Genomic DNA, 56,608 nt, shown 5'->3' with positions numbered 1-56,608 from the left:
CCCAAGCACCTGCGCCGCATGCCCGGCCGGCTGCGGATCCGGTTCGCGTTCGCCCTCTCCTACTATCCGCTGCTCGCGCTGACCACCACCGCCGGCCTGCTGCTGCCACCGATCGCCGCGGTCACCGGCCACCCGTGGATCAACGTCAACTACGCGGCCTTCCTGCTGCACTTCTGGGCCATGTCGTTCTTCCTGGTCCTGCTCACCCTGCTGCTGCGCCGACGCGGCCTGCTACGGCCCGTGGACGCCCCGCTGCTGAGCTGGGAGGGCTGGCTGTTCGGACTGACCCGCTGGCCGTACGTGGCCTGGGGAGCCGCCGCCGCGCTGATGCAGCGGGTGCGACCCAAGAAGGTCGTCTTCAAGGTGACGCCCAAGGTCCGCGACGGCATGGAGCCCCTGCCACTGCGCCTGATGCTTCCCTACCTCCTGATCACCGTCGTGCTGTCCGGCGCGGCCGTGGTCGGCGAGCTCACCGGCCCCGCGGTCGGCTATGTCTTCCTGTGCCTGCTCGGCTCCCTCTCCTACGCGCTGGTGCTCTTCTCCGTCAGCGTCCTGCACATCCGGGAGACCGCGAGGTCGGCGGGCGTCGGAGTGCACCGGGCCCTGCGGACCGCCGCCCTGCCGCTCACCGCGGGCCTCCTCGCCCTCGTACCACTGGCCTGGGCGCTACTGCTGTTCCCCACCTACCTGCGCGGGTTCCTCGTGGGCTGAGGCCACGTGCCCGCCGCGGACCCCCGCTCCAACTCCGACCAAGACGAGGTACCGATGCCCGAAACGGTCCTGGTGACCGGTGGCGCCGGCTTCATCGGCAGCCACACCTGCGTCGAACTGCTCACCCACGGCTACGAAGTCGTCGTCGTCGACAACCACGTCAACAGCTCTCCCCACGCCCTGGACCGCATCACCAAAACCGCGGGACGCCCCCTCACCGCCGCCTACGAGGTCGACGTACGCGACCGGCAGGCCCTCGCCGAGGTGTTCGCCGCCCACCAGGTCGACTCGGTCATCCACTTCGCGGCCCACAAGGCGGTCGGAGAGTCGGTGGCACTGCCCATCGAGTACTACGACACCAACGTCGGCGGAACCTGCGCCCTGCTGTCCGTCATGCGCGAACACGGCGTGAACCGGCTGGTCTTCTCCTCGTCCTGCTCCGTCTACGGCAACGCGCGGACCGTGCCGCTGACCGAGCAGAGCCCGGTCGCGCCCACCAACCCCTACGCGCACACCAAGCTGACGTGCGAGCGGATCCTGCAGGACGTCTGCGCCCACCTGACGGACATGAAGGTCCTCGCCCTGCGCTACTTCAACCCCGTCGGAGCCCACCCCGACGGCCTGCTCGGCGAGGACCCGCAGGGCGTACCCAACAACGTCATGCCGTACGTCGCCCAGGTCGCCCTCGGCCGACGCGAGCAGCTCAGCGTCTTCGGCGACGACTACCCCACGCCCGACGGCACCGGAGTCCGTGACTACATCCACGTCATGGACGTCGCCGAAGGACACCGGGTGGCCGTCGAGCATCTGGACGACCGCACCGGCATGCGGGTGTTCAACCTCGGCACGGGTACCGGCACCTCGGTGCTCGAACTGATCGCCGCCTTCCGTGAGGCGAGCGGCCGGGACATCCCCTACCAGGTGGTGGACCGCAGATCCGGCGACGTCGCCGAGCTCGTCGCCGACACCAGCTCGGTGGCCGAGGCCTGGCACTGGACCACCACACGCGACCTCGCCGCCATGTGCCGAGACGCCTGGCGGTTCCAGGAACTCAACCCCCACGGCTACGCCCGCTGATCCCGTCGACGTCGGCGGCCCCAAGGCAGGAGAACTTTCATGCGGTTGACCGTCATCGGTACGGGCTACCTCGGAGCCGTGCACGCCGCGTGCATGGCGGACATCGGACATGACGTCCTCGGTGTCGACACCGACACCCGGAAGATCGAGGCTCTCGCGGCGGGCCGGGCACCCTTCTTCGAACCCGGACTGCCGGAGATCCTCACCAGGAACACCGAGAACGGGCGGCTGCGTTTCACCACCTCCCTCCAGGAGGCGGCCCACTTCGCCGACCTGCACTTCGTGTGCGTCGGCACTCCGCAGCGCCCCGACTCCCTCGCCGCCGACCTGCGCCACGTCGAGGCGGTCGTCGACGGACTGGCACCGATGCTGACCCGCGACAGCCTCATCGTCGGCAAGTCGACCGTTCCGGTGGGCACCACCCGCACGCTGAGCCGCAGGGTCGCGGCGCAGCTGCGCCCCGGCGTCGACGCCGAGGTCGCCTGGAACCCGGAGTTCCTGCGCGAGGGCTACGCCGTCCAGGACACCCTGCGCCCCGACCGGCTCGTCGTGGGCGTCACCTCGCCCCACGCCGACCAGCTCCTGCGCACCGTCTACGCCCCGATGCTGCGCGCCGGTGTCGCCTATGTCAGCACTGATCCCGCCACCGCGGAACTGGTGAAGGTCGCCGCCAACTCCTTCCTGGCGACGAAGATCTCCTTCATCAACGCCATGGCGGAGGTCTGCGACGCCTCCGGCGCCGACGTGGTCACCCTCGCCGACGCCCTCGGCCACGACGTGCGCATCGGGCGCCGGTTCCTCTCCGCCGGCCTGGGGTTCGGCGGCGGCTGCCTCCCCAAGGACATCCGCGCTTTCCTCGCCCGGGCCGAGGAACTCCAGGTGGGGGAGGCGGTGTCCTTCCTGCGCCAGGTCGACCAGATCAACCACCGCCAGCGCCGGCGGACCGTCGACCTCGTCCGCCACCTCCTCGGCGGCACGCTCGCCGGACGGCGGGTCGCGGTGCTGGGCGCCACCTTCAAGCCGGACAGTGACGACGTGCGCGACTCACCCGCCCTCGCCGTCACCGCGGAGATCTTCGCCGAGGGCGCCGACATCCTCGTCCACGACCCGCAGGGCCTCGACAACGCGCGGGCCGCGCTGCCCGGGCCGGTGTACTGCACGGATGTCATGGAGGCGTGCCGGGACGCGGACGTGGTGCTGCACCTCACCGAGTGGCGCCAGTACCGCGAACTCGATCCGGTGAAGCTGTCGAAGGTGGTCCGGGCGCCGCGCCTGCTCGACGCGCGCAACGCCCTGGACCCGGCGGCCTGGCGGGCGGCCGGGTGGCACGTCCGCGCCCTGGGGCGGCCCGTGCACGTGCCGCAGCCCGGCCCGGGCGACCACCTGCGGCTGACGAGCCCTCAGGCAGTCGGACCGAGCTGCACGGCCCCCACGCCGGGGGAACCGCTCAGCGGCGCCCCGAAGTAGTCCACCGGACCCGGGTCCACGCCCAGGGCCCGCAGGTTCACGGCGGCACCGGTCAGCGCGCGGGCGCACCGGGAGGCCAGTGCGCCGCGCGTCGGACCGGTGCCGTAGAGGTTCGGACCCGCCGCGGGCAGCGGGACCTGGGCGAGGCAGGGGTCGACGTCGGCGCCGGTGGCTCGCGCGCCCAGCGTTTCCTGACCCGTCGCCTGGCGCCAGGCGGCCAGATCGGTGAACGAGCGATCCCCCCACTGCAGGCTCCAGCCCTGCGAACTGTGGTAGTCGTTGCCCTGCAACAGCACGTCCGACGGGACGAAAGCGCCCTGGGACGCCACGACCGGAGGGCCGTCCGTCACGAACACGTTGTTGCGCACGGTGACGGAGCCCAGGCTCGGCTGGAGCCGCAGCGCGGGGGCGCGGACGTCACCATTGGCCGTGGTCAGCACCGTGTTGTGATAGATCGCGAGGTTCGTCACCCGCGCCCCGAACGCGACGATGCCGCCGTAGTCCTGAAGCTTGCGGCTGTCGTTGTGGCTGATGTTGTACCGGATCGTGTTGCCGGTGTGGGCCGCGTTGGCGACGGCCGAGTAGGCCAGAAAACCCGCCCCGTCGTTGCCGTAGGCCAGGTTGTACTGCATCACCGAGTGGGACACGTTGTTGTCCAGACCGAACCCGCCGCCGTCCACCTGGGAGCCGGTGTGGTTGCCGTAGGAGACGTTCTTCTGGAACGTCATCCGTGTCGAGTCGTATGTCCAGATGCCCTCGGGGCCCTCCAACGCGCCCCGCGAGGAGAGCTCCCCGTTGTCGTGGGCGACGGACCGCTCCACCACACCACGCCGGACGCTGCCCAGGACGACGCCGCTGCCGGTGTTGCTGTGGGACGCCTGGGGGTCGCCGACGTTCTTGTACGCCGTCACCTTCGACACGGTCACGTCCTCGTGCGCGTAGGCGGGCGCGTCCGCGTCGAAGGCGGGACCGTCGGCCACGAGCCCGGCGTCCTGGTTGGTGTGCAGCGTGCTGTCGCTGATCACCACGTCCCGGAAGCCGGACGCCTGGGGACCGCCGTGCAGCCGGATGCCGTTGCGGAAACCCTTCACCTCCACACCCGAGACCCGCACGTACGGCAGCTTCCGGTTGCCGGGCAGATCACTGATGAAGGCGATGCCCTCCCGCGACCGGTAGGCCGCCGCGTCGCCCACGACGACCAGGTCTCGCAGGGCGATGCCGCTCGTGTTGTGCACCTCGATCGCGCGCGTCCCGCTTGCCAGGATCGTCGCGCGTCCCTTGCCGTAGGACTCGATCACCACGGGCTTGCGGGGGTCGCCGGCGTCTCCCTGGCCGATGCTCAGCGTTCCCTTGAACTGGGCGCCGCCCTTGAGCAGCAGTCGGTCGCCCGGCTCGAACCGCAGGGCGTCGGCGTGGCGGAGGGTGCGCCAGGCGGACTGCGCAGTCCGGCCGTCGTCGCTGTCGTCACCCTGTGGACTGAGGTAGAAGTCCCGTCCGCCCTGTGCGTTCTCCCGCAGGGGGACGTGCGGGGCGGGCATGCTGCATCCGGCAAGCAGCACCGCCGTGGCGCACAGGCCCACCGCGGCGGTCCGCCGCGGCAGACCGGCGACCGCTGCGGCCCTGCTCCTGTCGTCTCGCCGCACCGAGTGGGTGGCTGCGGTGCGTTCGTTCCGCTGACGCAACATCGCTCCTGTCTTCTCGATGGCTGAACGGACCCCCATGCACGGGACCGCGGACCTTCACCCTGACGTGCGGTTCCGAGATCGACGGGCCAGCACGCGGAGGTCGGCGCAAGACATGCCTGATTGGACGGCACGACGGGTGCGGAGCACCCAGCCCCCGGGGGCCGGCCGGAGGCAGGCGTGCGGCATGATGCCGATCATGTCCTCGCAGTTCCAGCCGGTCCTCGACCGCATCGTCTCGGAGATCGAAGGCACCCCGGGACGCGGCCGGCCCGCCGACTACATCCCGGCGCTCGCCTCCCGCGACCCCCGCAGCTTCGGCATGGCCGTCGCCGAGCCGGACGGCACGGTGTACGGCGTGGGGGACTGGCGGGAGCCGTTCTCCACACAGTCGATCACCAAGGTCTTCACCCTCGCCCTGGACCTGGCCCGCGAGGGCGCCGAACTCTGGGAACACGTGGGCCGCGAGCCCTCCGGCAACCCCTTCAACTCCCTGGTCCAGCTGGAGTACGAGAACGGCATCCCGCGCAACCCCTTCATCAACGCGGGCGCGCTGGTCGTCACCGACCGACTCCACAGCCGTACCGGCGACGCGGCCGGCGAACTGCTGCGGTTCCTGCGAGCCGAGAGCGGAAACCCGGGACTGTCCTTCGACGAGGAAGTCGCCGCCTCCGAGGCCGGGCACGGCGACCGCAACGCGGCGCTGGCGCACTTCATGGCGTCCTACGGGAACATCGGCAACCCGGTGCCCGAACTGCTCGACCAGTACTTCCGCCAGTGCTCGATCACCGCCTCCTGCGCCGACCTCGCGCTGGCCACCAGCTTCCTGGCCCGGCACGGCCTGCGCGCCGACGGCACCCGGCTGCTCAGCCGCAGCCAGGCCAAGCAGGTCAACGCGGTCATGCTGACGTGCGGGACGTACGACGCGGCGGGCGAGTTCGCCTACCGGGTCGGGCTGCCGGGCAAGAGCGGCGTCGGCGGCGGCATCATCGCCGTCGTACCCGGCCGGTGCACGCTGTGCGTGTGGAGCCCCGGACTGGACGAGCGGGGCAACTCGGTGACCGGGGTGGCGGCGCTGGACCGCTTCACGACACTGACCGGACTGTCGGTGTTCTGAGCACCCCGGTCATCCCGCGTACTGCTCACGAGCCGTGGCACTCGCTGTTGTCGCCGCCGGACAGGCACTGCGTCTGCGGTCCGCTGTAGCCGGGCCGCGGCGCGGGCGGACGGTCCGTGTCGTGCTGTTCGGCCACACCGGCCGCGGCGACCAGGAGCAGCACGCAGGCGGCGAGGCCCTGAAGGGCCGCGGTGATGTACGCGCGCCCCTTCCAGGTCAGCAGCGCCGTCCCGAGTACGAGGACACCCGCCACCCCGACGAACAGGGCCGGCTTGGTCATGCTGACGTCGGAGTTGTCGGCGCCGTTGTCGAAGAAGGAGTAACCGGCCGCGTCCATGCCGGCGAGGTAGGCCCAAAGGCCCACCCCGGCGTCGACAGCGAGCAGTACGAGGGCGAGAGCCACGTCCGCCACGGGGTGCAGGTGATCACGTCGCCGGGCGGGAAGTGCGGGCGGTGCCGTCGTCATGGGGCCAGGGTTTCCCGGACGGAGGGCGGTGTCCTGAGTACGGATACTCAAGCTGGGATCACTCGCCGGTTACACAGGCGCCGCCGTCCCGAGGGGGGAGCGTCGCTTTCCGGCCATCCCGCGTTGACACGCTGACGGAGTGTTGGCCATGGCTTTTCCCGTCGATCTCCGCCGCTGCCAGGTGCTGGGCCTGGCCGGTACCGCCTTCCTCGCGCTGGGCGGTGAGACGGCCGGTGCCCTGCCGGCCCGGGAACTGCTGGCCCCGTCCTCGCCCCATGCCGCGCTCGGCCTGGTCGGTGTGTACTTCGGCGTCGTCCTGCTCATAGCGGCCTGGCTGCTGCTGGGCCGCCTGGTGCGCAGCGCCGACCCGCCGACCCCGCGCGCGCTGCTGCTGGTCCTCGCCGTCTGGGCGGCCCCGCTGCTGATCGCGCCGCCCCTGTTCAGCAGGGACGTCTACAGCTACCTCGCCCAGGGCGCCATGGTGGACGGGCACATCGACGTCTACACGCACGGACCCGCCATGCTCGGCGGCCCCCTCGCCGAGGAGGTCGCCCCGCTGTGGCAGCACACCGCCGCCCCCTACGGCCCGGTGTTCCTCGCCCTCGCCTCCGCGCTGACCGGTCTCACCCACGGCGAACTCCCCGCCGGACTCCTCGGCATGCGCCTGGTGGCCCTGCTCGGCGTGGCCCTGATGGCCGCCGCCCTTCCCCGCCTCGCCCGGCACAGCGGCGCCGACCCGGCCGCCGCGCTGTGGCTGGGCGCACTCAACCCGCTGGTGCTGCTGCACCTGGTGGCGGGCGCCCACAACGACGCCATCATGCTCGGCCTGCTGGGCACGGGGCTCGTCGCCGCGCTCGGTCGGTGGCCCCTCCTGGCAGCCGTCCTCGTCACGCTCGCCGCGCTGGTCAAGGCGCCCGCCGCACTCGGCCTCGTCGCCGTCGTGATGCTGCGGATGCACGCCGGTCACCGTCCCGCGCGGGCCGTCCTGTCGACGGCGGCCGCGTCCGCCGCGACCACGGTGGCCGCCACGGCGCTCGCGGGCACGGGGTACGGCTGGATAGGCGCTCTGGACACCCCGGTCTCCCCGCACAACTGGGCGCTCACCAGCCTCCTGGGCCGGGCCACCGGCGCGCTTCTGGAGCGGCTCGGCAGCGACCTGGCACCGCTCGCCGTCCCGGCCTGGCACGTCCTCGGGCTCGCGGTCACCGCGGTCCTCCTCCTCGCCATATGGTGGCGCGGCCGCGGGCGCCCCGTGTACGCGCTGGGCCTGAGTCTGGCCGCGGTGGCCGCCTTCGGACCGGCGATCCGCCCCTGGTACGCGCTGTGGGGCCTGTTCCTCATCGCCGCCGCTGCCCCGAACACCTCGACACGGCACCGCACGGCCGCCCTGACCGGAGTGCTGGCCCTCGCGGTCCTGCCGAGCGGCGGCCCGGCGGACACCGGCCAACTGGTCCTGGCCGTCTCCGGCGGAGTGCTCGCCGTGGTCGTCCTGTGGCAGGCCCACCAGGCGGCACACGCCCCGGTCCTGGAAGGACGTACGGCATGACGAGGACGTACGGCGTGACAGGGCCTCGTACCGACCGCGGCCGGCTCCTTCTCGTGCTGGCCCTCGCCACGGCGGTCACCGTCTTCACCGCGACCGTGCCGCTGCTGCGTGACTGGTTCGACCTGCGCGTCTACTACGGCACGGTCGACAGCTGGATCCACCACGGCGGCCGGATCTACGACTACCAGGTGCCCGGCACGACGTACGGCTTCACCTACCCCCCGTTCGCGGCTGTCGCGATGCTGCCGATGGCGCTGGTCGGGCTGAACACGGCGATCGCCGTCGCCCTGCTGCTCAACCTGGCCGCGCTGGCCCTGGTAGTGCGACTGCTGACCGGGCGGGCGTGGCGACGGCACGGCTGGTACGGCTGCGCACTGGCCCTGTGCGCCCTCGCCCTGTTCGAACCGCTCCGCGACACCTTCAGCTTCGGCCAGGTCAACGTCCTGCTGCTGGCCCTGGTCCTCGTCGACGGGTGGCTGCTGGCTGCCGGGCGGGGCCGCTGGGCGGGCGTCGGCATCGGTCTGGCGGCCGCGATCAAGCTGACGCCCGCGCTGTTCATCGGCCTGCTGCTGGTGGCACGCAGATGGCGCGCCGCGGGCGTCGCGACGGCCGTCGCCGCCGCGGCGACGGCGCTCGCGGCCTGGGTGGCCCCGGACGCGTCCCGTCACTACTGGACAGAGGCGCTGTGGGACACGAACCGGGTGGGTCGCCTCGACTACGTCTCGAACCAGTCGTTGCAGGGCGTCCTGGCCCGCCTCGGTGAGGCGAGCCGTGAAGTCTGGGCGGCGACGGTGCTGTTGGTGCTCGGCGTGTGGGTGTGGCGGGCGCGCCGGGCGGTGGTGGCGGGGGACTGGTGGGCCGCCTTCGCCCTCACCGGGCTGACGGCCTGTCTGGTCAGTCCCATCACCTGGGTGCACCACCTCGTGTGGCTGCTGCCGAGCTTCGCCGTACTCCTGCGCGCCGGACACCCGCGTGTCACGGGCGCGCTGTACGCGGTGATGTGCAGCAGCGTGGTGTGGCTGTGGTTCGACGACGCGTCCGGCGTCGACGGCTTCCTCGGCGGCAGCGCCTACACCTGGATCACCCTCGGTCTGCTCCTGGGACTGCCGATCGGTCAGCTGTCCTCCGTGCGCACCCCCAAGAGCCGCAGTGCCACCGCCACGGCGGCCGCGCCCAGAGCGGCGGCACCCGCGATCGCCGCCGCCTCCGACCAGCCGGGCCCGCCGTCCGGAGTGACCGCCGCCGCTACGGGCAGCGTGACGGGACCCTGTCGCGGCTTGACCCGCAGCGCGTCCAACGACCCCACCGGCTCGACCCGCCCCCCGGCCGCGAACCCCCAGTCGAGCAGCTTGCGCGCCTCCTCGTACACGGCGAACCCGCCCCCTGCCTGAGGGTTCATCACCGTCACTACGAGAGTGCGCCCGCCCCGCTGCGCCGCGGCGACGAGCGTGTTGCCCGCGTGACTGGTGTAGCCGTTCTTGATCCCGATCAGCCCCGGATACCGCTCGACTCCGTCGGCGCCGGTCAGCAGCCGGTTGGTGTTCAGGATCGGGTACGTCCCGCCGCGCCGGCCCGGGAAGCCGGCCTGGACCGTGCCGCAGTACCGGGCGAAGTCGGGGTTGCGCAGGCCCGCCCGTCCGAACACCGCGAGGTCGTACGCCGACGACACCTGGCCCGGGGTGTCGTAGCCGTCGGGGGAGAGGACATGGGTGTCGCGGGCCCCCAGGGAGCGGGCCTTGGACTGCATCCTGGCGGCCGTCGCACGCCAGCCCCCGTTGAGCGCGGCCAGGACGTGCACGGCGTCGTTGCCGGAATTCAGGAACACCCCGTGCCACAGGTCGTCGACCCGGTAGGCGCGCCCCTCGGCGACACCGACGAGGCTGCTGCCCGGCCCGACGTCCGCCAACTCCTCCTGGCTGACCAGATGCCGGACGCCCCCGGGGAGGACCGGCAGCACGGTGAGGGCGAACAGCGTCTTCAGCGTGCTGGCGGGCGGCAGCCTGCGGTGCGCGTCGTGCGCGGCAAGCACGGCGCCGCTGTGGGCGTCGGCCACGAGCCAGGACAACGCCGAGATTTCCGGGACCCGGGGTGCCCCCGCGTGCGGGCGGACCTGTGTGCCGTGGCGCTGAAGCAGGGAGGGGCGCGGGACCGCTGTCCTCGGCCGGTCCGGCGCACCGGGGTCGGCTCCGCTCGGTGCGGCCGCCGCGACGGGGGTGAGGGCCAGGACACCCGCCGTGCAGACCGCGCAGGTCGACGCAGCCACCCGGGATGAGAATCCGATAGTCATATGATCAACGTAGAAACTGACCTCCCCGGCACCGCGCCGACCGCGCCGAACGCCGCACGCGAGCACCCGGATGCCGCACTACGGAGTGCGTGCGCGCGGCCAGGTCATGTGGCGTCTTCGCGCGACCGGGCCCCCGCCGCGAGCAGCAGCGCCGCCGTCTCGGGGTACGACCCCTTCTCCGCCCAGTCCAGCGGGGCCAGACCGGTGCCGTGGTCCTCTCGGAGATTCGGGTCGGCGCCGTGCTCGAGGAGCGCGCGGACCGCCTCGGTGTGACCCCAGCAGGCCGCCGCGCACAGCGCAGTGCCTTCCGAGCCGTGTCCGCTCTCGGCGTCCGGCGGGGCCCCGGCCGCCAGCAGATGGCGGACGATGTCGGCGGCACCGTGCACGGAGGCCGCGTAGAGGGGGGTGGTGCCCTCGATGTCGGGCAGCCGCGGATCGGCTCCGGCCCGCAGCAGCACGCGGACCTCCGCGCTCCTGCCGAGACTCGCGGCGAGGACGAGACGCTTCGTGGCTTTCTTCTGTCGTCGTCGGTTCACGATCAACGAGACTAACGGCACCGTACTAGGCCCCCGGCAGGGTGGGCTGGATCCGGCGCAGGAATGTCGCGTTGTCAGGGGTCTGCCGCATCCGTTCCAGGAGGGTCTCCATGTTGGCGTGTCCGTCGCGGGGCTGCAGGGCCCGGCGCAGTCCGCGTACGGCGGTCAACTCGGCCGGGAGCAGGAGGAGTTCCTCGCGGCGTGTGCCGGAGGGGTTGATGTCGACGGCCGGGAACACACGGCGCGAGGCGAGTTCGCGGTCCAGGCGGAGCTCCATGTTGCCGGTGCTCTTGAGCTCCTCGAAGTAGAAGTCGTCGGCGCGGGAGCCGGTCTCGACGAGGGCCGTGGCCAGGATGGTGAGGGAACCGCCCTCCTCGGCGAGGCGGGCGGCGCCGAAGAACCGCTTGGGGCCGTGCAGCGCGGCCGCGTCGACACCGCCGCTGAGGGTGCGACCGCTGGAGGCGGCCGCGTTGTTGTGGGCCCGGCACAGCCGGGTGAGCGAGTCGAGGAGGATGACGACGTCCTCGCCGGCCTCGACGAGCCGCTTGGCCCGCTCGATGACGAGTTCGGCGAGTGCGATGTGCTCCTTGGGCGCCCGGTCGAAGGTCGAGGCGTAGACCTCGCCGCGCACGGAGCGCCGCATGTCGGTGACCTCCTCGGGGCGTTCGTCGAGCAGCACCACCATCAGCCGGCACTCGGGGTGGTTGCCGGCGATCGCCGCCGCGAGCTGCTGGAGCAGCACGGTCTTGCCGGTCTTGGGGGGCGCCACGATGAGCCCGCGCTGGCCCTTGCCGACCGGTGCGATCAGGTCGGCGACGCGTCCGGTCAGCCCGGACGCGGGGTGTTCGAGGCGGATCCGCTCGCGGGGGTGCAGCGGTGTGAGGTCGCGGAAGTCACGGCGGCCGCGCAGCTCTTCGGGCGCGCGGCCGTTGACGAGCTCGACCTCGGTCACGGAGTTCCGACCGCCGCGTACGCCGTCGACCAGGTCGCCCTTGCGGAGGCCGTGTCGGCGGATCAGCGCGGGGGAGACCTGCGGGTCGGCGGGCGTGGGCAGGCAGTGGGTGGCGCGCAGGTGCCCCTTCCCGTTGCCGTCGATGTCGAGGAAACCGGTCACCGGCTGGGTCTGGGACTGGGGCTGCTGCTGTACGGGAGGGTGTTCGAGTGTGGTGGTCATGAAGGGTGGTCCTTTCCAGGACGGGTGGCATGAGACATACGAGGGAAGGGGAGAGGAGCCGCGAGGGGGAAGCCGTGTCGTACAGGCCTCCGGGCGGCGGAGAACATCACCTCGGGTACGGCGGAAACGCACTGCTCACGAGGTGTGTGGAGAGCTGATCGCACAGATCGGAATCGGTGTGCGAGTCAGCGGACTGAGAGAAGATCGGCACCGGCGCCCACGACGGGGCGTGCACGAGTGCTGACAGCAGCGTAACACTTGCCGCTGTTCTACGACACGCTGTTCTATGACACGGGCCGTTCTGATGCGGTCAACATGGCCCGGGTCTCTCGTATTCCCGGCGCCCGACGACGCTCCTGGACGATCTCGCCCGGGCCGGGCAGGCGGGCGACGGTGTCGCCCATCCGCGCCGGCACTTCGCGCTGTACGGCTGCGGCCCTGAGCCGCACACCGGCGGTCACGAACCCGCGCTCACGAGTTCACGGCGGACCGCGCCTCCGCGTCCTTCGCGATCTGCTCGAACCGGGCTCCCATGGCCGCCGCCAGGGCCTGCGCACCCGACAACGGGCGGACCATCACCGTGAGTTCGTCGATCAGGCCGTTCTCGTCGACGTGGATGAAGTCGCAGCCGCTCAGCTCGCGGTCGCCGACCCGTGCGGTGAACACCAGCGCGTGGTCGCGGCCGTCGGCGCCGGTGAGCTCCCGGTCGTACCGGAAGTCCTCGAAGACCTCCGAGACCGCGCGCAGGATCGCCGTGGTGATCGCCTTGCCCGGGTACGGCTTGAAGACGACGGGGCTGGTGAAGACGACGTCCTCCGCCAGCAGAGCCTCCACGGCGTCGAGATCGCCCGCCTCGACCGCCTCACGGAACGCGCGCATCGGATCACCTCGTAGACAATTAATTGAGTAGTTGCAGAAGAGAATAGTCACCTGCTGTTACCGTGTCCACATGTCCCTCAAGTACGCCGTCCTCGCCGCCCTGCTGGAGGGTGAGGCCTCGGGATACGAGCTCTCGAAGCTCTTCGATGTGTCCCTGGCCAACTTCTGGCCCGCGACGCCCCAGCAGCTCTACCGCGAACTGGAGCGCCTCGCGCAGGACGGGCTGATCGAGGCCCGGGTCGTGCAGCAGGAACGCCGGCCCAACAAGCGGATGTTCACGCTCACCGAGGCCGGCCGGGAGGACCTGCGGGGCTTCGCCGAGCGGCCGCCGCGCCGGCCCACCGCCATCCGCGACGAACTCATGATCAAGGTCCAGGCGATGGACGGCGGGGACCCGCGCACGACCCACGCACTCATCGAGGAACGCATGACCTGGGCCCGCGGCAAGCTCGACCGCTACCGCCGGGTGCGCGAACGTCTCCTCGACGGTCGCACCGAGGAGGAGTACCTGAGCGAGGCCGACCGCGTCGGTCCGTACCTGACGCTCATGGCCGGCATCTCCTTCGAGGAGGAGAACCTCCGCTGGTGCGAGCGCGTACTCACGGTCCTCAAGCAGCGCGTGGCCCTGGGGTGACACGGATGTTCAGCCCCGAAGGCCCGACCCTGCGCGAACTCGCCGTCCAGGCGCTGTCGTCCGTGCAGCACGGCTACGACCTGCTCGCCCCCAAGTTCGATCACACGCCCTTCCGCACGCCCGACGCGGTGCTCACCGCCGTCGCCTCGGCGCTGGAGCGGACGGGACCGTACGCCGACGGACTCGACCTGTGCTGCGGCACCGGCGCCGGGACGGACGTGCTGGCGAGGCTGTGCCGACGCAGTGTGACCGGGGTCGACTTCAGCGCCGGGATGCTCGACGTCGCGAGGCGGCACGCCGAGGCGGCGGGCACGCGCGTGGCGTGGGTGCGCGCGGACGTCCGTGCCCTGCCGTTCAGGCCCGCCTTCGACCTCGTTGTGAGCTTCGGGGCGTTCGGGCACTTCCTCCCGCGCGAACTCCCCGGCCTCTTCGACCAGGTCCACTCCGTGCTGCGCCCCGGCGGCACCTTCGCCTTCCCGGTCCTTGCCCCACCCCGCCCCTCGTCCCCGGCGTTCTGGATGCTGCTCGGCTTCGACGCGGTGATGCGGGTGCGCAACGCGCTCTGGCGGCCGCCGTTCGTCATGTACTACCGCGCCTTCCGACTCGGCGACGTACGGCGGGAGTTGGAGCGTGCCGGGTTCCGCGTGGACCTGCACGCCCTGCCCGAGTTCGGGAAGAGGAGCGACGCAAGCCCACGCGTGCGGATGGTCGTGGCGCGCCGGGCCCGCTACAACGCGCCGTAGAGAGCCTCCACCAACGCCGTCTTCCGTGGGTCGTCGGCGATGTGAGGTCCCATCCGGTTCATCACATACCCCAGCGACACCCCCGCCTCGGGGTCGGCCAGGCCGCACGAACCGCCGAAACCGTCGTGGCCGAAAGCCCGCGGGTTGGGCCCGTACGAGCCGTTCGGCCCGCTCAGCCACAGACCGAGCCCGATCTCCGTGTCGTGTGCCAACCCGGCGCCCAGCACCAGGTCACGGCAGCCGCCCTGCCCCTCGCGCACCCGCTCGGCCGCCTCCGCGGACAGGACGCGGTGGCCGTCGTACGACCCGCGGCCCGCGAAGATCGCGTACAGCGCCGCGACGGCGCGCGCGGTGCCGTGGCCGTTCGCCGCGGGGATCTCCGCGGCCCGCCACTCCGGTGTGTTGGCCTGACTCGCGCCGACGACCGGATTGGCCAGCGCGGCGATCGCGGTCGGCGTCAACTGGCTGAAGACCGCATCCTGTTCACTGCTCGACGCGGTCGGCGGATGCACCAGCTCGGCGGCCCGCACCGCCTCCTTCTCCGGCAGCCCGACGGTGAAGTCGATCCCGAGCGGCCCGGTCACCTCCCGCTCCAGGAAGGCACCCGGCAGCAGCCCCGTCACTCGCCGTACGACCTCCCCGACCAGGAAGCCGTACGTCAGCGCGTGGTACCCGGACCGCGTCCCAGGCTCCCACCAGGGCTCTGTCGCCGCGAGCCGGGCGGTCGTCAGCTCCCAGTCGTAGAGCTGGTCGAGCGAGTGCTGCTCCCGCAGCCCGGACAGGCCGGAGCGGTGCGACAGCAGATGCCGTACGAGGACCTTCTCCTTGCCGGCCACGGCGAACTCCGGCCAGTACGCGGCCACCGGCGCATCGAGGTCGAGCAGGCCCCGGTCGGCGAGGAGATGCGCGCACAGCGCCACCGGACCCTTCGACGTCGACCACACGTTGACCAGCGTGTCGTGCTCCCACGGCCGGGTGCGGCCGGGGTCGGCCCAGCCACCCCAGATGTCGACGACGGTCACGCCGTCCACTGTGACGGCGAGCGCGGCGCCCAGCTCGTCCCGCTCGCGGAAGTTCTCCTCGAACGCCGTGCGCACCGAGGCGAAGCGAGCGTCGCAGTGGCCGTGGACCTGTGGCTCGTGCGGTTGTGACATGTGCCCTCCGTCGTCCGCCGGGAACCGGGCCGCGACAGCGCGACCCGGACGTCCCCGAACGTACCGACTGGTCGGACAGCAGGGAAGGTCACCCGCCACTCCCGGTACCCGTCAGGCGTACGACCGCAGCCAGCGCACCTTGGCCTCCTCGTGGAAGGGGCCACCGCCCTCGTGGTCGTTGAACTCGTACACCTCGATGGCCTTGTCGTCGTGCGCCCAGGCGTTGAACGCGGCGAACACGGTCGACGGCGGGCAGGTCTGGTCCTCCAGGCCCGCCGAGAAGAGCGCCGGCGCCCGGCCGCGGGAGGCGAAGTGGACGCCGTCGAAGTAGGAGAGGGTGCGCAGGGCGTCCTCCTTGCGGCCTCGGTGCGTCTTGAGGAACAGGCCGATCTCGCGGTACGGGTGACGGTCCGTCATCGTCGCCGAGCGCGGAAAGTCGCACAGGAACGGCACGTCCGGTGCGATCGCGACCAGGTCCGGGACCAGACCGCCGACGGCGAGGGTGATGCCACCGCCCTGGCTGGCACCGATCGCCGCCGTCCGTGCGGAATCCGCCAGCGGGTGCGACCGGGCCGCCTCGACCGCCCGCACCGCGTCGGTGAAGACCCGGCGGTAGTAGTACTGCTCGGGCGCCTCGATGCCACGGGTCATGAAGCCCGGGTACGACACCCCGGCGCCCACCGGATCCGCCGTGGCGCCTCCGCCGCCCCAGCCGCTGCCCTGGCCCCGGGTGTCCATCATGAAGTGGGCCCGGCCTGTCGACGCCCACAGCAGGTTCTCGTGCGGCAGGCCGCGTCCGCCTCCGTACCCGATGAACTCCACGACCAGCGGCAACGGCTCCTCGGCCGCCGCGGGCAGCTTGAGCCAGCCCTTGACCGGGTGACCGCCGAAACCGGCGAACGTCACGTCGAACACCTGCACGGTGCTCAGGCCCGTGTCGACCGGTTCGAAGCGGGCGTCCAGATCGTGCTCGCGTGCCTCCTGGAGGGTCTTGGACCAGAACGCATCGAAATCCGCTGGTTCGGCGGACGCGCTGCGGTACTCGCGGAGCTCGTCGAGGGGGAGATCGAACAGGGCCATCAACAACCGCCTTTGTGAAGAGCGTGGTGAAGAGAGCGTGTGGATGATCACACGGTACGTGGGTGGTCGGACGACTGACCAGACTTTTGCAGGCCGAGGCGCCCATGGCGCGCCCACGCCGTCAGTCGTTGATCCGCTGGTCAAGCAGGTCGAACTAGGTGCTGTGGACGGGTGTGGGAAGTCCCCGGCGGATAGGTGGCCGTCACCGGTGGTCGGGTCTCTGGGGCGCATTCGCTGGATGCGCACGCTCACCGGGCCTTACGTCCGGCGGCGCGTCCACTCCGGCTCCGTGCGGGCCCACTCGCGTTCCCATTCGTCCAGACGGTGTCGCATCGCGACTCGGCGGACGACCAGGCGTCCGAGCAGGATCACGGCGACGGTGCCGCCGGCGGTGACGGTGCCCATGGCCAGGGTGTGCTGCCAGACCGCGGACTCTCCCAGCGGTGGATCGACGCTGCGGCCCCGGACGTCGAACCACACGTCGACCGTGTCACCGGTGCGTGTCCCCGCCGGCACGGTCGCCTTGGTCGTCCGCGGCCGTTCGCCGGGCTCCGTCCAGCGCACGGTCACCGGGTACGACTGCTCCCGGCCGCCCTCCACCGAGGGAAGCGTGTCCGGCGTCCTGCCGACGACCTCGGCGCGCACCCGGTGACGGTCGGCGCGCTGCTGCGCGGCGACCGTCCGCGCCTCGTCGTGAGCCCACCAACCGACCACCGTCCCCGCCAGCGGCGCACCCACCAGCAGCAGGACGGCCACGATCAGCACCGTCCACCTCTCCACAACGTCGCACCGGCGTCGCAGGGGGTTGGGACGCCGCCGCGCGCCGTGCACCCGGGTTCGCATGTCGACCTCCTCGCCGTCACGCGTACGAGTGCCCACATGGATGTCGTACCCCGCTCACAGGACATCCTTCACCCAACAGGCACAAACAGGAAGAGTCGGGTTTTTCGCCGGATAATGTCCCGGGGCGTCCCTCAGCCGAACCGCTCGATCCTGATCCGCTCCACGGGCTGGCCGGCCTCCACCAGCAACCGCGAGGCGTGCTCGGCGAAGGCGTTGGAGCCGCACACGTAGGCCTCCCACCCACCGGGCGGCTCCTCGGCCAGCAGCGGTGCCACATGGGCGGCGGCGAGCCGCCCCACCGGCCCCCCTTCCGGCGCGCTCCGCGTGAACACGGGCGTGGTCTCGGCGCCGTACTCGGCAGCGTAGATCAGGTCCTCGGGGCCGCGCGCGGACACCAGCAGCCGCAGCGGCACGGACAGCTCCCGCGCCCGGTGGTGCCGCACCATCGACATCAGCGGTACGACGCCGGAGCCCGCGCCGATCAGCAGGGCGGGCCGGTCGCCGGGCCAGGCGAAGAACCCGCTCAGCGGGCCGCGCACCTCGACCCGGTCGCCGACCCGGGCCACCGTGTGGAACCAACCGGAGACCTCGCCGCCGTCGACGTGGTCCAACGTGAGCTCGACGTGCCCGGAGTCGTCGGGCGCGGACGCGAGGGAGTAATGCCGCTGGGCCACGTACCCGTCCTCGGCGGTCAGCCGCAGCATCAGGTGCTGCCCGGGCAGGTGCCCGGCCCAGGCGGGCACGGCGAACCGGAAGGTGGCCGCGCGCGAGGTCTCGCGGCGGACCTCGGTGATCGTGGCCGTCTGCCAGTCGGCGGCGGCCCGGGCGCTCACGGCGATCCGCCCCGGTACCGCGAACCGCGTCGGAGGCGTGAAGGCCGGGGGCATGGTGGTCTCAGTCACCGGAGTACCGCTGCTCCTCCCAGGGATTGCCGCGGGCGTGGTAGCCGTTCTGCTCCCAGAACCCCGGCTCGTCGTGGTCGAGGATCCGGATGCCCGCGATCCACTTGGCGCTCTTCCAGAAGTACAGGTGCGGCACCAGCAGCCGCGCCGGGCCGCCGTGCTCGGGGTCGAGCGGCTTTCCCTCGTACGCGAAGGCGAGCCAGGCCCGCCCGCCGGTCAGGTCCGCCAGGGGGAGGTTGGCGGTGTACCCGGTGTGCGAGTAGGCCACGGCGTGCGTCGCGGACGGGTACGGTCGCACGGCGTCCCAGAAGGCGTCCAAAGACACGCCCCCGAACCGCACCCCGAACTTCGACCAGCCCGTCACACAGTGGATGTCACCCGCGTACTCCGACGCGGGCAGCGCGTGCGCCTCGTCCCAGTCCCAGCTGCGCGGCCGCTCCACGAGGCCGTCCACCCGGAACGTCCACTTCGCGGGCGCGAGGCCGGGTGTGACCTCCGCGGACAGGACGGGCCAGTCGTCGCCGGTGTCGTACTGACCGGGCGGCAGTCCGGCGTTGGTGACGCGGGGGCGGCCGGTGAAGCCTCGGGTGACGTGCATGCGTTCCACCGTACGTGCATGTCAGGGTGCCCAGGACCGCCGCCCACCCCTCACTCATGAAGGCCGTATGAACACTCCCGCGCCCCGGGAATAGCCGCCGAACCGGCGTTCTTACCTCCTGGTGCCGAGCCGGTGGTTCGTACGACCGGCCGGGCGGCGACAGCGAAGGAGAACGTGAACGATGCCACAGGCGCACGTGGTCACGGGGTACGACGGTTCGGACACCGAGGTCGAGAGCGGGGCCGCGATATGAGCGAGCCCGCGCCCGCCCGGCCGCACGTCCTCGACAACCCGGCCCTCGCCGCCCTCACCGGCCCGCACGCCCACTTCGCCGAACGACGCGGCCGGGTCCTGCGCTACCCCCTCGACGTCTCGCCGTGGCTGGCCCTGCCCGACGAGCCGGACGCGGACGACTGGGCGGACCTCGCGGCACTCGCCGGACCCGGTGGCGAGGTCCCGCTGCCGGGCTTCGGCGGTGAACTCCCCGACGGCTGGGAGATCACCGCCCGCATCGAAGGCGTGCAGTTCGTGGACGACGGCCTGGCCGCCGCGCCGGACGCGGAGGCGATCCGCCTCGGCCCCGCCGACGTCCCCGAGATGCTCGACCTGGTCGCCCGCACCCAGCCCGGCCCCTTCCTGCCCCGCACCATCGAACTCGGCACCTACCTGGGTATCCGGCGCGACGGCACCCTGATCGCCATGGCCGGCGAACGCCTCCACCCGCCGGGCTGGACCGAGATCAGCGCGGTCTGCACGGAGCCGTCCTTCCGGGGGGAGGGCTTGGCGACGCGCCTGATCCTGGCGGTGGCGCACGGGATCCGGGAACGGGGCGAGACTCCGTTCCTGCACACCGGTGCGGGGAACACCAAGGCCATCCGCCTCTACGAGTCCCTGGGCTTCAGCCTGCGCCGCACGACGGCGTTCCTCGCGGCGCGGGCGCCGGAGCGGCTGGGGGAGGGGCGGGCGGTGGCGGTGTCGTAGGCAGGGCGGGGACCTGTCAGGCGAGCTGCTCGGCGTGGGTGCGGGCTTCCGCGGCCTCGGCTGGGGCGGCGGCGCGGTCGTAGGCGTCGGCGGCCTGGAGCCAGGCAGTGCGGGCGTGGGAGGGGGCTCGGGAGGCCTGGTGGGCCAGCGCCAGGTTGCGCAGGGTCCGGCCCACCCGGTACCAGTCCTCGAATCCTTGGAGGACTTCCGAAGCTGCGTTGTACGCGGTGATTGCCTCCGCAGTGCGGTGCGCGGTGTGCAGGGCTTGGCCGAGGTGGTTCCAGGCGACGCCTTGGGCGTGGCGGTCGTCGACGCTCGCGAAGAGGTCTCTGGCGCGGGTAAGGGCGTTGATCGCAATGTCCGCGCGACCCGCCTCCTGCAGGGCGAGGCCCAGTCCGTTCCACGCGAGTGCCTCGCCACGTAGGTTTCCGACGACTTGTTGAGTCCCGCATGCCCTCGTCAGGGCGTCGATCGCCTCTTCATACCGCCCCGCCTTGCGGAGGGCGTGGCCCAGGTTGGTCCACGCGACGGCTTCGCCGTGACGGTCGTCGATGGACGCGAAGTGGTCACGGGCGCGAGTGAGGACTGTGATCGCCTCCTCGACTTGCCCCGCCTCATGAAGGGCTCGGCCGAGGTTGTTCGTCGCGGTGGCCTCGGCTGAGTCGTCTCCGCCGCGGTAGGCCGCGTCCCGGGTGGCCTTGCACACGGCGAGCCAGTCGTCGAAGTACCGCCGCCACGAAAGGTACTCCGTCAGGCACGCGGCGAGCCGCACCGCTTCGTCCGCGAAACGCTGCTGTCGAGCCCACTGCACCGCCACCACCAGACCGGGACGCTCCCCGTCCAGCCAGGCAAGAGCTGCGGCCCTCGTCGCGAACCGCTCCGGCTCCGGCAGCCCCGGCCGCCATCGGAGTCGGTCGTCGGCTGCCTCGGCCCATTGACAATAGGTCTTCAGCACCCGCTCCCGCGCGGCCTCTCCCTCCTCGGTCAGGTCGGGGTCCGCCGCCACCAGGCTCGCCCCGTACTCACGGACCAGGTCGTGCACACGCCACCTCTTTCCTTCCGCTCGGTCGATGAGATGTGCACGCGCCAGGGACTCCAGATCCCGAACCGGAGGGTCGTCGAAGCCCGACAGGGCCGCGGCGACCTCGGGGGCCACCTCGGGAGCCGGAGCGAGAGCGAGCAAGCGCAGCAAACGGGCCTGGTTGTGGGGCAGCCGCCGGTAGGAGGCGTCGAACGCGGTGCGGAGGCTGCGCTCGCCGTCATCGAGAGAGGACAGCCGATCGTGGGAGTCGGAGAGCTCCGCCACGAACGATGCCACCGGTCGTCCCGGGTCCGCCGCGAGTTGCGCCACCGCGATCTGCAGGGCCAACGGAAGATGACCGCAGAGGGCGGCGAGCTGCCCGGCCGCCGCGGCGTCGTCGGTGATTCGGCTGTCGGACGGGTCGGCCACCCTGAGCGCCCGGTCGAGCAGCGCGACCGCCGCCTCGTGCGTGAGCTGACCCAAGGGGACCAGGCGGGCTCCGAGTTGGGGCAGGCGATACCGTGACGTGACCAGGAGGCGGTGACGATCGCCGTTCGGGACGAGAGGGCGGATCTGCTCGGGCGACGAAGCGTTGTCGGCCAGGATCAGCGTGGGGTCCCGCACCGCCAGCATCGAGCGGTACAGTGCCGCCCGCTCTTCCGCCCTGGGAGGTAGGTGGTCTGGTCGGACACCGAGGGCCGACAGTAGGGACAGAAGGGTTTGGCCGGCCGAGACGGGGACGCCGTCGTGGCCGCATAGGTCGACGAAGAGCACTCCGCCGGGGAACCAGCCCATGTCAAGAGCCCTGTGGGCCGCCGCCAAGGCCAGTGTGCTCTTCCCGACGCCCCCCAGGCCGGAGACCACGGCGAGGTGCCCGACCTGCGGAAGGTCGGGATGCCCAGGTTCGAGGACGCGCAACAGCCGGTCCAGTTCCGCCTCGCGGCCGACGAATTCAGGCGGTAGCGGGGGCACACTGGTCAAGGCGCGTGGCAGGTCCCGGTCGCGTGGCCGATGCCTGCGCAGGACCGCCATTGCCACGTCCGCGGCCTGCTCGGCCGCGTTCCGTTGTCTGCCCGAAGTACCGACCGGATGCTTGACCGCCTTGGCATGGTCGCTGATTCCGCGAATCACGAGGACGTCCAGCCCCTGGTTCAGATGCGCCGCGCGGGCGGCACCCGAGCCCTCCGTCTCGATCGCCGCAGCGTCGGCGCAGAACTCGCGCCGACGCCCGGTTTCTCGGAGCGTGAGGTCGGCCGGGGGTGTATCACTGGCGGCGATGGGCGCGAAGTGCCCGCGTACGTAGGGCATGTCCTGTAATGCGGAACGGGCCGCATGCACGAGGGCGGGCGAGCCGTGCCAGCCCTGGGGGCGGACCGCGAACCCGTCGAGTAGTGTCCTGTCGTTGTCGACGTCATACACTGCGGTGCCCACCACGACGTCACCAATCCCAACATTCTCCTCAAGGCCCGTCGCGACGCCGACGAAGAGCAGCGCCTCCGGACGGAGCCAGGAGACGATCCGTGCGGCGAGCGAGGCCGCGGTTTCGGCCCCTCCACCCAACTCCGCGATCGCGACCGTCCAGGGTGCGCCGTCGACCCGACCGCGCTCGACCCGCGTCCCGTCCGCGTGGACCACCTCCTCCCGATCGGTGAGGTGAGCGCGAACGGCGTCGTACTCGACAGCCAACGCGGTCAGAATGACCACCGCAGGGCTCGGCGGCAGGGGCTTCCGACGCTCCCGCGCCACCTCCGGCTCGTCCTCCTCCTCGTCCGAGAACTCTTCGAGCTCATCCAGCCCCAGTCGTGTCCGCATCGCCGTCCCCAGCCGGGCAAACGGCTGGGGCGCCCCCTCGGCCCCTCCCTCCGCCCCCGGGCCGAGCAGCCAGGCCGGGAAGTCCGGTGACCTCCCCACCAGTTGCTCCACACGCTCTCCCACCCGCTGACTGGAAGCGACCAGCTCCTTCAGCGGAACGGTGTCGAGCAGCTGATCCTTCGCCTCCGCGGTGAAGTCGAACAGGCGATACTTCATCGGCCCCTTGGGCGGTGCCGCCACGGGCCGGAGCAGGCCGCCCAGGAAGATCTCCGCCAGGGCCGTGGTGCTGGTGCGCCCGGGCAGGCAGGACTGGACGAGCCGCATCACCGGAACCGTCACGGGCGCCACGGCCGCGAGATGAGCGGCCAGCCGTACGGCCGTGGGTGATGCCGTTCTGGTGAACGTGCGGGCGTCGGCGGGCGACGCCGCGGTCGGAGGAGTGGCCGAGGTGCGTGGCTCCCACAGGCGCAGCGGGACGGGCAGCGCCACCGTCGTGATCGCGGTCGCCCACGCGCGCAGCCCGGCCGGCGTCATCTCGACCACGGGCACCGGGACCCGGTCGAAGGACGACATGTCCGGCGGCAGGACGGGATCGGTGACGTGCCAGTCGGCGTTGCGGGAGCCGGGACGCGGCGCGGTGACGTGCCACGTGTCGGCGGCGACACCGGTGCCGGGCCACAGGTGGCGGGGCAGGACGTGGAACACCGAGGTGGGCCCGACCCTGCCCCACCGTTCCAGTTCGGCCCGCATCCGCCCGTCCCGCCAGGCGGGTGCCGCACCGTCCGTGATCACCATGATCAGGGTGCGTCCCGAGGGGTCGTTCAGCGCGCTCGTGGGCAGGGAGCCGGTCCTGCTGCCGCTCCACGGCCGGACGAGGAACACGCCGGGCCTGCCCTTGCGGCGGGGCTCCGGCCGAGTCCCGTACCCGAGTTGATGGATCTCGATCTGCCGGAAGGCGCCACTGTGTTCCAGCACGGCTTGCAGCTCACGGCAGTGGCGCTCCCAGAGCACCATGGAGATCTCGCTGTCGATGACGAGCGCGAGCCGCAGCCAGGGTTCCGGCATGGGGCGCAGCACCACGTTCGGGATCCCGGTGTCGGCCTGCGCGGCGGCTGTGGCGTCCTCGTCGAGCACGGTGCGGGTGGCGCCGGCGACGCGGCGCTTGAGCGGGCGCAGGGCCCGGCCGAGGGCGAGTTCACTGCCCAGGACCTTGCCCCCGGGCAGCCGAACGGACCCTCCGGGCGGCGCCTTGTCGGACGGAGCGCCGGTGACCGGCGCAGGGACCTGGGGACTCGTGGTGGCCGTCGCCGACGGGGGCTCCGGGACGCCGGGATCGTCGAGGGATTGCGAGGGGGCGCCGACAGTTCCGGTCCCGGGCTCGGGCGGCACGGCCGACGGGGCGGGCGGCTGTGGCACCTCCGCCACCCCCGCATCCGCGCCGTCACGCAGACGACGTACCAGCGGCGCGTCCGTCCCCCCAGGCAGCCGTGTGGCCAGCCACAGGGCGTCGAGCAGTTCCCCGTCGCCGAGATCCAGTCCGGCTGCCTCCAGGATGCGCCGCAGCTCCCCGGACACGGTTCACCCACCCGGGTTCAGCTGGTGCAGTACGGTCCGCAGCAGGCCGTCGGGGTCGAGCCGGGCTCCTCCGGCGCGCAGGAACACGGCGTTGAGCAGCTGATCCGTGGAGAGCTCCTTGAGCTCGCGTTGCTTCAGGAACGTGTCGATCAGGTCATCGGCGGCCGCCGCCGTGTCCGCGTCCAGATGACTCGCGATGATCCTGCGGAGCCGGTCCTTGCGAGGGTCGTCGAGGTGCAGCGGGAGGCAGCGCCGCAGGAACGCCGGCGGGAAGTCGCGCTCGCCGTTGCTCGTGATCACCACGACCGGAAACTGCGAGCAGCGGACGAATCCGCGTCGTACCGTCGCCCGCCTGCCCCGGTCCGCGGTGAACACCTCGACCTCCGGCTGCGATTCGGGCAGTCGGGACAGCTCCGGAATCTCGAAGGAGCCCTCCTCGAACACCGTCAGCAGGTCGTTCGGCAGATCGACGTCCCCTTTGTCGAGTTCGTCGACCAGGAGCACCCGGGGCCGGTCGGTCGGGACGAGAGCCGTGCCCAGGGGGCCCAGACGCACGTAGTTGCCGATGGCCGGAGCCTTCTTCGCCTCGGCGTTGGCCAGGCTGCCCTCCTGGAGACGGCCGATGGCGTCGTAGTGGTAGAGCGCGTCCCGGAGTGCGGAGCGGCTGTTGATCGGCCAGCGCAGCACGTCGCCCAGGTCGAGTTCGTGGGCGACGGCCTCGGCCAGCGAGGTCTTCCCGACGCCGGGGTGACCGGTGACGAGGAGCGGACGCCGCAGATGCAGGGCCGCGTTGATCACGTCGACCTCGGCGTCGCCGATCACGTACCCGGATTCCTCAGGTTCTCCCGCCCGCTCGGCGCAGTCCTCGCCCTCCCCGCCGCCGTCGAAGCGACGCCAGGGCGGAGCGGGCGGGATCTCGGCGGTGCGTTTCCTGCCGTCACCCTGGAAGACCCTCCACTCGGGCTTCTCGGCGGCCACGTCGGTCGGGCCAGTCATCAGCAACTCGCTTCCTCTTCGGAGGCGGACTCTCGGGTCAGGGACAGCACGGGGGGCAGCCCCCGGTCGTGGTCTTCGAGGAGCAGGGCGGGCCGCAGGGGATGGCGTTCGCGGTCGCGCTCCGCGTACGCATGCGCCCAGTACGACCGCACCCGTTCGGGCAGCCCGTGCAACTCGCCCTCCGGCTGGAGCTGGGCGAAGTCGCCGTCGGTGAGGGCGCGGGAGTCCTCGCTGTCCCAGATGACGACGGGGTACCCCAGGGCGAGAGCCGCCCGGACGAGCAGCGCGCCCGCTCTTCGGCCGGTGCGCACCACCACCCGGGCCGCGTCGGCGTTGGTGCGCAGGGTGGCGTAGGCGCGCATCGCCCGGGGATCCTCGACGGTGTGCGACTCGTCGAGGTAGACGACGTCACGGAGGGAACGACACGACCACCGTCTCTTCAGCGAGACCCGGCGGTAGTCCTCCTTGTCGGCGGAGGCCATCGGCGCACAGCGCAGCGTGATCCGTTGTTCCACGCCGAGCACCAGGGGCATGTCCGCGGGATCGGCGCCGTCCCACGCCTGCACGGGAATCTCCAGGATGTCGTCGTGTTGCAGCACGATCTCCACCACCGGATCGGTGCCGTCGAGCGCGGTGAGCGAGCGTGCGGCCCGTCCGATGAGACCCACGGCCTGCGCGGAACTGAGGGGCACCCCGTTGTCCGGGTGGACGTACCGGGAGAGCTCTCCCGTGCCGGCGTCGATCCAGACCACGCAGGTGTGGATGTCCCCCGTGCCCTCGGGGTAGACCTGCACGACGACGCGCGCGGGGGTCCGGGACGCGTGGAGTTTTTCGTCCCACTCGGCGGCCTCCGCCTTGCCCCGGGCCAGTTCGGCCGGGTCGACCCGCAGCCGCTCGGCGACCTGGTCGCCCCATTGCTCCAGCTTCTTGCGAAGGGCGTAGCGAACCGGGGCAGGACCGGTGTGAGCGACGAGGTACTGCGTGAATGCCACGACCGCGGGGACCTTGAATCCCGTCGTCACCGGACTGCGCCCGCCGGGGAACTCCTCCAGCCGCTCGATGTGCTCCATGAGCTGCGGCAGGCTCAGCGCACCGTCCGCAGTCACCTGTACGCCGAAACGTGATGCCGAGGCCTGGGTCAGCGTGTTGACCACGGCCGGTGGCAGGGCGGGCCACGGCGTGAGCAGGTCCCGCAGATCGGCGTACTCTCGCAGCGACAGCAGACCGGGAGCTCCGTGGCGGAGAGCCAGGGTGAGGAACGCCCGTATGACCTTTTCCTTCGCCTCGTCACAGGTCAGAGCCTCGACAAAGCCGGCCATCGCCCGGGGCTTGTGCAGCAGCGCCCGGGCGAACCAGCCCATGGGATCCCTGACGGCGGGCGGTATCGGGCCACAGGCGTCGACGATCCGGTCCATGTACTCGAGGCAGGTGGCGTCGTCCTTCAGATGTCTGCACAGCGCGTCGCGGACCGGCCCGAGGGCCGCGGCGTCCACGCGGGCGAAGGTCGTTTCGAACTGGGCGCCGTTGTCGAGGGCGCGGTAGTGGTAGGCCGTCGGTGTCTGCGTCGACGGGCTCCCGTTCGCGTAGCGGTCCTCGAACCACGCCCGTACGTGTTGTTCGAGCGCGGTCAGATCCGGGCGCAGGTGCGCTGCCTGGTCCTCCAACCAGTCCAGGACCGTGCAGGTGAAGAGCCCCGTACCCGCCGTGAGTTCCTGCTCGGCCTCCTGGCCGTCGCGGGCCGCGTACAGCACGAACTGCTCCACCTCGCCGCGCCCGTACCGTGGGAACGGGACGGGCACCGGAGCCTGGTCCAGTTGGTACTGCTCCTCGAACGCGGCGCAGGCGTCGATGAACAGCACTTGCTGGGTGAAGCCGGGCAGGTCGTCGCGGATGAGGTGGAGACGCAGATCCTCGAAGGCGACGCAGCGCAGGTCGGCGGCCCACGCGTCCGGCGTGAAGAGCAGCCGCCCGCCGTTCCTCCCCAGGACCCCGTGGCCGCCCCAGTAGACGTAGAGGAGTTCACCGGGAACGGATGCCAGTTCCTCGACGAAGACCGTGCGGATGTCGTCGGCCGTGCCGACGTGCCGCCAGACCAGGTCCGCGTCCTTGGCCGCGCTCGCGACGGCCGCCTCGCTCTCGTCCAGCACGGAGAGCAGCAGCGTGATGTTCTCCTTCGGTACGCCCCCTTCGCGCAGCCAGCGCGCGAAGCGCACGGCGTTGCCGGCCGCCCCGGCCAGGGTCATCTCGGGGGCCTTCGGATACTTTTCCAGCCCGATGACGACCGCATGGATCGCGTCGGGGACGACCCGGTTCAGTCCAGCCATGCGTTGATGGCGTCCCATACCTCGTCGTTGGACCAGTACGCGCTGTGGGAGTACGGGAACGGCTGGCCGTTGTTGGACACCTTCACGTCGAAGGCGCCCTTGTCGAACACCTCCGCCGCGCTGTAGGAAAGGAGGTCCCAGGGGTCGTAAATGTTCAGCCACTCGGCCGGGAAGTGCCCCGGTAGCGGGTCCGGATGTTCGAACGCGGTCAGGGCTCCGCACTCGTAGAGGAACGGAGCCTGGGAGCCCACCGTGATCAGCTGGTCGACACGGTCGAGGGGCTCCATGGCCAGCAGGTCCACGCAGGCGACTCCGCCCAGGCTGTGGGCCAGCAGCGTGATCCGCTCGCCCGGAGTGTGCTCGATCGTGCGCCGGATCAGCTGACGAATGCCGTCGCCGCGTGCCTGGTAGCGGAGGATGTCGCCCACCATCGCCAACGCGCCGTCGCTCAACGCGCCCCGCCGGTCCACGGTCCACCGGGTGGCCGACCGCAGCGCGGACGTCTTCACCGCCTTTCCCACCTTGCCCGTCAGCGCTCGGCTGCCGCCCGACAGTTCTGTGCTGAGAGCGGCGAGCAGGGCGTCACGGGCGGGACCGGCGAGGGTGTCGCCGCCGCGGGCCCTCGCGATGGCTAGGGTGCCAGCCACGACGGCCCTCGCCACCGCGTGCCGGTGCTCGTACCCGTTCTGGTCGACGGTGGTGGCGGCGTCACGCACCTCCGGTGAGGTCGCGACCTCGGCCAGTGCCGTAGCGAAGTCGGCGCGCAGCCCGTGCCGGTCCAGTCGGGCCAGCAGTTCCATCGACGGCCGGTACTCCTGGACCGTGGTGAGGAACCGCTTGGTGGGTGGGATGCCGCGGGGGACGCCCGCTTTCGGCGCGGGGCGCAGGCCGAGGAGCCGGAGCTCGTGACCCGGGTCGTTGTAGAGCACTTCCCACTCGGCGATGGAGGCGTCCGCCGCGTCCTCTTTGCTGCCCCCGCCGGACTTGGTGTAGCCGGGAACCGAGGCCCCGCCGTGGGTGAACCTCGCCCCCTCCGCCGGTCCCCACAGGCATCCTCGTACGTCCCAGTCGGGCCGCATGGTGCGGAACTCGGCTCGAACCGTCGCGAAGGTCGCGTTGTACGACTGCCGGCGTACGCCGGTTCCGTGCACGAATACGACCGACCGTTTCATGGCCACCCCCCGTTGCAGGGCCGTGACGACACACGGCGGGTGCGCCCCTGCGGCCCGACATGATGGTAGTCAGCCAGACCCCTGCGAATACGGCAAATGGCGAAGGTGGGGGTGAACCGGAGGCTGCTGCCGGGGATCGCTCGGCCGGTTCAGTCCTGCGGCGCCACCCAGCCGTTGTACCGCACCAGATACGCCGCGAACCTCTCCAGATCCTCCTCCGGCCAGTCCGCCAGCCGCTCGCGGAAGGCGGTACGGCGGCTCTCTGTGACCTGGGCGAGGATGTGGCGGCCGGGGGCGGTGAGGTGGAGGAGTTGGACGCGGTGGTCGTCGGGGTCGACGCGGCGTTCGATCAGCGCGGCGCGTTCCAGGGCGGTCACCTGGCGGCTGACGGTGGACTTGTCGAGGCCGTAGTGGGCGGCCAGGTCGGTGGCGCGGGTGCCGTCGCTCTCCTCCAGGTGGGCGAGCAGGGTGTACGAGACGAGTGAGAGCTCGGGGTGCATACGGCCCGCCGTGGCCCGGGCGCGGCGGGCGAAGCTCGTCATCTCGCGCTGGATGGTCTCGACGGCGTCGGCTGCGGTCACCTGACCTCCTGTCCAGTCATGGTTGCATAGTACAACTGGAGCGCCCTCGGGGCCCGCTCCACGGTAGGGTGAGCGCCCGGCTGTGGACCGACCCAGCCGTGCTGAGTCGAGGAGGTGGGACCCATTACCGCTGTGTCAGGTCGGGTGCTCTCACCTCGAGGTGGCGTGGACCGCTGCCCGTAGCGACCGCGAGAGCGCCCTTCGGCTCCCGAAAGGCTCTCGGCTTTCCATGCCACCACTCTCTCCCGCCCCGTCCCGTGACTGTGTCGTGGCCGCGCTGCGTGCCGCGGGCTGCGTCTTCGCCGAGGACGAGGCCGAGTTGATCCTCACCACCGCCCGTACGCCGGACGAGCTCACCGCCATGGTGGAGCGCCGTGCGGCGGGCCTGCCCCTTGAACACGTCGTCGGGTGGGCCGAGTTCCACGGGCTGCGTGTCCATGTGGAACCCGGTGTCTTCGTACCCCGCCGTCGCACCGAGTTCCTCGTCGACCAGGCCCTCGCCCGCGCGCCCCACGCCCGCCTCGTCGTCGACCTGTGCTGCGGCTCCGGAGCGGTCGGCGCGGCTCTCGTCGCCGCCCTCGGCCCGGTCGAGCTGCACGCGGCCGACATCGACTCGGCCGCTGTGCACTGCGCCCAGCGCAACATCGCCGGTCAGAGGGGCCAGGTGCACATGGGTGACCTGTTCGAGGCGCTTCCCGGTCGACTGTCGGGACGTATCGACATCCTCGCTGCCAACGTGCCGTACGTTCCGAGCGGCGAGGTCCCCCTGCTTCCCCCGGAGGCCCGCGATCACGAGCCGCTGACCGCCCTCGACGGCGGCGCCGACGGGCTCGACGTGCTGCGCCGGGTCGCCGCCGGGGCACCGCGGTGGCTGGCACCCGGCGGAGTGCTGCTGGTCGAGACGAGCGAACGTCAGGCGCCGGGGGCCGTCGACGCCTTCACCCGCGCCGGCCTGACCACGGAACTGACGGTGTCCGAGGAGCTGTACGCCCACGTCGTGATCGGCACCAGGCCGTAGTCGTCAGAGCTGTCATCAGGTCGTCGCGCCACTGTCCGACGGCTGCGGGGAGGGGGTGCGGTCGCTGTGGCCCCACGGATCGTGCCCCCGCTTGCCGCGCCAGTCGCCCGGGCCCCTGTCGTCGGAGCCCGCGTGGACGCGGATGGCGGTGCGGGTGCCGTCATCGTCGCGCTCGCCGACGAGGTGAGCGGTCTCGCCCTTCTTCACTGCGTCCGACGTGCCGTCGCGCCGGTCAGTGGCGGCCTTGCTCACCGTCCACGTCCACGCGGTGCCGTCCTCGCTCTTGACGGTGACCTGGTCGCCGTCGACCCTTTCGACGGTGCCGCGCTGCCAGATCCGCACGACCCATTCGCCGGTGTCGGGGTCCTTCAGGGTCGCCTCGCCGTGCACGGCGTCGCCGCCCAGCCCCGATAAACAACCGGTAATGAGTTCCTGTGAGTCCGCCGGATCCGCTGGATTGCTGGATCTACGTGCGTGCGCGGGCGATCAGCAGGGCCACGTCGTCGTGGTTGTCGGGATGGTGCAGCGTGCGCAGCAGGAGGTCGCAGAGGTCCTCCAACGGCCGCGCGGGGTCGTCGAGCAGCGTCAGCAACTGGTCCAGGCGCTCGTCCAGGGAGTGCCGACGCGTCTCGACCAGGCCGTCGGTGTAGAGCACGAGTTGGTCGCCGGGAGCGAAGTCGACGGTGGTGGTGGAGAAAGCCACGCCGCCCACGCCGAGCGGTACCCCGGTGGGCAGCTCGAGCAGCTCCGGCGGCCGGCCCTCCCGGATCCGGGCCGGCGGCAGGTGCCCGGCGTTGGCGATCCTGCACTGCCGGAGTTCGGGGTCGTGGACGGCGTAGAGGCAGGTGGCGATGGAGTGGTCGAGGCTCTGCGTGATCCGGTCGAGGTGTTCGAGGAGTACGGCGGGGTCGAGGTCGAGTGAGGCGAGCGTGTTCGTCGCGGTGCGCAGCCGGCCCATCGTGGCGGCGGCGCTGATGCCGCTGCCCATCACGTCACCGACGACGAGCGCGGTCTTGCCGCCCTCCAGCGGGATCACGTCGAACCAGTCCCCGCCGACCTCGGTGGTGGCCCCCGCGGGCTGGTAGCGGGAGGCGACCTCGAGGCCGCCCGTCACCGAGGGGTGGCTCGGCAGCAGACTGCGCTGCAGGGTGAGGGCGGTGTCGCGGGCGTTCTGGTACCAGCGGGCGTTGTCTATCTGCACGGCCGCGCGGGCGGCCAGCTCCTTGGCCAGCAACAGGTCGTCCCGGCCGAACGGCAGGGGGTTCCCGGCCCGTTTGAGGTCGAGGGCGCCGAGCACCTCGCCCCGCGCGATCAGCGGCACGGCGAGATACGAGTGGACGCCCGCGCGCGCCAGGTGCCCGGCCGCCTCCGGTGAGCGGGCGATGCGCGCCAGGTCCTCGTCCGTCACCCGCTCCACCAGGACGGGCCGTCCCGTGCGCACGCACTCCGTGACCAGCCGGTCGGGCCCGTAGCGGGCCACTTGCCCAGGCGGGTCGGCGGCCTCCAGTCCCTCCGGGGAGCGGTCCGCCCGGACGGCGAGGGCGCGGATCACCGCCGGCTGGGCGGGTCCCAGACCGCTGCGCCGGCCGCTGACGACCGCGTCGAGCAGGTCGACTGCGGCGATGTCGGCGAGCTCGGGCACGGCCACTTCGGCCAGTTCGTGGGCGGTGCGGTCGAGGTCCAGCGTGGTGCCGATACGGGCGGAGGCGTCCGCGATCACCGCCAGGCGCCGCCGGGCGGCCTCCGTCTCGACGGCCGCCCGGTGCTGGTCGGTGACGTCCACGATCGACGCGGCCAAGCCCAGCACGGTGCCGGCGGTGTCCTCCAGGCGGTAGAGCGAGAGCGACCAGGCGTGGTCCTCGTCCGGGTCGGCCGGGGTGCGGCCGACGAGGGACAGGTCGACGAGCGGCCGACCGGTCCGCAGCACCTCGTCCGCCCCCGACTCGAAGGTGTCCACGTCCAGCAGGGGCAGGAGCTCACGGGGTGTACGGCCCACGTGCTCCTCGGCCGGGAGGCCGTTGATGTCCTCCAGAGCCGGGTTGATGGAGACGTACCGCAGTTCGGTGTCCAGGACGGCGAGCCCGATCGGCGACTGGTTGATCATCCGCGTCGACAGCGCGACGTCGCGCTCCAGCCGCCGCAGGGTCGAGCGGTCGGTCGCGAGCCCCAGCGCGTAGACCTGCCCCTGTCCGTCCAGGAGCCGCTGGTTGCGGAACTCCACCAGGCGCGTGCTGCCGTCCTTGCGGCGGATGGGGAAGGCGCCCGCCCAGCCCTCGCCGGTGGCCATGACGTCGGCGAACAGCTTGACGGCGAGGCCGTGGTGCTGCTCGTGGACCATGACGTGGGCCGCGTACCGGCCGAGCGCCTCCTCGGCCGGGTAACCGAACAACTCCTCGGCCTGCGGGCTCCACAGCACGATGTGTCCCCGGGCGTCCAGCAGCACCGAGGCCACGTTCAGCACGTCGAGCAACCCGCTCGGCCGCACGGGCTCGCGATTCGGTGCACCGCCCTCGGACACGGGCGACCCGGCTGTACTCATCGCACGCACCGCCTCCGCCGTCCGCGAGGTACGCCCGTCCCCCGTGCCGACTCCCCACGTTGCACCGCGCTCAACCTCATCTCCCACGCCGACCGGGCTAACTCCACCATCCCCCGAGAGGGTGCCCGGCGTCCCGTCGACACCCCGCGTTTTCTTCTTTGGTCTGTACATGACCATCTTGGGGCGCCAGACTGTCCGCCGATCACCTCCCACCCCCCAACCGAGGAGTCGGTTCATGCCCATGCGCGCCGCCCGGCACCGCTGTCACCTGGTCCTGACCGGCCTGGTCGCCCTCGCCACCGCCGCCGTGCTGTCGGTCGCCCCGCCCGCCGCCGCGGCCGACACCTGGACCGAGGTCGGTTCGGACCGCGCCGACCCGCTCACCGAGAGCCAGGGCCTGACCTCGGTCGAGGTCCCCGCCGGCAGCGCCAACCGCTACACGGGCATCGGCACCATCCCCGTCGGCCTCAGCACCCGCGGCTGGAACCACGTCGGCGACCCCGACGCCTCCTACGACGGCCACTACGTCGAGCCGTACCAGCGGGACTCGGGGACCACCAAGATGTTCCGCGTGCAGGCACCGGGGGGCGGCTGGTCCGAGTACGTCCACACGCTGAGCTCGGGAGAGGCGCTGAACAACTCGTGGGTCGCCGTGTCGCCGAACGGTCAGTGGATGCTGGCCGGCGAGTACGGCACCATGAGCCGGCTGCTGGTCTTCCCCACCCCGGGCGTGAACCCCAGCACCTCGCCGTCTGCGAACCTGCCGCAGGTCTCCACCGTCCGCCTCGACCACGCCGTCCGGGACGTGCAGGGCTGCGACTTCGTCGACCCGACCCGCCTGCTGTGCTCCTCCGACGACCCCGCGGGCACCCTGTTCGGCATCACCAAGCCGCTGCTCCAGGTCGACCTGTCGGCGGCGCCGAACGGCACCTCGGACGTGGCCGGCCACGTCACCGCGCTGCGTCAGCTGCCCCTGCGCAGCTCCTGCTCGGGCACCTTCGAGGCGGAGGGCATCGACTACGACCGCCGCACGGGGGCGCTGCGCGTGATCGTCGTCTCGCCCGGCTTCTGCGTCCTGACGGACAGCAAGACGTACCGCTTCACGCGCGGCTGAGGCGCGGGGCGCTGCCCGAGCGGGCGGCGCGGCCCGGCGTGTGCGCCGCCGCCGATGGTGCTCTCCTGGAAGGTGTCACTTCCCGGCGGGCCCAGGGACTTCCTGGCGTTTCCCCGGGTTTCACGGGGCTTCCCGGGGGTGGGGTGCGGTTTTGCGGGGAACTCGCGGTACCGCAGTCCCGCCATGAGAGGAGCGTTCACGACATGGACAGCGAGCGTCCGCACGAGGAATCCGTCTCCGTCGCGATCAGCGATTGCAGCAAGGAAGACGCGCGGGTCGTGTTCGACACCCTGTGCGCGTGCTTCTCGTCCGACCGGTGCGCCGAGGACGTACCGGAGCAACTGCACGAGACGCGACCCATGGTGTGGCTCGGCACGTTCGACGTGGCCGACGCACACGAGGGAGCCCGTCCCGCCCACCTCCACGCCTCCGTCACCGCCGACGTACAGGGCGGCTACTGGGCCATTGAGCGGTTCCGCACCACCCTGGACGACCTGTTCTCGGTGGAGGACCTGACCGCGGCCTCCGGCGACCAGGAGAGGGAGTTGCACATCCGGCTGGCGAGCCGCTGACGACCTGGCCCCACCGGCCATTGTGCAACTAGTTGCAAAAGAGTTAATGCAACTAGTTGCACAATGCTGTTCGGGTCCTCTACAACAGGAGGGCACGACACACCGCACGGAGGGCCCCATGAGCCGCTACCCCCACCTGCTGAGCCCGCTCGACCTGGGCTTCACCACGCTGCCCAACCGCGTCCTGATGGGCTCCATGCACGTAGGCCTGGAGGAGGCCGAACGCGGCTTCGAGCGGATGGCCGAGTTCTATGCCGCCCGGGCCCGCGGGGGAGTGGGACTGATCGTCACCGGCGGCATCGCCCCCAACGACGAGGGGCGCCCGGGCGAGGGGGGCGCCAAGCTCACCACCGACGCGGAGGCCGAGCAGCACCGGCAGATCACCGACGCCGTGCACCACGAGGGCGGCCGCATCGCGATGCAGATCCTCCACTTCGGCCGCTACGCCTACCACCGCGACCTGGTCGCCCCGAGCTCGATCCAGGCCCCCATCAGCCCCTTCGTGCCCCGCGAGCTCACCGACGCCGACATCGAGCGCACGATCGACGACTACGCCCGTGCCGCCCGCCTCGCCCGGCAGGCCGGCTACGACGGGGTGGAGATCATGGGCTCCGAGGGCTACCTCATCAACGAGTTCATCGCCGCGCAGACCAACCACCGCACCGACCGCTGGGGCGGAACGTACGAGAACCGCATGCGCTTCCCCGTCGAGATCGTCCGACGGGTGCGCGAGGCGGTCGGCGAGGACTTCATCGTCATCTACCGGCTGTCCATGCTGGACCTGGTGCCCGGCGGCTCCTCGCTGGAGGAGGTCGTCACCCTCGCGAAGGCCGTCGAGGCCGCCGGGGCGACGATCATCAACACCGGCATCGGCTGGCACGAGGCCCGTATCCCCACCATCGCGACCTCCGTGCCGCGCGGCGCCTACACCTGGGTCACCAAGCGGCTCATGGGCGCGGTGTCCGTCCCGCTCGTCACGACCAACCGCATCAACACCCCTGAAGTCGCCGAGGAGTTGCTCGCCGAAGGCTGCGCGGACATGGTGTCGATGGCCCGCCCGATGCTCGCCGACCCCGACTTCGTCAACAAGGCCGCCGCCGGCACCCCCGACGCCATCAACACCTGCATCGGCTGCAACCAGGCCTGCCTCGACCACACCTTCAGCGGTCAGATCACCTCCTGCCTGGTCAACCCGCGCGCCTGCCACGAGACGGAGCTGGTCCTCTCCCCGACCCGGCTGCGCAAGCGCGTCGCGGTCGTCGGCGCGGGCCCCGCGGGCCTAGCCTGCTCCGTGAGCGCGGCCGAACGCGGCCACGACGTCACGCTCTTCGACGCCGCGAGCGAGGTCGGCGGTCAGCTCAACGTCGCCCGCAAGGTCCCCGGCAAGCAGGAGTTCGACGAGACCCTGCGCTACTTCCGCCACCAGCTCGACGCCCACGGCGTGGACGTACGACTCAACAGGCCCGTTACCGCCACCGACCTCTCCGACTACGACGAGGTCGTCGTCGCCACCGGCGTCACCCCCCGCACCCCCGACATCCCCGGCGTCGACCACCCCCGGGTCCTCGGCTACCTGGACGTCCTGCGCGACGGCGCCCCCGTCGGCGACCGGGTCGCCGTCCTCGGCGCGGGCGGCATCGGCTTTGACGTCGCCGAGTTCCTGACCGACGCCGGCGACAAGGCGAGCGAGGACCCCGCGACGTACTTCCGCCACTGGGGCGTCGACACCGACTACCGCACGCCCGGCGGCCTCGCTGCCCCCGAGCGACCCGCCCCGCCCCGCACCGTCCACCTGCTCCAGCGCAAGACCACCAAGGTCGGCGCAGGCCTCGGCAAGACCACCGGCTGGATCCACCGCACCGAACTCAAGCACCGCGGAGTGACCATGATCCCGGGCGTGCGCTACGACCGTATCGACGACGCGGGACTGCACATCACCGTCGGCGAGGAGTCCACCGTCCTGGAGGTCGACACCATCGTGCTCTGCACCGGGCAGGAGCCGCGCCGGAGCCTGTACGAGGAACTGCTCGCCGCCGGACGCAGCGTGCACCTCATCGGCGGCGCCGACGTGGCCGCCGAACTGGACGCCAAGCGCGCGATCAAGCAGGGCACCGAGCTGGCGGCGGCGCTCTAGGGGCCGGGCCGGCCTCCCTAGGATGACCTCATGTCACTCCCGCACGCGATCCTCACCGCCCTGCTGGAAAAGCCGTCCTCGGGTCTTGAGCTGACCCGCCGGTTCGACAAGTCGATCGGCTACTTCTGGTCGGCGACGCACCAGCAGATCTATCGCGAGCTGGGAAAACTGGAGGCCGAGGGATACATCCGCGCCCTGCCCTCCGAGCAGCCGGCCCGCGGGCAGAAGAAGAGCTACGAAGTCCTGCCCGAGGGCCGCGCCGAACTGGCCCGCTGGACCGCCGAGTCCCAGGACCCCAAGCCGCACCGCGACCCGCTGCTACTGCGGCTGCGCGCCGCCGCCGTCGTCGGCACCGCGGGCCTGGAGTCCGATCTGCGCCGCCATCTGGAGCTGCACCGGCTGCAGTTGGCCGAGTACGAGGAGATCGAGAAGCGCGACTTCCCACTCGACGAGGACGACCCGCAGACCCGGCTCCAGCACCTCGTCCTGCGCGCGGGCATCGAACTGGAGACGTTCTGGGAGCGGTGGCTCAGCCAAGCACTGGAGGAGCTCACCGATCTGCCCACCACCGAATGGCCCACGGAGAAGACGGACGGGGCGGACGGCACGGCCTGACCCGGCCGCCCGTCCGTCCGGGCAACACACCCTAGAGGCGATACGGCTTCGACCGGCGCCGCAGGAACCACGCTGTCGCGGCGACTCCCGTGCCCACCAGGACCCCGCCGGCCGTCAGGGTGAGCGTGCCGTAGTCCCTGCTGGAACCGCCGAGACCGCCCATGACACCGCGCGAGGGTGACGCCGTCGCGGAGATCGTCGGGCGCGACGGTGCGGCGACGACGACGGACTGGGTGCCCGCCGTGTTTCCGTTGGAGCAGATCACGATCACGGTGTACGTGCCGGGGGTGACGTTCGACCAGGCGGCGGACTGGCTGACGGTCGTGCCCGACAGCGCGACCTGGCGACCCTGGGCGAAGTTCGCCTGCGAACCGGTCAGCAGGGACGCGGTGCCCCAGCTGCCGTTGATCTGGGTGCACGCGCCGGTCACCACGGAGACCGTGGACCCGGTCGTGCTCACGGAGATTCCGGACTGGGCGGCGGCCGGCCCGGCGGACAGGGCGAGCGGCACCGCGGCGGCTGCGACGGTCAGGCCGACGCGCCGGAAAAGGTGAGTAGTGCGCATGGAGTGTCCTCCGGCGGCACGGTTGGCGGTACATCCCTTGCGCCGCCGGAGGTCGGGAACGCCCGTGCTGCCACAGGGGCAGCCAACGCGGCCCCGGCCCGCCCCGCACCCGGAGAGCAGCCAGGCAGGTGACGGATTCCCCCGGATCCACCCGTATTCCTTCGGACGGCCGATGCCCGGTGGCGCGTCACCGCCCGGCAGCGTCGCCCGTCGTGACCGTCCGCTCGGCGGAGAAGGCGCCCCAGGTTCCGTCCGGAAGCCGGGCCCTGACGCGCACCCGGTGGTCGACCCCGGGATCCCGGCCCACGTAGAAGCTGTAGGACGCCCGCCCGCGCGGCACCGTACCGCCCCACACCAGCGAGGTGGCGGGTTGTCCGTCGAGCTCGATGCCGTACTCCGTGACCACGCCGTCCACGCGGGGCGGGATCCAGGACAGGTCGAGGTGGTACGCGCCGTCGGCACGGTGGGTGCTCGCGCGGAAGTCCCCGGGCGCGGTGCCCCGGCCGTCCTCCGTGCCCGGCGCGGTGGTCAGACGGACGGCGGCACCGGCGGGCGAGACGTTGCCGGCCGCGTCCCGCGCCCGGACGGTGAACGCGTACCGGGTGCCGGGCCGCAGCCCCGTGACCACGGTGGCCGTCTGCCTTCCGCCGACGCTGTGGATCTTCATGGAGCCCTGGTGGACGTCGTACGACACCACCGCGCGGTCGTCCGTGGACGGGGACCATGACAGCTGGACCGCGCTGCTCCCGACGGCCCGGCCGGTGGTGCGGCCCGGGCGGGTCGGTGCGGAGCGGTCCGCGGCGACCGCCGCCGGTGTCGTGGCGCGGACCTCGCGGCTGCCCGGGCCGAGGCGGCCCTCGGCGTCGCGGGCCCGCACGGTGAACACGTACGCCGTGGACGGCCTGAGCCCCGTGACATCCACCATGTGCGCGGAACCGGGCACGTCCTGAACCTTCGTGTGGCCGCGATACACCTCGTACCCGGCGATGGCCGTGGCGGAGGCCACCGTGTTCCACATGACGTGCACGCTGGTCGCGCTGCCCGCCTCGGCGGTGACCGCTGTCGGAGCCCCCGGCGGCCGCTCTTCCTCCCCGGCGTCGGCCCCCGCCCACCCGCAGGAGGCGACGAGCAGGACCCCGCACAGCAGAACGCGTCGCACGACTCGGCCTCCCGGCGCGGTACGGCACGGCACTGGTCCGGACCAATATGAACCCGGTGTGGCGATCGCATCAAGAGGTGGGCGCAACCGGGGCGCAGGTGCCAAGCGTTCGGGGGAGTTACGTATGCTGAAGCTCCTCACGGCCGAACTCGTCTCGAGGGATGGTGAGTTCGTGCCGGTGGCGCGGACCGCTGTCGTCGCTGATCCCGCGCCGGCGTGGGCGGCCGGGAGGCCGGAGCCGCGACAGGCTCGGGCCCCCGCCCCCTGTCGGGCCGTCAGAAGCCGTGCACCGTACGGCCCCCGAGAAGTGGCCGCGTGGGCGGACCGGCGCCAGATTGGGCTGCGTGTCCGTCACCGTCCCCACACGAGAGGGCCCTTGACCGTGCCCGTCCCCTCGCTGACCCTGGCCGCAGCCGGCCTCGCCCTGCTGGCCCAGGCCGGGCAGCCCACCGCACCTCACGTCCCCCACGGGCCGGTGGCACGTCACGAAGGCACCGTGCCCGCCGCCGACCTGCTGGCCAGGGTGCGCGACTGCGCCCCCGTCTCCCACGGCCGCTACCGCAGCGACGCAGGCGCACCCGCCGACATCCCGGTCTGCGGTACCGACGGCGCCGTCTTCTGGAAGGCCGACCTGGACGTCGACTGCGACGGCCGCCCCGGCCCGCACTGCAACAGCGGAGCCGACCCGTGGTTCTCGGACGCCACGGCCTACCCGCAGTCCGACGGACGCCCGTTGAGCGCCGAGACCCTGCCGTACGTCGTCGTACCCGCCCCGAGCCCGCTCTGGGACCATCGCGAGCACGGCGTGCGCGGCGGATCCGTCGCGGCCGTCGTCCACGGTGACCGGGTGCAGTACGCAGTCGTCGGCGACGTCGGGCCGGCCGACGTCATCGGGGAGGCGTCGTACGCCACCGCCGAAGGGCTCGGCCTCGGCACGGACCCGCTCGGAGGCGGGGCCGCCTCGGGGATCACCTACATCGTCTTCAAGGGCTCGAAGGTGACGCCGATCGAGAACCACGCCGCCGCCGTCGAGGCGGGGGAGCGGCTGGCACGGCAGTTCGTCGAGGGCACCCAGGCCTCCGAGCAGGGCTGACGGGACGGCAGACCGAAAATCCGCGTCCTCATACCTTCCGGTAGCTGTAGGCCTCCGCGGCCGCCGCCTCCACGGCGTCCAGGTCGGCGCCGGCCGCCGCTGTGACGACTGCGGCGACCGCGCCCTCGACGAACGGGGCGTCCACCAGGCGGGTGTTGCCGGGCAGCTCGTCACCCTCGGCGAGCAGAGCCTTCACGGTGAGGACCGCACTGCCGAGGTCGGTGAGGACGGCGACACCGCCGCCGCGGTCCACCGACGCCGCCGCGGCGGCGATCAGCTCGGCGCTGGTGCCGAGCCCGCCGCCCTCGGTGCCGCCCGCCGGGGCGACGGGTACCGCCGTGCCGCCACCCGCGAGCCCGCGCGCCAGCTCGGCCACCGACGCGGCCACCTCGGCGCTGTGCGACACGAGCACGATCCCGACCTGCCCGGCTGCCTCACTCACCGTTCGCCTCCAGCAGAGCCGCGACCAGCAGGGCCGCCGACGTGGCCCCCGGGTCCTGGTGCCCGATGCTGCGCTCCCCGAGGTAGCTCGCCCGGCCCTTGCGGGCCTGCAGCGGCGTCGTGGCGACAGCACCTTCCTCGGCGGCGGCACGGGCCGCGGCGAAGCCGTCGCCGAGGGCGTCGACGGCCGGTACCAGCGCGTCGATCATCGTCTTGTCGCCGGGTGCGGCACCACCCAGCGCCATCACCGCGTTCACCCCCGCACGCAATGCCTCGGCGAGCTGTTCCTCGCCGACCTCGGCGGCGTCCCCGAGCGCCTTGCCGGTACGGCGCAGCAGGGTGCCGTACAGCGGACCGGACGCCCCGCCGACGGTCGAGATGAGCTGCCGCCCCGCGAGGGTCAGCACGGCACCGGGAGTCGTGGGTGGCTCCTTCTCCAGGACGGCGGAGACGGCGGTGAAGCCACGCTGGAGGTTGGTGCCGTGGTCGGCGTCGCCGATGGGGGAGTCGAGGGCGGTGAGCCGTTCCGCCTCGCGGTTGACGGACGTGGCGGTCGCCGTCATCCAACGGCGGAAGAACTCGGCGTCGAGCACTGGATCTCCTTGCGTGGTAGGTACGTCGAGCGTCGGTGTCCGCCGGGTCACATACCCCAGCGCAGGCCCGGCGTACTGACCGGCGCGTTCCAGAGCCGCAGCAGCTCCTCGTCGATCTGGCACAGGGTGACCGACGCGCCGGCCATGTCGAGGGAGGTCACGTAGTTGCCGACCAGCGTGTGGGCGACGGCGACCCCGCGTTCGGCGAGCACGCGCTGCACCTCGGCGTTGAAGCCGTACAGCTCCAGCAGCGGCGTCGCGCCCATGCCGTTCACCAGGACGAGGACCGGGTTGCGCGGGGTGAGGTCCTCCAGGATGGCGTGGACGGCGAAGTCGGCGATCTCGCCGGAGGTCATCATCGGCCGCCGCTCCCGGCCGGGCTCGCCGTGGATGCCGATGCCCAGCTCCAGCTCGCCCGACGGCAGGTCGAAGGTGGGGCTGCCCTTGGCCGGAGTCGTACACGCACTCAGTGCGACACCGAAGGTGCGGGAGTTCTCGTTGACCTGCCGGGCGACGGACTGCACGCGCTCCAGCGGCTGCCCCTCGTCGGCGGCGGCGCCCGCGATCTTCTCCACGAACAGCGTCGCACCCGTACCGCGCCGACCTGCCGTGTAGAGGCTGTCGGTGACCGCGACATCGTCGTTGACGAGGACCTTCGCGACCTGGATGCCCTCGTCCTCGGCGAGTTCGGCCGCCATGTCGAAGTTGAGCACGTCGCCCGTGTAGTTCTTCACGATGAACAGCACACCGGCTCCGCTGTCCACGGCGGCCGCCGCGCGCAGCATCTGGTCGGGCACGGGCGACGTGAACACCTCACCCGGACAGGCCGCCGACAACATGCCGGGACCCACGAAACCCCCGTGCAGCGGCTCATGCCCCGACCCACCACCGGAGACCAGCGCCACCTTCCCCGCGACGGGCGCGTCCCGCCGTACGACCACCCGGTTCTCGACGTCGACGGTCAGCTCGGGATGGGCCGCGGCCATACCCCGCAGCGCGTCCGTGACCACGGTCTCCGCGACGTTGATGAGCATCCTCATGAGGAACCTCCAGCGAGACTAGAAGATGAGCCTCTGACCTTCATCTTTGCAGCTCAGAACGGGGCTGGCCAGTTGTCGATCTTGGCGGTCCGTAGCGGTCCGAGGCGGGTTCTGGCGGTACTGATGCTGACTTTGGGGACGGGTCGTCAGGTGTCGATGATGGCCGGTTGGGAGTCGACGGGCGATGCCGTGTCGGCAGGGTCGACGTTGCAGTGGCGAAGGGGCATGTTGTCGGCACTCGAGGGTCGGCAAAGGGCGATCGAGGTGCGTTCTGACATCGTCCAGTATCTCGCCCATGGCTGGCTGGGGCGAAGGGCTTGCGCGTCATCCCGCTCCGGAAAGCGGGGCCGGTCGCTGTGCGAGTGGAGCGGCCCCGCGTGCTCGATATGTCGAACTAGAGTCGAAATATCGAGCAACCGGATTGTAGGGGGCTGGTGAACGACGTCGATTCCTCTCGCATGATTCGCGAGCAATGCCGAAACATTCGCATGACTTTATGAATGAAGCGCCGCAGGTCAAGCCGATTAAATGGCTGAGCGGTGCTGTTTGGACAGCCCTTTTGCGTCGGAGTGGGGCCGGTTTTGCGGGCGGTGTTGACATGGTCGGCCGCCTCTCTAGTATCCGTGCCAGCCCAACTTTCCGAATAGTGTCCGAAATTTCGAACCCTCCATAGGTGATTTCTCGGAAAAGGAGTTCTAGGTGCCCAAACGGGAGTGAAGGCCATGAACGATCCGGTCCGCACCGTCCCCCGCGGGCCCCGGTCTCGATCGGAGCTCGAACGGCTCGCGGCGTACGTGGGGGCACCGTGTGGCGGGCTTGCGGCACGACGATCAACGTCCGACACGGGCCGGTGCGTTTCGCAGCAGCCCGAAGACAGCGGGCGCCACCGGTCGCACCACCTCGACAGTCCGGACAGCCTCTGCCGGGGCCGACGGAACCGCTTACTCAAGGATCACGAGGTCTCCATGCGCAGACGAAGTTTCAGCCGCAGACATCTGTCTGTGGTGCTGGCCGCTGCGGCTGCGGTCCTGGTCGCGTTGGCGGCGATGCTCGTCGCCAACCCGGCTCAGGCGGCCACCAGCGGCGCCGTGCGCGGTGCTGGTTCCGGCCGGTGTCTCGATGTGTCGAACGCGAGCCAGACCGACGGCACATACCTGCAGATCTGGGACTGCTCGGGCGGTGCCAACCAGCAGTGGACGTTGACGGACAGCAACCAGCTGACCGTGTACGGCAACAAGTGCCTGGACGTTCCGGGCCACGCCACCACGGCCGGGACCCGGGTGCAGATCTGGGCCTGTACCGGCGGTGCGAACCAGCAGTGGCGGGTGAACTCCGACGGCACGATCGTCGGCGTGGAGTCCGGGCTGTGCCTGGACGTTACGGGCCACGGCACGACCAACGGCACGGCGGTGCAGATCTGGACGTGCAACGGCGGCAGCAACCAGAAGTGGACCGGCCCGTCCGGGACGTCGACCCCGCCGGGGGGCGGCACGTGTTCTCTTCCGTCGACGTACCGGTGGACGTCGACGGGTGTGTTGGCGCAGCCGGCGAACGGGTGGGTCTCGCTGAAGGACTTCACCAACGTGGTGTACAACGGCAAGCACCTGGTCTACGCGTCGAACGTATCGGGATCGTCGTACGGCTCGATGAGGTTCGCTCCCTTCACGAACTGGTCGGACATGGCGTCGGCCGGCCAGAGCGGGATGAGCCAGTCCGCGGTGGCGCCCACGCTGTTCTACTTCGCACCCAAGAACATCTGGGTGCTGGCGTACCAGTGGGGTGCGTGGCCCTTCATCTACCGCACCTCCAGCGACCCCACCAACCCCAACGGCTGGTCCGCCCCGCAGCCGCTGTTCACCGGCAGCATCCCGGGCGGCGCCCCGATCGACCAGACGCTGATCGCCGACGACCAGAACATGTACCTGTTCTTCGCCGGTGACAACGGCAAGATCTACCGGGCGAGCATGCCGATCGGGAACTTCCCGGGCAACTTCGGCTCGTCGTACACGACGATCATGAGCGACACGGTGAAAAACCTGTTCGAGGCGCCGCAGGTCTACAAGGTCAAGGACCAGAACCAGTACCTCATGATCGTTGAGGCTCGGGGTGCCAGTGAGCAGCGCTACTTCCGTTCGTTCACGGCCTCCAGCCTGAGCGGTTCGTGGACCCCGCAGGCCGCCACCGAGAGCAACCCCTTCGCGGGCAAGGCCAACAGCGGTGCCACCTGGACCAACGACATCAGCCATGGTGACCTGGTCCGCAACAACCCCGACCAGACCATGACCATCGACCCCTGCAACCTGCAGTTCCTCTACCAGGGCAAGTCCCCCTCCGCGGGTGGCCCTTACGACCAACTGCCGTGGCGGCCGGGTGTCCTCACCCTGCAGCGCTGACCCGCCTGATCCACGGTGATCGCGATGGGGTGCGGTCCGCCGACGCGCAGACGAGCGGTCTACGGCGTGGGCGACTCCACCTGCTGACCGATACTCACCGCTCGAGGAACCCCAGCCGTGTGTCGGCTGGGGTTCCTCTCGGACAGGGCGGGGTCGCCCGCCCATTCAGAGCGTGGCGACCCCGATGCACGGTGTGCTCGAACCGTCAGGGGCGGCGGCTGATGATGTCGGCCATCCTCGCGAGCCGTGACTCGTGTCGGTGGCCGGCGAGTTCCTTGCGGTCCGCCCGGCTGTAGGCCAGGTACATGGACCTCACGCCCAGCCAGCGCAGCGGTTCGACTTCCCACTTCCGCGAGGTGTGTCCTACCCAGGGAAGCCTGGTGAGCTCGGTGTCGTGGCCGAGTACCAGGTCGCGCAGCGTGCGGCCGGCCAGGTTGGTGGTGGTGAGGCCCTGGCCGACGTATCCACCGGCATGTCCGAGTCCGGTGGCGGGATCGAAGACGGCGCTGGAGCACCAGTCCCGGGGGACGCCGAGGACGCCGCACCATGCGTGTTCCACCCGGTAGCCGCGCGCGGCCGGGAACCTGCGGTGCAGGATCTCCATGAGGGACCGGATGGTCGCCTCCTGCGTGGCGCCGTCGCGGTCGGTGGCCGAGCCGAAGCGGTAGGGGATGCCCCGTCCGCCGATCGCTATCCGGTCGTCAGCAGTGCGCTGGCCGTACATGTGGGAGTAGCACTTGTCGCCGAGTGTTTCGCCCTGGCTCCAGCCGATCTCGTCCCATACGGCCTCCGGCAGCGGTTCCGTGACGATCATTGAGCTGTTCATCGGCAGCCAGGTGCGCCGTTCCCCGGCCAGGGAGGCGGTGTAGCCCTCGGTCGCGCGCAGGATCACGGGAGCGCGGACGACACCCCGGTCGGTGTGCGCCTTGCCGCTCTCGATCCGGGTGACGGCGGTCGATTCCCGGATGGTCACGCCGAGCGACTCGACCACATCGGCCAGGTCACGAACATATCGGGCGGGTTGCATCCGGGCACAGTGCGGGGTGTAGGCGCCCTTGACGGCTTCCGGGATGCGGATGCGCTCGCGCAGTTCGTCATCGTCGAGGATGCGGGATTCGGTGACGCCCCACCTGTGGTCCTCGGCGACGCCCGCGGTCAGCCGCCGTACCTGCGGCTGCGAGGAGGCGATGCGGATGGTGCCACCCTTGACGACGTCGGCCTTGATCTCCTCCGCTTCGGCGACGGTGACGATCTCGTCGACGGCCTCGTGCATCAGGCGCTGCTGGACCTTGACCGCGTCAACGCCGTACAGGTCCGCGAACCTGTCCCGGGAACCGGCGATCAGCCCTGAGGCCCATCCGCCGTTGCGCCCGGAGGCGCCGTAGCCGGCGAATTCACGCTCCAGGATGACGATGTCGAGGGAGGGGTCGGCCTTCTTGAGGTAGTACGCGGTCCACAGTCCGGTGAACCCCGCGCCGACGATGCACACGTCCGCAGTCGTGTCGCCGGGCAGCGCGGCCCGCAGCGGGGGGCGGCCGCCGATGGCCTCGATCCAGAACGAGACGTTTCCGTTGATCAGGTCCGCTCTTGAGCCGGTGGCTGAGTCCATGGTAGTGATCACAGCCCCAGCAGCGCGGGGAGCTCGGACAGGTCGCGGACCTCGTCGTAGGGCTGGTGGAAGTCACTGCCCTTGAGGTCGTAGCGGTTCACCCATACACGCCGGGCGATACCGAGGTCCTTGGTGGGCATGATGTCGTAGTCCCAGCCCTGCGCGGCATGGGTGATCTGGTCCCTGCTCTGCGGAAGGACCTCGAAGAGCTTCTCGAACGCCTGACGGCGCGGCTTGTAGGCGCCGGCCTGCTGAGCGGTGACCACGTGGTCGAAGGGCACGCCGATGGTCTCGAGGTGGTGCGGGATCAGGTCGTCGTCGCTGTTGGTGAGGATGGCGATGTCGTAGCCCTCCTTGAGCCTGCGGAGCGCGTCGGGGACGTCGGGGAAGACCGGGAACTTCTCGGCAGCCGCGATCAGTTGGTCGTAGTCCTCGTCGCGGTACTCGATGCCGTGCAGCAGCATGCAGTTCTCGAGGGTGTCCCGCAGGATGTCGCGGTAGCGGCGGTAAGGCTGGACGACGCCCTGGAACCGCATGACACGCAGGTTGTCGAGGAAGACCTCATGGGCGACGCCTGCCTCGTCGAGGCGGTCGCGGACGATGGGCAGGGTGGCGCGGTTGAGGTCGAAGTCGATCAGAGTGCGGTAACAGTCGAAGGTGACGACGGGCCTCGGAGACATGTGTGGTCCTTTGTGTCGTGGCGGCGGGGTGCCGCGTGCGAGGGGATGTGTGTGAAAGGACGGTCCCGGCCGTGGCGCGCGACAGGTCGTCGGTGGAGCAGGGGAGTGGCCAGTGGCCGTCATCCGCCGGACGGAGCGGAGATCACTCCGGGATCATGACGAACATCTTCTCGACCGGCTCGTGGACCTCCCAGGTCCCGTTCCAGCCGGACGGCAGCACGAGGAGCGTGCCTGCCCGGACTTCGTTGACCGTGCCCGCGGCATCGTGCAGAGAGGCCCGGCCGGAGACGATGTAGCAGATCTCGTGTACGCCGTCGCGTACGGCGGTGAACGCGCCGGTCCCGCACTCCCAGTAGCCGGTGCGCGCCCCCTCTCCGGCTGTCGCCCACGCAGTAGCCGCACGTTCCTGCTGGCCGGGGGTCAACGTGGTGGGCTTGTCCTTGAACGGCAGACCGGCGAGGACGGTCCGATCGGCGAGGAGGGTACGGACCGGCGGAGAGACCTCGGTGTTTCCGGACCCGCCGTAGGAGTGGGGGCCGGTCGGTGACGATGACGGCATTGTGTCTTCTCCGTTCGTGATCGAGATGGGTGTGGGTGGTGCGGTCGACGGCTGGTGTCAGCGGAGGGCGGGTGTCGGGACGCCGAGGGCCGTCAGGGGGCGGTCACCTGACCGAAACCGGGTGGGCGGCGGTGCGAGGCGGCCAGGGCGGGATGCTCCGATCAGGCGACGGCCTCGTGTGGAGGGAGCGACCCGGAGGGAGGCCCGGGCCGGTCGGCCAGCCTGTTGCCGCCGTGCCTCGAACCGCTCGGCGAGGGCCTGCACCATGCTCTGTGAGCACCGCCGCTGTGAAGTGCCGGACCTCGTGGACCCAGCGGGCGGCGGCCGTAACCGCGACGACGGCATGGCACGCTTCGCGCACGGGGGCCTGGCGGTGCGAGGCCGAGAGACGAGACTGGTGCCGGGCGGCGGAGATACATGTCGTCGTGGTGCTGGAGCGTTGCGCGAGGTGCCCGGCATGACGGTCGCGAGTGTGGAAGTCATGGTGAGCACCTCTGGCTGGAAGGATGTTGTGCCTTCACTTTGTGCCGGGGTGCCCGGGGTCGACAGACACAGACTGTCAGCGCATCACTGTTCTGCTTGACACGGCGTTGCGTCTTCGCAGGCCGACGACCCTCTGAGTGGCGAACGAGGTCACCTTCACAAGCAAGGCGGTGCGCCACGTCGACCCGGTCCGCCCGCAGATCACGCGACCGACATGCCACAGTCCCTGCGCAGGGTCACCGAACTGCATACAGCGCGGGGCCATCGGGCAGGCCGGCAACCCACGGCTCTGGTCGTGCCGGCGAGGGCCGCAGGATTCCGGTTCCGGCGAGCTCGGCGGCCAGGAGCCGTGTCAGCGCGTCGAGTGCGGCCTTCGAGACGCGGTAACCGGGCTCGGTCGGGCGCTCCATGAGCGTGAGTGAGCCGAGCGTGCTGCTGACGTTCACGATGCGGCCGTAGCCGGCTGTTTGCATGGCCGGCAGAACGGCTTGGGGGCACCGCCAGGCGCCGGATCCCTCCTCCGGCCAGACCATCGGCGTTGGCTGCACCCAGCCCCGGTTAACACCTGTGACCAGCGCGTTTCTCTGTTCCATGCGGCCAGCTGTACCGCATCGACGTGGCACGTGGTACTGATCCGCGGGGATCGGAACGAGGTGTCAAGCGGGCCCTGGACGACCTGACACTCTGTATCTGTCGGCCCCAGGTGACCTGACCCACAGTGTCTGCACATGGTTCCGGCCGATGAGAGGCGTACCACCGTGACAACCACTCTCGACGACGTTCCAGTCAATCGTTTCCACCGCCGCCTGGTCGCTGTCGCGATGGGCGGGCCGTTCTGCGACGGCTATCTGCTCGGCATCATCGCGGTCGCGTTGAGCCAGATGACTCCCCAGCTCCACCTGGGCTCCTTGTGGTCCGGCCTGATCGCCAGCTCCGCCCTGATCGGCGTCTTCGCCGGTGCGATGATCTTCGGCGCGGTCACTGACCGGATCGGGCGGCGGTTGATGTACCTGCTCAACCTCGTGGTGTTCGTCGCCGCGTCGATCCCGCAGTTCTTCGTGCACGAGGCCTGGCAGCTCTTCGTGCTGCGCCTGATCATCGGGATCGCCATCGGTGCGGACTACCCGATCGCCTCGGCCCTGACCGCCGAGCTGGTGCCCAGGAAGCTCCGGGGGACCGCATTGCCCGCGCTGGTGCTGTCGTGGTGGATCGGCTACGGCGTCAGCTACTGGGTCGGCCTTGCCCTGTTGCACGCCGGCGACGACGGATGGCGCTGGATGCTGGCCTCCGGCGCGGTCCCGGCCACGATCTTCCTGCTCATGCGGACCGGCGTCCCCGAGTCACCTCGGTGGCTGGCCAGCCGCGGCAAAGTGGATGAGGCGACCGCGATCGTGCGGCGATACCTGGGGCCTGACGTCCGGGTCGACGAACTGGTCGCGGAGAGCAGGGCGCCGCGTCGCGACGGGTCGGGTCTCGGCAACATTCGCGAGGTGTTCCGCCGCGGTTACACCAAGCAGGTCGTGTTCTGCTCGACGTTCTTCCTTTGCCAGGTGGCGACGGGCTTTGCGATCCGCACCTTCCAGCCGCAGATCCTCACGTCCATGGGTGTCGGCAACGCGACGACCAGCGCGGCGGTCATGATGCTGGTCCCGATCCTGGGTGTGTCGACCGGGTTGTTCCTGGTCAACCGGATCGGCCGACGGCCCCTGTTGATCGGCAGCTTCGCAGCGATCTTCCTCGCGCTGGTCTGTCTGGCTGTGATCCCGATGCATCTGGCTCTGCCGATCATCGTCCTGTTCCTGCTGTTCCACTTCGCCGAGGCCGCCGGCAGCGCCCTGCAGTTCCTCTACCCCAGCGAGCTTTTCCCCACCGACCTGCGGGCGACCGGGGTGGGATTCGCTGCCGCCATGAGCCGCTTCGGATCGGCCGGCGGCACGTTCTGCCTGCCCCTGCTCATCGCCGGTGTGGGCGACTCCGGAACCCTTCTGATCGGAGCCGGCGTCACGCTCGTCGGCCTCGGAGTCTCCCTGGCCCTGGCGCCGGAGACGAAGGGCCGTGCCCTGGCCACTGCGAACACTGCCGAAGCGCCTACCAGGGAACGGACCTCGCTTTGAGGAACATCGTCACGTTCGACTGCTACCACACCTTGATCGACTTCGATCTGGAATCCGCGATCCTAGCGTCGATGTTCCCCCGGACGGCGGGCGTGGACGTCGAGCGAGCGTGGAGCGGAGTGCCGGCCGTTCCTCGGGCCCGGTGGGCCTCGGTCGGACTGGACCGGGCGACCGGACCGGGCGGGGCCGGCGGGTACACCGGACACGGTGTGACCTCGGCGAAACTGGCCGGGCAGGCGCTGTTCGACGTTGCGCTGAACCGGGACACGAAGCTGACCCACCTCCGGACACCGGACGCGCAGGCGGGAGCCGGAACCGCTGCGGTGGCCCGGAGTCCGGGGACTGTATCCGGCCTGGCGGCTGACCGACCGGCACGAGGCAGGCGGGCGCGCCCGCACCTCCCTCGCGATCGCCGCGAACCTGCTGACCCGGCGTCCGTGACCCCGTTGCGTGGCGGTTCGAGAAGATGCAAGTTGTGAGTGTGAGCGACGCCGGGACGGTGACGGTGGCCGAAGTGCTGGCCCTACCCGTGCTGGCCCGCGGGCTGCCGAAGATCCTCGCGGGTCAGGACCGGCTGGACCGGCGCGTGCGCTGGGTGCATGTCACGGAATGGGAGCACCCGGCCTCGGCGCTGCGCGGGGGCGAGCTGGTGCTGACCACGGGCATCGGCTTTCCCGACCGGCTGGACGAGTGGGCGGCCGAACTCGCGGACATCGGTGCAGCTGCCGTAGTGCTCGAGCTCGGCCGCTGCTACCAGGAGGCGCCCTACGACCTGGTCGCCGGGTGCCGTGCGCGGGGCGTGCCACTGATCGTGCTGCAGCGCGGGACCAAGTTCGTCGACGTGACCCAGGAAGTGCACGCGATGATCCTGACCGGCCAGGTCCGCACACTCCGAGCCGCGCAGCGCATCCACGACACCTTCACCGCCCTGTCCCTGCGCGGAGCCGGAGCCGACGAGGTCGTCCGGGCCGCCGCGACGATGACCGGCCGCGCCGTCGTGCTGGAGAATCTGGCCCATCAGGCCCTGATCTGCGCACCTGGGGAAAGCGCGGTGGAGGACATGCTCAACCGATGGGAGGAGCGCTCCCGGGCGACTCCCTCGCCCGCCGGACGCACAGAGGTCTGCGGGCAGGAGGGCTGGCTGGTCACCGCGGTGGAGTTTCGCGGGCAGCGGTGGGGGCGGCTGACCATGCTGCCCGGAAGCACCGACGAGCAGCGGTTCCACGCCGACCATGTCATGGTGGTCGAGCGTGCGGCCATCGCCCTCACTCTTGCCCGGCTCACACATGAGACGCGCTGGGAGGAGCAGGCCCACCGGGATGCGCTGCTCGACGTCCTTGAGCAACGGCACCTGTCCTGGCGCGACACGCGGGCGAAGATCACAGCGCTCGGCCTGCCCACCCACGGGCGCAGACTCGCCGTCCTCCTGGTCTGCGCCACCGAGAGCGCCGGGCTGTTCGAAAAGATGCGCGCACGGCTCGAAGGCAGCGCGCTCATGGGGGATCTGGGCGAGCGTGGAATCTGCGTGCTCCTGGCGTTCCGGGAGCCGGGTGGATGGCGCGAGCCGGCCGCCGAGATCAGCGAACTGGCTGGTGCGCCGGTCTACGTGGGTGCCGAAGTGAGCGAGCTGTCCGAGGTGGCCCGCTCTGCCGCAGAGGCGGAACAGGTCGCCGATGCCGTTCCCCCCGTTGGGCCGCCGGCGGTCTACACCGTCGCCGACATCGGCCTGCCCCAGCTGTTCTACTCGCTGCGCGATGACCCGCGGGTGCAGGCCTATGCCGAGCGCCAGCTGGCCGCGCTGCTCGCCTACGACCACAAGCACGGCACGGACCTCTTGACCACCCTGCGCCACTATCTGGCTGCCGCCGGCAACAAGTCGATCGCGGCACGGCGGAGCCACCTGTCCCGTCAAGCCCTCTATCAGCGCCTGCACATCATTGGACAGGTGCTGCCCGGGGACCTCGATTCCGGCGACTGCCGAGCGCAGCTGCACGTCGCGATCGCAGCTCTCGATGCGCAGCGAGCCGGGAAACGTCCCCGCACTTGAAGCGGGCGAGCGTGCGCACCGCCGGTGGGACCGCCCCCGTGGCTCCGGTCCGGATGGCTCCCCCTCAGCCACGGGCCGCCACCAACATGCGCCCCTTCGTGGAGAGCTGACGGTGTCAGGCAGCCCCTTCCGCGGCCTCGGCTCGCTGCGTGCGGCGCGGCAGCAGCGCGACCGCCAGAGCCGGGACGGCGGAGAGGACGAGCCAGGGCACGGCCGCCGGGAGGCGCAGGTCGAGCAGCGACCCGGTAGCCGAGCTGCCGAGGAGGACGATCAGGCCGGAGACGGAGGACAACGCGCCTGTGTAGAGGCCGATCCGTCCGTCCTCGGTGAAATCGGGCACCCAGGCGCGGGCGGCGGGGACGACCAGCATCTGCCCCAGGGTGAGCAGGACGACATACCCTGCGGCGGGCAGCAGACCGGCGGCCCCCGTCCACCCTGCCGGGCGTGCGGCGGCCACGACTGCAAACCCGGCCGCGACCAGCAGCAGACCGATGGCCATGGAGTGGCGCAGGCCGAGCCGGTCGCCCGCCCAGCGGGTCACCGGGAGTTGGGCGCACACGACCAGCAGGGAGGACAGAGCGAACAGCCAGGACAGGGCTGCCTGGGAGCCGGTCGCGCGCTGCACCTCGTCCGGCAGGGCGAGGTAGAGCTGGTTGTAGGCGAGCAGGTAGGTGCCGTAAGCGCAGCACAGGGCGAGGAAGCGGCGGTTGCGCAGCAGCACGCGTATCCCGCCCTGTTGTCTGGTGCGGACCCGGCCGGGGATGTGCTGCGGCATCAGCCTGGCGTGACCTGCCAGGACGAGGACGAAGACGGCGGCTCCGGCGAGGCAGACGGTACGGAAGTCCGTGGCTAGCAGCAGGCCGCCGAGCAGCGGGCCGACGAAGGCACCGGCCTGTCCGGCCGCGCTCAGCAGAGCCAGCACCCGGGTGCGTGAACCGTGGCCCTCCTCCTCCCAGAGCACCGCCTGCCGGGCCACCTCGGACTCCACCGCCGGGGAGAACAGCGCGGCGGCGAAGCCGATAAGGAGCACCGCGCCGATCACCGTCCAGGTCTGCTCCGCGTACCCCAGCCAGGCGAACCCGGCGACCCGCAGCACGCAGCCGGTCAGCACGATCGGGCGTACGCCGTAGCGGTCGACGAGCCAGCCACCGACGACAAACAGGCCCTGCTGGCTGAAGGTCCTGAGCCCGAGGACGAATCCCACCATCCACCCCGCCATGCCGATGGCGGTGCCGAGGTGCTCGGCGAGGAACGGCAGCACAGCGTAGAAACCGATGTTGAAAGCGAGTTGGGTCACGATCAGCAGCCGCAGGAGCGGTGACAAGTGCGTCCAGGTCTGCTCGCGTGGGGGCTTCGGGGCCCTGGCGGGGCGGCGGGTCAGAACACGGGAGATGAGGTCCGTCATGGGGTTTCCACCAGGGAGGTCATGGGGTTGCCGGGGGCTCGGTGAGGCGGATACGGGGAGAAGTGTGTGTCCGGTGCGCCCGCCTCGCAGGGAGCGGGGTCTGCTCGGCGGTGCACCCGAGCGAGTTCGCGGCGGGAGGGGTAGGCCCGGCTACGGAGGCGGACGGGCGATGCGGGCAGTGGGAGCAGAGCTCGGCGGACGACGGGTGGGCGATGGCCGGGGAGCGGTTCGCGGGTGAGCAGGTACCACTCTCCGGCGCCGAGCGCGAGGGCGGCGGCCAGAAAGTGTTCTTCCTCCTGGAGGACCTCGGAGGTCTGGGCGGCCGCCGGGAGCAGGCGCTGACGGCCACACCGGGCGCCGACGTCCACAGTCCGCCGCCCGCGGTGGGCATCCGTGGTCCCGACCCTGGCGCGATAGATATGCACTTGCGCATCATATGCAAGAAGCAAGGCTGCCGGGAGGGGGGCCGGAGCCGGTCGTGGTTCGGTGATGCCGCCACAGCGCTTGGGCGGCGCCGCCACGTCCGAGATCCAGTCGAACCGGCCGAGCTGGTGAGGCGGCCGCCGAGGGCCAGGGCAAGGTGTGTGCTGCTTCCGTGAGCGGAGAGTCGTCGGGGGAATCCGCCGCACATCAAATACGTCACCGCGGCGATGGCGACGGGCGTCAGGTGGGTGTCGAGTCGCGCCTGATCAGCAAGTGGATCTGGCGGTCGCGCGGCACGGACCCGCGGCCTGCTCTCCCGGGTTTGCGGCGGCGCCTGTCCTTGTGCGAGTCGCCCAGCCCGCTCGAAGGGGAAGGCTGGGCCGGGTTCGACTTCCTCCGCCACTACATGCTCCACGCAGGCTGGGTGAACCCCCATGTCCGCCGACTGGGCGCGCCGCTCGCATCCGACGGATCCGGTCAGATCCACCTATTGACTTTCATGCGAACGACAGTCAACCATAATCGTGCCGCTATGTGGAATTCTGTGCCACAACGTGGAACGGTAGTCGCTTCCTGAGGTCGGCCAGCCGTCCGGGCCAGCCATTGGAAACCCTGCGCCCAGTTTCCGCCGCCCTGGCAAGGACGAGCCCTCGCACGCCAAACGGAAGTCCCTCCGGGGCGGCCAGAAGTGCCTCGCCGACGCCGCCCAGGAGGCCCGCGATGTTGTCAAGACATGAAGTCGCCGTTACTGACTCGGCCTCGCAGAGACCCCATCCCGACACTGTCCCACTCGGTACGGCATACGTCTGTCCGATCTCCCACATACCGGAGGCCGTCCGCACCCTGCGCCATCGCGCACACGCCCAGCTCACCCGTTGGGGCCTCTCGTACGACGCGGTCGATGAGGCCGTTCTCGTGATCTCCGAACTGGCCACCAACGCCATCAGCCACGCCCTGCCGCCGGCCGAAGTACGCCTGTCCATGCCGGAGGTCGACGGTCGTCGAATTCTCCGTATCGAGGTGAGCGACAACGGCCCCGTCCCTCGGCCAGTTGCGTTCCCTGACCGCCCGAACCCCGATGAGAACGGCCGCGGACTCAGCATTGTCGCCGCCCTGTCCCTCCGGCACGGCGCACACCTCGCCTCCGAGCGAGTGACTCAATGGGCGGACCTGCCCGCGCCACTCCACAACACTCGCTCCACCACATCCACCGTCGAAAGCACCGGCATCCAGGCCGGCGAAGCGGCATGGCGGGCGCCATCGATTACTGCGGCCGTTGTCAGGCAGCGCTGAACGGCTGGGCTTCGCAACGTCACGCTCCATCCCCCGGCGCACCTGGTACATGAGGCCGCCAGGAAGTACGCGGAGCAGATCGCGCCGCTGCTCGGCACGGGCAGTCCTTCCTGGCCCCGCTGTTTTGCTTGAGCAGTGTCCTCGTGGTTTGCAAGGAGGCGGGCGTCAGTGGTTCCAGTCTGCAGCGGTACCGCTCCGGGCTCAGCGTCCCGACGGACCACCGGGTGGTGCACGCCTTCGCCAAGGTGTGCGGCGCCGGTGCGGTGCTCTCGGAACTCGAAGCCGTCCAGACCGTGAAGCGAGCCGGCGGTCTCAGATGGCCTCGCGAATGGCCCGTTCGAAGCCCTCGACGTGATCGCGGGCGAGCCGTGCCGCCTTCTCGGGCTCACCGGCGACGATCGCCTCGATCAACGGCCCGTGCTCCTCGACGTGACCGGCCATGTCGGACAGGCGGTCGATGAACAGGCACCAGATGCGGGTGGCCAGGTTGTCGTGGCGGACGAGGGTGTCCTCCAGGTACGGGTTGTGCGCGGCGGCGTAGACGGCGCGGTGGACCTGAAGGTCCAGGTGCATGAGCTCGGTGGTGTCGTGCCGACCGGAATGCCCGCTCTCCAGCTCCCGCCGCAGGGCCGTCAGACTCGCCCGGTCCGCGGCCGTGGCCCGCCGCGCGGCCTGGGCGGCGGCCAGGGGCTCCAGCTCCTGGCGCACCTCGGAGATATGAGCCAGGTCGGTGATGTTGACCTCGGTGGCGAACGTGCCGCGTCGGGGATAGGTCGTGATCAGACGCTCGTATTGCAGCCGCTTGAGTGCCTCGCGCACCGGCGTCCGTCCGACGCCGAGGGACTGTGCGAGCTGCTCCTCGTTGATCGGCGCGCCCGGGCGGATCTCGAGCATGACGAGCCGGTCGCGGATGGCGCGGTAGGCGCGCTCGGCGAGGGACAGCTCCTCGCCCCCGGGCTCTCCGCCCCCGGCAGCCCCGTCCCGGGGCTCGGTCGCCACCTGTTGCATGAATGCCCCCTTGACCTGTCCTGCGAGCTCCCATACCGTACCGCAGAGTCTGATATATCAGTAGCCTATTAGTTGGCTCCCAGGATGGTGCACAGATGGCAACCAACCCGTCGACCAGCACACTCGCCTCCTCCCTCTCCCTCCCGCTCAGCGAGCTCGACCCGGACGTCGCCACCGCGGTGGACGCCGAACTGCACCGCCAGCAGTCGACCCTCGAGATGATCGCCTCGGAGAACTTCGCCCCGGCCGCCGTCATGGAGGCCCAGGGTTCGGTCCTGACCAACAAGTACGCCGAGGGCTATCCGGGCCGCCGCTACTACGGCGGCTGCGAACACGTCGACGTCGTCGAGCAG

The 56,608-nt window shown here is 71.0% G+C and carries 49 protein-coding genes and 1 pseudogene (2 of these 50 only partly in view); 20 read left to right on the top strand and 30 right to left on the bottom strand.

The window, feature by feature from the left end; genetic code table 11:
- The 3 genes in view from AC067M_RS39280 to AC067M_RS39270 are tightly spaced (at most 54 nt apart) and all read left to right on the top strand, a layout consistent with a single transcriptional unit that may run on beyond the window.
- On the top strand, positions 1-711 hold the 3' end of the coding sequence (locus AC067M_RS39280; protein ID WP_478701791.1) for a glycosyltransferase. The gene continues 1,161 nt to the left of window position 1, outside the view; the window shows 711 of its 1,872 coding nt (coding positions 1,162-1,872); the start codon falls outside the window, past its left edge; its stop codon occupies positions 709-711.
- Positions 712-765: 54 nt separating this feature from the next.
- Positions 766-1,788 (top strand): UDP-glucose 4-epimerase GalE, encoded by a 1,023-nt coding sequence (gene galE / locus AC067M_RS39275; RefSeq protein ID WP_478701790.1) that lies wholly within the window; start codon positions 766-768, stop codon positions 1,786-1,788.
- Between the two features lie 39 nt (positions 1,789-1,827).
- A complete protein-coding gene (locus tag AC067M_RS39270; protein WP_478701789.1) occupies positions 1,828-3,255 on the top strand; it encodes a UDP-glucose dehydrogenase family protein in 1,428 nt (475 codons plus the stop codon).
- Here the strand turns inward: AC067M_RS39270 and AC067M_RS39265 are convergent.
- The gene (locus AC067M_RS39265) at positions 3,189-4,940 is read right to left on the bottom strand and encodes a right-handed parallel beta-helix repeat-containing protein (RefSeq protein WP_478701788.1); all 1,752 of its coding nucleotides are present in this window, start codon (positions 4,938-4,940) and stop codon (positions 3,189-3,191) included. The genes AC067M_RS39270 and AC067M_RS39265 overlap by 67 nt on opposite strands.
- 184 nt (positions 4,941-5,124) lie before the next feature.
- Here AC067M_RS39265 and AC067M_RS39260 point away from each other — a divergent pair, with 184 nt between their 5' ends.
- Positions 5,125-6,054 carry a glutaminase gene (locus tag AC067M_RS39260; protein WP_478701787.1) on the top strand — a complete coding sequence of 310 codons (930 nt, stop codon included), beginning with the start codon at positions 5,125-5,127 and terminating at the stop codon, positions 6,052-6,054.
- A 25-nt stretch (positions 6,055-6,079) separates the two neighbouring features.
- Here AC067M_RS39260 and AC067M_RS39255 read toward each other — a convergent pair whose 3' ends face one another.
- Positions 6,080-6,520: a DUF6234 family protein gene (locus AC067M_RS39255; RefSeq protein ID WP_478701786.1), complete on the bottom strand. Its 441-nt coding sequence runs from the start codon at positions 6,518-6,520 to the stop codon at positions 6,080-6,082.
- 148 nt (positions 6,521-6,668) lie between these two features.
- Between AC067M_RS39255 and mptB the strand changes: the two genes are divergently transcribed.
- Both mptB and AC067M_RS39245 read left to right on the top strand, forming a co-directional pair.
- On the top strand, positions 6,669-8,066 hold the full coding sequence (mptB, locus tag AC067M_RS39250; RefSeq protein WP_478701785.1) for a polyprenol phosphomannose-dependent alpha 1,6 mannosyltransferase MptB: 1,398 nt from the start codon (positions 6,669-6,671) through the stop codon (positions 8,064-8,066).
- Complete coding sequence (locus AC067M_RS39245) at positions 8,063-9,457, top strand: glycosyltransferase family 87 protein (protein ID WP_478701784.1); 1,395 nt, start codon at positions 8,063-8,065, stop codon at positions 9,455-9,457. Before mptB ends, AC067M_RS39245 begins: the two co-directional genes overlap by 4 nt.
- A 59-nt stretch (positions 9,458-9,516) precedes the next feature.
- On the opposite strand, the pseudogene AC067M_RS39240 reads toward AC067M_RS39245, so the two are convergent.
- The 4 genes and pseudogenes from AC067M_RS39240 to AC067M_RS39225 form a co-directional block, all read right to left on the bottom strand.
- A pseudogene (locus tag AC067M_RS39240) lies at positions 9,517-10,353 on the bottom strand (D-alanyl-D-alanine carboxypeptidase family protein); the annotation flags it as partial.
- 104 nt (positions 10,354-10,457) lie between these two features.
- Complete coding sequence (locus AC067M_RS39235) at positions 10,458-10,889, bottom strand: ankyrin repeat domain-containing protein (protein ID WP_478701783.1); 432 nt, start codon at positions 10,887-10,889, stop codon at positions 10,458-10,460.
- A 25-nt stretch (positions 10,890-10,914) separates the two neighbouring features.
- Entirely contained in the window at positions 10,915-12,063 is a 1,149-nt protein-coding gene (gene rho, locus AC067M_RS39230; RefSeq protein WP_478701782.1) for a transcription termination factor Rho, read from the bottom strand.
- Positions 12,064-12,534: 471 nt separating this feature from the next.
- Positions 12,535-12,942, bottom strand: coding sequence for a nuclear transport factor 2 family protein (locus AC067M_RS39225; RefSeq protein WP_478701781.1), 408 nt, complete (start codon positions 12,940-12,942; stop codon positions 12,535-12,537).
- Positions 12,943-13,012: 70 nt separating this feature from the next.
- On the opposite strand from AC067M_RS39225, the gene AC067M_RS39220 reads away from it, so the two are divergent.
- Together AC067M_RS39220 and AC067M_RS39215 are read left to right on the top strand one after the other, a co-directional pair.
- A complete protein-coding gene (locus tag AC067M_RS39220; RefSeq protein ID WP_478701780.1) occupies positions 13,013-13,576 on the top strand; it encodes a PadR family transcriptional regulator in 564 nt (187 codons plus the stop codon).
- A gap of 5 nt (positions 13,577-13,581) precedes the next feature.
- A complete protein-coding gene (locus AC067M_RS39215) occupies positions 13,582-14,319 on the top strand; it encodes a class I SAM-dependent methyltransferase (RefSeq protein WP_478701779.1) in 738 nt (245 codons plus the stop codon).
- Here the strand turns inward: AC067M_RS39215 and AC067M_RS39210 are convergent.
- The 5 genes from AC067M_RS39210 to AC067M_RS39190 all read right to left on the bottom strand — a co-directional run bounded on the left by AC067M_RS39210 (position 14,304) and on the right by AC067M_RS39190 (position 18,896).
- Positions 14,304-15,473, bottom strand: a complete 1,170-nt coding sequence (locus AC067M_RS39210) for a serine hydrolase domain-containing protein (RefSeq protein WP_478701778.1) — start codon at positions 15,471-15,473, stop codon at positions 14,304-14,306. The genes AC067M_RS39215 and AC067M_RS39210 overlap by 16 nt on opposite strands.
- Positions 15,474-15,584: 111 nt before the next feature.
- Positions 15,585-16,553 (bottom strand): acetylxylan esterase, encoded by a 969-nt coding sequence (locus tag AC067M_RS39205; RefSeq protein ID WP_478701777.1) that lies wholly within the window; start codon positions 16,551-16,553, stop codon positions 15,585-15,587.
- 258 nt (positions 16,554-16,811) lie between these two features.
- Positions 16,812-17,396 carry an Rv1733c family protein gene (locus tag AC067M_RS39200; RefSeq protein ID WP_478701776.1) on the bottom strand — a complete coding sequence of 195 codons (585 nt, stop codon included), beginning with the start codon at positions 17,394-17,396 and terminating at the stop codon, positions 16,812-16,814.
- A 131-nt stretch (positions 17,397-17,527) separates the two neighbouring features.
- Complete coding sequence (locus AC067M_RS39195) at positions 17,528-18,283, bottom strand: ferredoxin reductase (RefSeq protein ID WP_478701797.1); 756 nt, start codon at positions 18,281-18,283, stop codon at positions 17,528-17,530.
- 7 nt (positions 18,284-18,290) lie between these two features.
- Positions 18,291-18,896 (bottom strand): sulfite oxidase-like oxidoreductase, encoded by a 606-nt coding sequence (locus AC067M_RS39190; protein ID WP_478701775.1) that lies wholly within the window; start codon positions 18,894-18,896, stop codon positions 18,291-18,293.
- 249 nt (positions 18,897-19,145) lie between these two features.
- Between AC067M_RS39190 and AC067M_RS39185 the strand changes: the two genes are divergently transcribed.
- Positions 19,146-19,877, top strand: a complete 732-nt coding sequence (locus AC067M_RS39185; RefSeq protein ID WP_478701774.1) for a GNAT family N-acetyltransferase — start codon at positions 19,146-19,148, stop codon at positions 19,875-19,877.
- A gap of 16 nt (positions 19,878-19,893) precedes the next feature.
- Here the strand turns inward: AC067M_RS39185 and AC067M_RS39180 are convergent, their stop codons facing one another.
- From AC067M_RS39180 to AC067M_RS39160, 5 genes are all read right to left on the bottom strand, one after another.
- A complete protein-coding gene (locus AC067M_RS39180; protein WP_478701773.1) occupies positions 19,894-24,285 on the bottom strand; it encodes an SAV_2336 N-terminal domain-related protein in 4,392 nt (1,463 codons plus the stop codon).
- 3 nt (positions 24,286-24,288) lie between these two features.
- A complete protein-coding gene (locus AC067M_RS39175; protein WP_478701772.1) occupies positions 24,289-25,281 on the bottom strand; it encodes an AAA family ATPase in 993 nt (330 codons plus the stop codon).
- Positions 25,281-27,605 carry a VMAP-C domain-containing protein gene (locus AC067M_RS39170; protein WP_478701771.1) on the bottom strand — a complete coding sequence of 775 codons (2,325 nt, stop codon included), beginning with the start codon at positions 27,603-27,605 and terminating at the stop codon, positions 25,281-25,283. Before AC067M_RS39170 ends, AC067M_RS39175 begins: the two co-directional genes overlap by 1 nt.
- Entirely contained in the window at positions 27,593-28,777 is a 1,185-nt protein-coding gene (locus AC067M_RS39165; RefSeq protein WP_478701770.1) for a lipase family protein, read from the bottom strand. Before AC067M_RS39165 ends, AC067M_RS39170 begins: the two co-directional genes overlap by 13 nt.
- 149 nt (positions 28,778-28,926) lie before the next feature.
- Positions 28,927-29,358 (bottom strand): MarR family winged helix-turn-helix transcriptional regulator, encoded by a 432-nt coding sequence (locus AC067M_RS39160; protein ID WP_478701769.1) that lies wholly within the window; start codon positions 29,356-29,358, stop codon positions 28,927-28,929.
- Between the two features lie 229 nt (positions 29,359-29,587).
- Between AC067M_RS39160 and AC067M_RS39155 the strand changes: the two genes are divergently transcribed.
- On the top strand, positions 29,588-30,376 hold the full coding sequence (locus AC067M_RS39155) for a putative protein N(5)-glutamine methyltransferase (RefSeq protein ID WP_478701768.1): 789 nt from the start codon (positions 29,588-29,590) through the stop codon (positions 30,374-30,376).
- A 15-nt stretch (positions 30,377-30,391) separates the two neighbouring features.
- Here the strand turns inward: AC067M_RS39155 and AC067M_RS39150 are convergent, their stop codons facing one another.
- The gene (locus AC067M_RS39150) at positions 30,392-30,766 is read right to left on the bottom strand and encodes a hypothetical protein (RefSeq protein WP_478701767.1); all 375 of its coding nucleotides are present in this window, start codon (positions 30,764-30,766) and stop codon (positions 30,392-30,394) included.
- A 76-nt stretch (positions 30,767-30,842) separates the two neighbouring features.
- On the bottom strand, positions 30,843-32,915 hold the full coding sequence (locus AC067M_RS39145) for a SpoIIE family protein phosphatase (protein WP_478701766.1): 2,073 nt from the start codon (positions 32,913-32,915) through the stop codon (positions 30,843-30,845).
- Between the two features lie 235 nt (positions 32,916-33,150).
- Between AC067M_RS39145 and AC067M_RS39140 the strand changes: the two genes are divergently transcribed.
- The 4 genes from AC067M_RS39140 to AC067M_RS39125 all read left to right on the top strand — a co-directional run bounded on the left by AC067M_RS39140 (position 33,151) and on the right by AC067M_RS39125 (position 37,350).
- Positions 33,151-34,029: a hypothetical protein gene (locus AC067M_RS39140; RefSeq protein WP_478701765.1), complete on the top strand. Its 879-nt coding sequence runs from the start codon at positions 33,151-33,153 to the stop codon at positions 34,027-34,029.
- A gap of 203 nt (positions 34,030-34,232) precedes the next feature.
- Positions 34,233-34,601, top strand: coding sequence for a hypothetical protein (locus AC067M_RS39135; protein ID WP_478701764.1), 369 nt, complete (start codon positions 34,233-34,235; stop codon positions 34,599-34,601).
- Positions 34,602-34,719: 118 nt separating this feature from the next.
- Positions 34,720-36,735 (top strand): NADPH-dependent 2,4-dienoyl-CoA reductase, encoded by a 2,016-nt coding sequence (locus tag AC067M_RS39130; RefSeq protein WP_478701763.1) that lies wholly within the window; start codon positions 34,720-34,722, stop codon positions 36,733-36,735.
- A gap of 30 nt (positions 36,736-36,765) precedes the next feature.
- Positions 36,766-37,350 (top strand): PadR family transcriptional regulator, encoded by a 585-nt coding sequence (locus tag AC067M_RS39125; protein ID WP_478701762.1) that lies wholly within the window; start codon positions 36,766-36,768, stop codon positions 37,348-37,350.
- 31 nt (positions 37,351-37,381) lie between these two features.
- On the opposite strand, the gene AC067M_RS39120 is transcribed toward AC067M_RS39125, so the two are convergent.
- Positions 37,382-37,915, bottom strand: coding sequence for a hypothetical protein (locus tag AC067M_RS39120; RefSeq protein ID WP_478701761.1), 534 nt, complete (start codon positions 37,913-37,915; stop codon positions 37,382-37,384).
- A gap of 187 nt (positions 37,916-38,102) precedes the next feature.
- Entirely contained in the window at positions 38,103-39,074 is a 972-nt protein-coding gene (locus AC067M_RS39115; RefSeq protein WP_478701760.1) for a fibronectin type III domain-containing protein, read from the bottom strand.
- 382 nt (positions 39,075-39,456) lie between these two features.
- Here AC067M_RS39115 and AC067M_RS39110 point away from each other — a divergent pair, with 382 nt between their 5' ends.
- On the top strand, positions 39,457-40,167 hold the full coding sequence (locus tag AC067M_RS39110; protein WP_478701796.1) for a glycoside hydrolase family 75 protein: 711 nt from the start codon (positions 39,457-39,459) through the stop codon (positions 40,165-40,167).
- 28 nt (positions 40,168-40,195) lie between these two features.
- On the opposite strand, the gene AC067M_RS39105 is transcribed toward AC067M_RS39110, so the two are convergent.
- The 3 genes from AC067M_RS39105 to dhaK are packed head-to-tail and all read right to left on the bottom strand — an operon-like array spanning position 40,196 to position 42,241.
- Positions 40,196-40,609 carry a PTS-dependent dihydroxyacetone kinase phosphotransferase subunit DhaM gene (locus AC067M_RS39105; protein WP_478701759.1) on the bottom strand — a complete coding sequence of 138 codons (414 nt, stop codon included), beginning with the start codon at positions 40,607-40,609 and terminating at the stop codon, positions 40,196-40,198.
- Positions 40,602-41,201, bottom strand: a complete 600-nt coding sequence (gene dhaL, locus AC067M_RS39100; protein WP_478701758.1) for a dihydroxyacetone kinase subunit DhaL — start codon at positions 41,199-41,201, stop codon at positions 40,602-40,604. The genes AC067M_RS39105 and dhaL overlap by 8 nt, the downstream gene beginning before the upstream one ends.
- Before the next feature lie 47 nt (positions 41,202-41,248).
- Complete coding sequence (gene dhaK / locus AC067M_RS39095) at positions 41,249-42,241, bottom strand: dihydroxyacetone kinase subunit DhaK (RefSeq protein ID WP_478701757.1); 993 nt, start codon at positions 42,239-42,241, stop codon at positions 41,249-41,251.
- Positions 42,242-43,206: 965 nt separating this feature from the next.
- Between dhaK and AC067M_RS39090 the strand changes: the two genes are divergently transcribed.
- Positions 43,207-44,634 carry a non-reducing end alpha-L-arabinofuranosidase family hydrolase gene (locus tag AC067M_RS39090; protein WP_478701756.1) on the top strand — a complete coding sequence of 476 codons (1,428 nt, stop codon included), beginning with the start codon at positions 43,207-43,209 and terminating at the stop codon, positions 44,632-44,634.
- A 205-nt stretch (positions 44,635-44,839) separates the two neighbouring features.
- On the opposite strand, the gene AC067M_RS39085 is transcribed toward AC067M_RS39090, so the two are convergent.
- From AC067M_RS39085 to AC067M_RS39070, 4 genes are all read right to left on the bottom strand, one after another.
- Complete coding sequence (locus AC067M_RS39085) at positions 44,840-46,243, bottom strand: NAD(P)/FAD-dependent oxidoreductase (RefSeq protein ID WP_478701755.1); 1,404 nt, start codon at positions 46,241-46,243, stop codon at positions 44,840-44,842.
- A gap of 8 nt (positions 46,244-46,251) precedes the next feature.
- Positions 46,252-46,923: an HAD-IA family hydrolase gene (locus AC067M_RS39080; protein ID WP_478701754.1), complete on the bottom strand. Its 672-nt coding sequence runs from the start codon at positions 46,921-46,923 to the stop codon at positions 46,252-46,254.
- 142 nt (positions 46,924-47,065) lie between these two features.
- On the bottom strand, positions 47,066-47,482 hold the full coding sequence (locus AC067M_RS39075; RefSeq protein ID WP_478701753.1) for a cupin domain-containing protein: 417 nt from the start codon (positions 47,480-47,482) through the stop codon (positions 47,066-47,068).
- A gap of 719 nt (positions 47,483-48,201) precedes the next feature.
- On the bottom strand, positions 48,202-48,558 hold the full coding sequence (locus AC067M_RS39070; protein ID WP_478701752.1) for an SDR family NAD(P)-dependent oxidoreductase: 357 nt from the start codon (positions 48,556-48,558) through the stop codon (positions 48,202-48,204).
- Positions 48,559-48,723: 165 nt separating this feature from the next.
- Here AC067M_RS39070 and AC067M_RS39065 point away from each other — a divergent pair, with 165 nt between their 5' ends.
- Together AC067M_RS39065 and AC067M_RS39060 are read left to right on the top strand one after the other, a co-directional pair.
- Positions 48,724-50,079 (top strand): MFS transporter, encoded by a 1,356-nt coding sequence (locus tag AC067M_RS39065; protein ID WP_478701751.1) that lies wholly within the window; start codon positions 48,724-48,726, stop codon positions 50,077-50,079.
- Between the two features lie 481 nt (positions 50,080-50,560).
- Positions 50,561-52,126: a PucR family transcriptional regulator gene (locus AC067M_RS39060; RefSeq protein ID WP_478701750.1), complete on the top strand. Its 1,566-nt coding sequence runs from the start codon at positions 50,561-50,563 to the stop codon at positions 52,124-52,126.
- 115 nt (positions 52,127-52,241) lie between these two features.
- Here AC067M_RS39060 and AC067M_RS39055 read toward each other — a convergent pair whose 3' ends face one another.
- Both AC067M_RS39055 and AC067M_RS39050 read right to left on the bottom strand, forming a co-directional pair.
- The gene (locus AC067M_RS39055; RefSeq protein WP_478701749.1) at positions 52,242-53,531 is read right to left on the bottom strand and encodes an MDR family MFS transporter; all 1,290 of its coding nucleotides are present in this window, start codon (positions 53,529-53,531) and stop codon (positions 52,242-52,244) included.
- On the bottom strand, positions 53,528-53,956 hold the full coding sequence (locus tag AC067M_RS39050; protein WP_478701748.1) for a hypothetical protein: 429 nt from the start codon (positions 53,954-53,956) through the stop codon (positions 53,528-53,530). The genes AC067M_RS39055 and AC067M_RS39050 overlap by 4 nt, the downstream gene beginning before the upstream one ends.
- A gap of 718 nt (positions 53,957-54,674) precedes the next feature.
- Between AC067M_RS39050 and AC067M_RS39045 the strand changes: the two genes are divergently transcribed.
- Positions 54,675-55,247: an ATP-binding protein gene (locus tag AC067M_RS39045; protein WP_478701747.1), complete on the top strand. Its 573-nt coding sequence runs from the start codon at positions 54,675-54,677 to the stop codon at positions 55,245-55,247.
- Between the two features lie 312 nt (positions 55,248-55,559).
- Here AC067M_RS39045 and AC067M_RS39040 read toward each other — a convergent pair whose 3' ends face one another.
- Positions 55,560-56,255, bottom strand: a complete 696-nt coding sequence (locus AC067M_RS39040; RefSeq protein ID WP_478701746.1) for a GntR family transcriptional regulator — start codon at positions 56,253-56,255, stop codon at positions 55,560-55,562.
- A 95-nt stretch (positions 56,256-56,350) separates the two neighbouring features.
- Here AC067M_RS39040 and glyA point away from each other — a divergent pair, with 95 nt between their 5' ends.
- Positions 56,351-56,608, top strand: partial view of a serine hydroxymethyltransferase gene (gene glyA, locus AC067M_RS39035; protein ID WP_478701745.1) — the 5' portion only. It continues 1,056 nt past the right edge of the window; 258 of the gene's 1,314 nt are visible here — the first part of the coding sequence; it begins with the start codon at positions 56,351-56,353; its stop codon lies beyond the right edge, outside the window.

The sequence above is a fragment of the Streptomyces sp. NPDC043427 genome, from assembly GCF_056436655.1.
This window is presented reverse-complemented; position numbering and strand designations above follow the sequence as displayed.

Coding starts and splice junctions, on each gene's coding strand:
- AC067M_RS39045 (WP_478701747.1), top strand. CDS start 54,675: ATGTTGTCAAGACATGAAGTCGCCGTTACTGACTCGGCCTCGCAGAGA.
- AC067M_RS39225 (WP_478701781.1), bottom strand. CDS start 12,942: ATGCGCGCGTTCCGTGAGGCGGTCGAGGCGGGCGATCTCGACGCCGTG.
- AC067M_RS39040 (WP_478701746.1), bottom strand. CDS start 56,255: ATGCAACAGGTGGCGACCGAGCCCCGGGACGGGGCTGCCGGGGGCGGA.
- AC067M_RS39090 (WP_478701756.1), top strand. CDS start 43,207: ATGCGCAGACGAAGTTTCAGCCGCAGACATCTGTCTGTGGTGCTGGCC.
- AC067M_RS39190 (WP_478701775.1), bottom strand. CDS start 18,896: ATGCACGTCACCCGAGGCTTCACCGGCCGCCCCCGCGTCACCAACGCC.
- AC067M_RS39175 (WP_478701772.1), bottom strand. CDS start 25,281: ATGACTGGCCCGACCGACGTGGCCGCCGAGAAGCCCGAGTGGAGGGTC.
- AC067M_RS39140 (WP_478701765.1), top strand. CDS start 33,151: ATGCCCATGCGCGCCGCCCGGCACCGCTGTCACCTGGTCCTGACCGGC.
- AC067M_RS39135 (WP_478701764.1), top strand. CDS start 34,233: ATGGACAGCGAGCGTCCGCACGAGGAATCCGTCTCCGTCGCGATCAGC.
- AC067M_RS39205 (WP_478701777.1), bottom strand. CDS start 16,553: ATGGCCCTGTTCGATCTCCCCCTCGACGAGCTCCGCGAGTACCGCAGC.
- AC067M_RS39085 (WP_478701755.1), bottom strand. CDS start 46,243: ATGGACTCAGCCACCGGCTCAAGAGCGGACCTGATCAACGGAAACGTC.
- AC067M_RS39270 (WP_478701789.1), top strand. CDS start 1,828: ATGCGGTTGACCGTCATCGGTACGGGCTACCTCGGAGCCGTGCACGCC.
- AC067M_RS39165 (WP_478701770.1), bottom strand. CDS start 28,777: ATGAAACGGTCGGTCGTATTCGTGCACGGAACCGGCGTACGCCGGCAG.
- galE (WP_478701790.1), top strand. CDS start 766: ATGCCCGAAACGGTCCTGGTGACCGGTGGCGCCGGCTTCATCGGCAGC.
- AC067M_RS39145 (WP_478701766.1), bottom strand. CDS start 32,915: ATGAGTACAGCCGGGTCGCCCGTGTCCGAGGGCGGTGCACCGAATCGC.
- AC067M_RS39260 (WP_478701787.1), top strand. CDS start 5,125: ATGATGCCGATCATGTCCTCGCAGTTCCAGCCGGTCCTCGACCGCATC.
- AC067M_RS39170 (WP_478701771.1), bottom strand. CDS start 27,605: ATGGCTGGACTGAACCGGGTCGTCCCCGACGCGATCCATGCGGTCGTC.
- AC067M_RS39185 (WP_478701774.1), top strand. CDS start 19,146: ATGAGCGAGCCCGCGCCCGCCCGGCCGCACGTCCTCGACAACCCGGCC.
- dhaK (WP_478701757.1), bottom strand. CDS start 42,241: ATGAGGATGCTCATCAACGTCGCGGAGACCGTGGTCACGGACGCGCTG.
- AC067M_RS39070 (WP_478701752.1), bottom strand. CDS start 48,558: ATGGAACAGAGAAACGCGCTGGTCACAGGTGTTAACCGGGGCTGGGTG.
- AC067M_RS39155 (WP_478701768.1), top strand. CDS start 29,588: ATGCCACCACTCTCTCCCGCCCCGTCCCGTGACTGTGTCGTGGCCGCG.
- AC067M_RS39200 (WP_478701776.1), bottom strand. CDS start 17,396: ATGCGAACCCGGGTGCACGGCGCGCGGCGGCGTCCCAACCCCCTGCGA.
- AC067M_RS39130 (WP_478701763.1), top strand. CDS start 34,720: ATGAGCCGCTACCCCCACCTGCTGAGCCCGCTCGACCTGGGCTTCACC.
- AC067M_RS39120 (WP_478701761.1), bottom strand. CDS start 37,915: ATGCGCACTACTCACCTTTTCCGGCGCGTCGGCCTGACCGTCGCAGCC.
- AC067M_RS39125 (WP_478701762.1), top strand. CDS start 36,766: ATGTCACTCCCGCACGCGATCCTCACCGCCCTGCTGGAAAAGCCGTCC.
- mptB (WP_478701785.1), top strand. CDS start 6,669: ATGGCTTTTCCCGTCGATCTCCGCCGCTGCCAGGTGCTGGGCCTGGCC.
- AC067M_RS39255 (WP_478701786.1), bottom strand. CDS start 6,520: ATGACGACGGCACCGCCCGCACTTCCCGCCCGGCGACGTGATCACCTG.
- AC067M_RS39220 (WP_478701780.1), top strand. CDS start 13,013: ATGTCCCTCAAGTACGCCGTCCTCGCCGCCCTGCTGGAGGGTGAGGCC.
- rho (WP_478701782.1), bottom strand. CDS start 12,063: ATGACCACCACACTCGAACACCCTCCCGTACAGCAGCAGCCCCAGTCC.
- AC067M_RS39265 (WP_478701788.1), bottom strand. CDS start 4,940: ATGTTGCGTCAGCGGAACGAACGCACCGCAGCCACCCACTCGGTGCGG.
- AC067M_RS39245 (WP_478701784.1), top strand. CDS start 8,063: ATGACGAGGACGTACGGCGTGACAGGGCCTCGTACCGACCGCGGCCGG.
- AC067M_RS39215 (WP_478701779.1), top strand. CDS start 13,582: ATGTTCAGCCCCGAAGGCCCGACCCTGCGCGAACTCGCCGTCCAGGCG.
- AC067M_RS39075 (WP_478701753.1), bottom strand. CDS start 47,482: ATGCCGTCATCGTCACCGACCGGCCCCCACTCCTACGGCGGGTCCGGA.
- AC067M_RS39080 (WP_478701754.1), bottom strand. CDS start 46,923: ATGTCTCCGAGGCCCGTCGTCACCTTCGACTGTTACCGCACTCTGATC.
- AC067M_RS39195 (WP_478701797.1), bottom strand. CDS start 18,283: ATGCCCCCGGCCTTCACGCCTCCGACGCGGTTCGCGGTACCGGGGCGG.
- AC067M_RS39210 (WP_478701778.1), bottom strand. CDS start 15,473: ATGTCACAACCGCACGAGCCACAGGTCCACGGCCACTGCGACGCTCGC.
- AC067M_RS39055 (WP_478701749.1), bottom strand. CDS start 53,531: ATGACGGACCTCATCTCCCGTGTTCTGACCCGCCGCCCCGCCAGGGCC.